The 56,682-nt window shown below is 65.0% G+C and carries 53 protein-coding genes (2 of these 53 cut by a window edge); 18 read left to right on the top strand and 35 right to left on the bottom strand.

Annotation, left to right across the window (positions count from 1 at the left end):
- Together groL and AB4099_RS15070 are read right to left on the bottom strand one after the other, a co-directional pair.
- On the bottom strand, positions 1-330 hold the 5' portion of the coding sequence (gene groL, locus AB4099_RS15075; protein WP_441478649.1) for a chaperonin GroEL. 1,293 nt of this gene lie to the left of the window's left edge; the window shows 330 of its 1,623 coding nt (coding positions 1-330); its start codon is at positions 328-330; the stop codon falls past the left edge of the window.
- A gap of 223 nt (positions 331-553) precedes the next feature.
- The gene (locus AB4099_RS15070) at positions 554-1,048 is read right to left on the bottom strand and encodes a hypothetical protein (RefSeq protein ID WP_113516936.1); all 495 of its coding nucleotides are present in this window, start codon (positions 1,046-1,048) and stop codon (positions 554-556) included.
- 529 nt (positions 1,049-1,577) lie between these two features.
- Between AB4099_RS15070 and AB4099_RS15065 the strand changes: the two genes are divergently transcribed.
- From AB4099_RS15065 to AB4099_RS15045, 5 genes are all read left to right on the top strand, one after another.
- Positions 1,578-3,047, top strand: a complete 1,470-nt coding sequence (locus AB4099_RS15065; protein WP_441478648.1) for a M81 family metallopeptidase — start codon at positions 1,578-1,580, stop codon at positions 3,045-3,047.
- A gap of 103 nt (positions 3,048-3,150) precedes the next feature.
- Positions 3,151-4,752 (top strand): ABC transporter substrate-binding protein, encoded by a 1,602-nt coding sequence (locus tag AB4099_RS15060; protein WP_441478647.1) that lies wholly within the window; start codon positions 3,151-3,153, stop codon positions 4,750-4,752.
- Positions 4,753-4,887: 135 nt separating this feature from the next.
- Positions 4,888-5,829, top strand: coding sequence for an ABC transporter permease (locus AB4099_RS15055; RefSeq protein ID WP_113516934.1), 942 nt, complete (start codon positions 4,888-4,890; stop codon positions 5,827-5,829).
- A gap of 12 nt (positions 5,830-5,841) precedes the next feature.
- A complete protein-coding gene (locus AB4099_RS15050; protein ID WP_113516933.1) occupies positions 5,842-6,732 on the top strand; it encodes an ABC transporter permease in 891 nt (296 codons plus the stop codon).
- 108 nt (positions 6,733-6,840) lie between these two features.
- Entirely contained in the window at positions 6,841-7,863 is a 1,023-nt protein-coding gene (locus AB4099_RS15045; RefSeq protein ID WP_441478646.1) for a D-cysteine desulfhydrase family protein, read from the top strand.
- Between the two features lie 27 nt (positions 7,864-7,890).
- On the opposite strand, the gene AB4099_RS15040 is transcribed toward AB4099_RS15045, so the two are convergent.
- Entirely contained in the window at positions 7,891-8,781 is an 891-nt protein-coding gene (locus AB4099_RS15040; protein WP_113516932.1) for an EamA family transporter, read from the bottom strand.
- Between the two features lie 80 nt (positions 8,782-8,861).
- On the opposite strand from AB4099_RS15040, the gene AB4099_RS15035 reads away from it, so the two are divergent.
- From AB4099_RS15035 to AB4099_RS15025, 3 genes are all read left to right on the top strand, one after another.
- A complete protein-coding gene (locus AB4099_RS15035; protein WP_113516931.1) occupies positions 8,862-9,353 on the top strand; it encodes a MarR family winged helix-turn-helix transcriptional regulator in 492 nt (163 codons plus the stop codon).
- Positions 9,354-9,530: 177 nt separating this feature from the next.
- Complete coding sequence (locus AB4099_RS15030) at positions 9,531-10,676, top strand: amidohydrolase (RefSeq protein WP_441478645.1); 1,146 nt, start codon at positions 9,531-9,533, stop codon at positions 10,674-10,676.
- A gap of 114 nt (positions 10,677-10,790) precedes the next feature.
- Entirely contained in the window at positions 10,791-12,047 is a 1,257-nt protein-coding gene (locus AB4099_RS15025; protein ID WP_113516929.1) for an aminopeptidase, read from the top strand.
- Positions 12,048-12,152: 105 nt separating this feature from the next.
- Here the strand turns inward: AB4099_RS15025 and AB4099_RS15020 are convergent, their stop codons facing one another.
- Positions 12,153-14,315, bottom strand: coding sequence for a methyl-accepting chemotaxis protein (locus tag AB4099_RS15020; RefSeq protein WP_441478644.1), 2,163 nt, complete (start codon positions 14,313-14,315; stop codon positions 12,153-12,155).
- Between the two features lie 417 nt (positions 14,316-14,732).
- Here AB4099_RS15020 and AB4099_RS15015 point away from each other — a divergent pair, with 417 nt between their 5' ends.
- Entirely contained in the window at positions 14,733-14,942 is a 210-nt protein-coding gene (locus AB4099_RS15015; RefSeq protein WP_113516927.1) for a hypothetical protein, read from the top strand.
- Between the two features lie 17 nt (positions 14,943-14,959).
- Here the strand turns inward: AB4099_RS15015 and AB4099_RS15010 are convergent, their stop codons facing one another.
- On the bottom strand, positions 14,960-16,021 hold the full coding sequence (locus AB4099_RS15010) for a class I SAM-dependent methyltransferase (protein WP_113517068.1): 1,062 nt from the start codon (positions 16,019-16,021) through the stop codon (positions 14,960-14,962).
- A 104-nt stretch (positions 16,022-16,125) separates the two neighbouring features.
- Here AB4099_RS15010 and AB4099_RS15005 point away from each other — a divergent pair, with 104 nt between their 5' ends.
- Positions 16,126-16,560: a hypothetical protein gene (locus AB4099_RS15005; RefSeq protein WP_441478643.1), complete on the top strand. Its 435-nt coding sequence runs from the start codon at positions 16,126-16,128 to the stop codon at positions 16,558-16,560.
- Between the two features lie 26 nt (positions 16,561-16,586).
- Here the strand turns inward: AB4099_RS15005 and AB4099_RS15000 are convergent, their stop codons facing one another.
- A complete protein-coding gene (locus tag AB4099_RS15000; protein WP_441478642.1) occupies positions 16,587-18,872 on the bottom strand; it encodes an NADP-dependent malic enzyme in 2,286 nt (761 codons plus the stop codon).
- 129 nt (positions 18,873-19,001) lie between these two features.
- The gene (locus AB4099_RS14995) at positions 19,002-20,834 is read right to left on the bottom strand and encodes a methyl-accepting chemotaxis protein (RefSeq protein WP_441478641.1); all 1,833 of its coding nucleotides are present in this window, start codon (positions 20,832-20,834) and stop codon (positions 19,002-19,004) included.
- Positions 20,835-20,937: 103 nt separating this feature from the next.
- Between AB4099_RS14995 and mutS the strand changes: the two genes are divergently transcribed.
- Entirely contained in the window at positions 20,938-23,688 is a 2,751-nt protein-coding gene (gene mutS, locus AB4099_RS14990) for a DNA mismatch repair protein MutS (RefSeq protein WP_441478640.1), read from the top strand.
- A 96-nt stretch (positions 23,689-23,784) separates the two neighbouring features.
- On the opposite strand, the gene AB4099_RS14985 is transcribed toward mutS, so the two are convergent.
- From AB4099_RS14985 to AB4099_RS14975, 3 genes are all read right to left on the bottom strand, one after another.
- The gene (locus AB4099_RS14985; protein WP_441478639.1) at positions 23,785-24,648 is read right to left on the bottom strand and encodes a C40 family peptidase; all 864 of its coding nucleotides are present in this window, start codon (positions 24,646-24,648) and stop codon (positions 23,785-23,787) included.
- Positions 24,649-24,694: 46 nt separating this feature from the next.
- Complete coding sequence (locus AB4099_RS14980) at positions 24,695-25,048, bottom strand: MarR family transcriptional regulator (RefSeq protein WP_069878324.1); 354 nt, start codon at positions 25,046-25,048, stop codon at positions 24,695-24,697.
- Positions 25,049-25,175: 127 nt separating this feature from the next.
- The gene (locus AB4099_RS14975; protein ID WP_441478638.1) at positions 25,176-26,567 is read right to left on the bottom strand and encodes a leucyl aminopeptidase family protein; all 1,392 of its coding nucleotides are present in this window, start codon (positions 26,565-26,567) and stop codon (positions 25,176-25,178) included.
- A 174-nt stretch (positions 26,568-26,741) separates the two neighbouring features.
- Here AB4099_RS14975 and AB4099_RS14970 point away from each other — a divergent pair, with 174 nt between their 5' ends.
- Positions 26,742-27,557 (top strand): tetratricopeptide repeat protein, encoded by an 816-nt coding sequence (locus tag AB4099_RS14970; RefSeq protein WP_441478637.1) that lies wholly within the window; start codon positions 26,742-26,744, stop codon positions 27,555-27,557.
- A gap of 136 nt (positions 27,558-27,693) precedes the next feature.
- Here AB4099_RS14970 and AB4099_RS14965 read toward each other — a convergent pair whose 3' ends face one another.
- The 9 genes from AB4099_RS14965 to AB4099_RS14925 all read right to left on the bottom strand — a co-directional run bounded on the left by AB4099_RS14965 (position 27,694) and on the right by AB4099_RS14925 (position 36,454).
- A complete protein-coding gene (locus AB4099_RS14965) occupies positions 27,694-28,671 on the bottom strand; it encodes a type II secretion system F family protein (RefSeq protein ID WP_069878330.1) in 978 nt (325 codons plus the stop codon).
- Between the two features lie 10 nt (positions 28,672-28,681).
- A complete protein-coding gene (locus AB4099_RS14960) occupies positions 28,682-29,659 on the bottom strand; it encodes a type II secretion system F family protein (protein WP_441478636.1) in 978 nt (325 codons plus the stop codon).
- 25 nt (positions 29,660-29,684) lie between these two features.
- The gene (locus AB4099_RS14955) at positions 29,685-31,142 is read right to left on the bottom strand and encodes a CpaF family protein (protein ID WP_441478635.1); all 1,458 of its coding nucleotides are present in this window, start codon (positions 31,140-31,142) and stop codon (positions 29,685-29,687) included.
- Positions 31,143-31,220: 78 nt separating this feature from the next.
- Positions 31,221-32,486: an AAA family ATPase gene (locus AB4099_RS14950; RefSeq protein WP_441478634.1), complete on the bottom strand. Its 1,266-nt coding sequence runs from the start codon at positions 32,484-32,486 to the stop codon at positions 31,221-31,223.
- Complete coding sequence (locus AB4099_RS14945) at positions 32,486-33,196, bottom strand: CpaD family pilus assembly protein (RefSeq protein WP_441478633.1); 711 nt, start codon at positions 33,194-33,196, stop codon at positions 32,486-32,488. The genes AB4099_RS14950 and AB4099_RS14945 overlap by 1 nt, the downstream gene beginning before the upstream one ends.
- A gap of 61 nt (positions 33,197-33,257) precedes the next feature.
- The gene (locus tag AB4099_RS14940) at positions 33,258-34,724 is read right to left on the bottom strand and encodes a type II and III secretion system protein family protein (protein WP_441478632.1); all 1,467 of its coding nucleotides are present in this window, start codon (positions 34,722-34,724) and stop codon (positions 33,258-33,260) included.
- Positions 34,721-35,506, bottom strand: coding sequence for a Flp pilus assembly protein CpaB (gene cpaB, locus AB4099_RS14935; protein WP_069878340.1), 786 nt, complete (start codon positions 35,504-35,506; stop codon positions 34,721-34,723). The genes AB4099_RS14940 and cpaB overlap by 4 nt, the downstream gene beginning before the upstream one ends.
- A 99-nt stretch (positions 35,507-35,605) precedes the next feature.
- Positions 35,606-36,118 (bottom strand): A24 family peptidase, encoded by a 513-nt coding sequence (locus tag AB4099_RS14930; protein WP_441478631.1) that lies wholly within the window; start codon positions 36,116-36,118, stop codon positions 35,606-35,608.
- A 150-nt stretch (positions 36,119-36,268) separates the two neighbouring features.
- On the bottom strand, positions 36,269-36,454 hold the full coding sequence (locus AB4099_RS14925; RefSeq protein WP_069878343.1) for a Flp family type IVb pilin: 186 nt from the start codon (positions 36,452-36,454) through the stop codon (positions 36,269-36,271).
- Between the two features lie 412 nt (positions 36,455-36,866).
- Here AB4099_RS14925 and AB4099_RS14920 point away from each other — a divergent pair, with 412 nt between their 5' ends.
- The 3 genes from AB4099_RS14920 (at position 36,867) to AB4099_RS14910 (ending at position 38,818) form a co-directional block, all read left to right on the top strand.
- Positions 36,867-37,364 (top strand): pilus assembly protein N-terminal domain-containing protein, encoded by a 498-nt coding sequence (locus tag AB4099_RS14920; RefSeq protein WP_441478630.1) that lies wholly within the window; start codon positions 36,867-36,869, stop codon positions 37,362-37,364.
- 219 nt (positions 37,365-37,583) lie between these two features.
- On the top strand, positions 37,584-38,138 hold the full coding sequence (locus AB4099_RS14915) for a TadE/TadG family type IV pilus assembly protein (protein ID WP_069878345.1): 555 nt from the start codon (positions 37,584-37,586) through the stop codon (positions 38,136-38,138).
- Complete coding sequence (locus AB4099_RS14910; RefSeq protein ID WP_441478629.1) at positions 38,135-38,818, top strand: TadE/TadG family type IV pilus assembly protein; 684 nt, start codon at positions 38,135-38,137, stop codon at positions 38,816-38,818. The genes AB4099_RS14915 and AB4099_RS14910 overlap by 4 nt, the downstream gene beginning before the upstream one ends.
- 95 nt (positions 38,819-38,913) lie before the next feature.
- Here the strand turns inward: AB4099_RS14910 and AB4099_RS14905 are convergent, their stop codons facing one another.
- The 8 genes from AB4099_RS14905 to AB4099_RS14870 all read right to left on the bottom strand — a co-directional run bounded on the left by AB4099_RS14905 (position 38,914) and on the right by AB4099_RS14870 (position 46,122).
- Positions 38,914-40,413, bottom strand: coding sequence for a phosphomannomutase/phosphoglucomutase (locus tag AB4099_RS14905; protein ID WP_441478628.1), 1,500 nt, complete (start codon positions 40,411-40,413; stop codon positions 38,914-38,916).
- Between the two features lie 145 nt (positions 40,414-40,558).
- Positions 40,559-41,110 carry a retropepsin-like aspartic protease family protein gene (locus AB4099_RS14900; protein ID WP_441478627.1) on the bottom strand — a complete coding sequence of 184 codons (552 nt, stop codon included), beginning with the start codon at positions 41,108-41,110 and terminating at the stop codon, positions 40,559-40,561.
- Positions 41,111-41,260: 150 nt separating this feature from the next.
- Positions 41,261-42,169, bottom strand: a complete 909-nt coding sequence (locus tag AB4099_RS14895; protein ID WP_441478626.1) for a ribokinase — start codon at positions 42,167-42,169, stop codon at positions 41,261-41,263.
- Positions 42,166-43,062: a 2-dehydro-3-deoxygalactonokinase gene (locus tag AB4099_RS14890; protein ID WP_441478625.1), complete on the bottom strand. Its 897-nt coding sequence runs from the start codon at positions 43,060-43,062 to the stop codon at positions 42,166-42,168. The genes AB4099_RS14895 and AB4099_RS14890 overlap by 4 nt, the downstream gene beginning before the upstream one ends.
- Before the next feature lie 127 nt (positions 43,063-43,189).
- Entirely contained in the window at positions 43,190-43,768 is a 579-nt protein-coding gene (pcaG, locus tag AB4099_RS14885) for a protocatechuate 3,4-dioxygenase subunit alpha (protein ID WP_113517064.1), read from the bottom strand.
- Positions 43,761-44,471, bottom strand: a complete 711-nt coding sequence (pcaH, locus tag AB4099_RS14880) for a protocatechuate 3,4-dioxygenase subunit beta (protein ID WP_441478624.1) — start codon at positions 44,469-44,471, stop codon at positions 43,761-43,763. The genes pcaG and pcaH overlap by 8 nt, the downstream gene beginning before the upstream one ends.
- Positions 44,468-45,238, bottom strand: coding sequence for a CoA-transferase subunit beta (locus AB4099_RS14875; protein ID WP_441478750.1), 771 nt, complete (start codon positions 45,236-45,238; stop codon positions 44,468-44,470). The genes pcaH and AB4099_RS14875 overlap by 4 nt, the downstream gene beginning before the upstream one ends.
- Positions 45,239-45,264: 26 nt before the next feature.
- Complete coding sequence (locus tag AB4099_RS14870; RefSeq protein WP_441478623.1) at positions 45,265-46,122, bottom strand: CoA transferase subunit A; 858 nt, start codon at positions 46,120-46,122, stop codon at positions 45,265-45,267.
- A gap of 112 nt (positions 46,123-46,234) precedes the next feature.
- On the opposite strand from AB4099_RS14870, the gene AB4099_RS14865 reads away from it, so the two are divergent.
- A complete protein-coding gene (locus tag AB4099_RS14865; protein WP_441478622.1) occupies positions 46,235-46,972 on the top strand; it encodes an IclR family transcriptional regulator domain-containing protein in 738 nt (245 codons plus the stop codon).
- Positions 46,973-46,982: 10 nt separating this feature from the next.
- On the top strand, positions 46,983-47,873 hold the full coding sequence (locus AB4099_RS14860) for an aldose epimerase family protein (RefSeq protein ID WP_441478621.1): 891 nt from the start codon (positions 46,983-46,985) through the stop codon (positions 47,871-47,873).
- A 4-nt stretch (positions 47,874-47,877) separates the two neighbouring features.
- Here AB4099_RS14860 and AB4099_RS14855 read toward each other — a convergent pair whose 3' ends face one another.
- The 8 genes from AB4099_RS14855 to AB4099_RS14820 all read right to left on the bottom strand — a co-directional run bounded on the left by AB4099_RS14855 (position 47,878) and on the right by AB4099_RS14820 (position 55,417).
- Positions 47,878-48,543 (bottom strand): L,D-transpeptidase, encoded by a 666-nt coding sequence (locus tag AB4099_RS14855; RefSeq protein WP_441478620.1) that lies wholly within the window; start codon positions 48,541-48,543, stop codon positions 47,878-47,880.
- Between the two features lie 156 nt (positions 48,544-48,699).
- Complete coding sequence (locus AB4099_RS14850) at positions 48,700-49,545, bottom strand: aldo/keto reductase (protein WP_441478619.1); 846 nt, start codon at positions 49,543-49,545, stop codon at positions 48,700-48,702.
- Between the two features lie 25 nt (positions 49,546-49,570).
- Positions 49,571-50,893, bottom strand: coding sequence for a bifunctional folylpolyglutamate synthase/dihydrofolate synthase (locus AB4099_RS14845; RefSeq protein ID WP_441478618.1), 1,323 nt, complete (start codon positions 50,891-50,893; stop codon positions 49,571-49,573).
- A gap of 35 nt (positions 50,894-50,928) precedes the next feature.
- On the bottom strand, positions 50,929-51,828 hold the full coding sequence (gene accD, locus AB4099_RS14840; protein ID WP_113516897.1) for an acetyl-CoA carboxylase, carboxyltransferase subunit beta: 900 nt from the start codon (positions 51,826-51,828) through the stop codon (positions 50,929-50,931).
- 37 nt (positions 51,829-51,865) lie between these two features.
- The gene (gene trpA / locus AB4099_RS14835) at positions 51,866-52,711 is read right to left on the bottom strand and encodes a tryptophan synthase subunit alpha (RefSeq protein WP_113516896.1); all 846 of its coding nucleotides are present in this window, start codon (positions 52,709-52,711) and stop codon (positions 51,866-51,868) included.
- Positions 52,712-52,751: 40 nt separating this feature from the next.
- Complete coding sequence (locus AB4099_RS14830) at positions 52,752-53,483, bottom strand: SIMPL domain-containing protein (RefSeq protein WP_113516895.1); 732 nt, start codon at positions 53,481-53,483, stop codon at positions 52,752-52,754.
- A 33-nt stretch (positions 53,484-53,516) separates the two neighbouring features.
- Positions 53,517-54,734, bottom strand: coding sequence for a tryptophan synthase subunit beta (trpB, locus tag AB4099_RS14825; protein ID WP_113516894.1), 1,218 nt, complete (start codon positions 54,732-54,734; stop codon positions 53,517-53,519).
- Positions 54,731-55,417: a phosphoribosylanthranilate isomerase gene (locus AB4099_RS14820; RefSeq protein ID WP_441478749.1), complete on the bottom strand. Its 687-nt coding sequence runs from the start codon at positions 55,415-55,417 to the stop codon at positions 54,731-54,733. The genes trpB and AB4099_RS14820 overlap by 4 nt, the downstream gene beginning before the upstream one ends.
- Before the next feature lie 151 nt (positions 55,418-55,568).
- On the opposite strand from AB4099_RS14820, the gene AB4099_RS14815 reads away from it, so the two are divergent.
- A protein-coding gene (locus AB4099_RS14815; protein ID WP_441478617.1) for a TAXI family TRAP transporter solute-binding subunit crosses the window boundary here: on the top strand, positions 55,569-56,682 show its 5' portion. Its footprint extends 191 nt past the window's final position; 1,114 of the gene's 1,305 nt are visible here — the first part of the coding sequence; it begins with the start codon at positions 55,569-55,571; its stop codon lies beyond the right edge, outside the window.

Below are 56,682 nucleotides of genomic sequence, written 5' to 3'. Positions count from 1 at the left end.
GCCGGCGGCGACCGCCTTGGCTCCCTCACGGACGATGGCGTAGGCCAGCACGGTTGCGGTCGTGGTGCCATCGCCAGCAGCATCATGCTGCTTTGAAGCGACCTCGCGCACCATCTTGGCGCCCATGTTCTCGAACTTGTCGGCGAGTTCGATCTCCCTGGCGACGGCGACGCCGTCCTTGGTGATGCGGGGCGCACCGAACGACTTCTCGATCACAACGTTGCGCCCCTTGGGACCAAGCGTGACCTTGACGGCGTTGGCCAGGATTTCGACGCCGCGCAGCATCCTCTCGCGGGCATCAGAAGAGAATTTCAACTCCTTGGCGGCCATGATCCGGGTCCTCCTCAGGGGGATTTCAACGGTTCAGCAGCAGGATATGGTCAGGCTGGTTCCTCTCGATCGGGCTGATTATATCGCTCTCTGCGGGGATTCAGCAGCACTTCTCCGTCAACCCGGAACGCGATGCACAGTGGGATCAGATTCCGCGACGCAACAGCTGATCACGGCGCCCCGCGGGCAGCCGCCTGCAGCACAATGATCCGTGCGCCACAGATCAATTCGCTGGGTCGCGTTCAGCAATGGTTCGTGGGCTGGGTTCCTGGTCGAACTTGCGACCACCCGCCGCCGCCTCGACCTTCTGCTGGGTGGACCTGGATACGAGGCGCGACTTCCCGAGGGCCGTAAAATCGCTGGCGCTGTGATTTTGACTGGCACGCCCCTCGAAGACCAGAACGTCCGAACGCGTGACGACGATGTCCCCGCGGCGCAGGGTTGAGTCGTCCAGATACCAATAGTGATCGGTCGCCGGATCGAGCTTGACGGCTGGAGGCGTCGGCTTGGATGCCACGACTTTCCGCGGATGCTGACGACGCGCCGGCCTCACGGTTACGTCAAGCGGCTGAGGCGCAGTCGGATAGACCTGGGGAGGTGGCCCCCCGAACACAGCGCGGGCCAGTTCATCGAAGAATCCCGCAGAGTGAGCGGGTGTCGCAAGAACAAGCGCGCTCAGGCCAATGGTGAGCAGCCCGCCGACTCGAGTGCTGTTCATGGGGCAAATCCTCGCGACCCGTCATGCTGGCTAACGCCGCTGACGGCTGGCGGTTCCACAGCGGCGGCGTCCGATTGCCGCCCGGAGTGGGATCGAGCCCTCTGGATGCTGGACCGGAGAGGGAAGCCAATGATCGCGGCAGGCCGACCGCATCTGCGCGTTGAATCCAACCGGCGCTGTCCAACACATGCGGCCTGCGCGCCCCTACCCGCGGAGCGTTGTTCCAATCGTCGATCTGCTCGACCAGATCGACGGCCACCGCGGCCCGCAGCGACATGATGAGCGGTATCCGGGGCCCAAGTTTCAGACGGCCGGTGGGATTCTCCTACACCCCGGGTGACACGGCAAAGTGAATTTGCGCGGATAGGATGTAGAATGACGAATGCTCCCATTGCCGTCGTCAATGGGCATTGACCTCAGCTCCGGGATTGCGAGCATCACAAAGTGGGTTTTCTTGCTGCGACGCAGCTTGACAGGCGCATTGCTGACGTCGGAGCTTGCCTCCGCACGAAACGGGAAGGCTCTGATTATGCGTCTGTTCGCCGCGTCGCTTGCTACCGAGACGAATACGTTTTCGCCTATCCCGACATCCCGCACGAACTTCGAGGCATCGGCCTATTTTCCCGCCGGCCAGCATCCCGACCGGGCGACGCATTGCACCGCGCCCCTTTACGTCGCGCGCCAGCGAGCAAATCGAGACGGTTTCACGCTGATCGAAGGTTCCTGCTTCTGGGCCGAGCCCTCGGGAACCTGTGCCAAGGCCGATTACGAGGAGATGCGGGACGAGATCCTCGGCCAACTCAAGGCCGCAATGCCGGTCGACGGCGTCCTGCTCGGGCTGCACGGGGCCATGGTCGCGCATGGCTATGACGATTGCGAGGGCGACATTCTGGAGCATGTCCGCGCCATCGTCGGCCCGAAGGTGCCGATCGGTGTCGAGCTCGATCCGCATTGCCACCTGACCGAAAAGCGCGTGCGGCTGGCGGATGCCATCATCCTCTACAAGGAATACCCGCATATCGACTTCGTCGAGCGGGCCGAAGAATTGGTCGACATCATCCTTGGGACGATCCATGGCACGATCAAGCCAGTGATGTCGCTCTATGACTGCCGGATGATCGAGCTGGTGCCGACCACGCGCGAGCCCGGTCGCTCCTTCGTTGACCGGATGAGCGCACTCGAAGGCAAGGACGGCGTGCTGTCGGTTTCACTGGCTCACGGTTTCCAGCAGGGCGACGTGCCGGAGATCGGCACGCGGGTCCTGGTCGTTACCGACAATGCCAAGGCTGCGGGAGACGCCCTTGCCGCGCGGCTCGGCGAAGAGTTCCGTTCGCTCAAGGGGCAATTCGCCCCGCCCGTGGTTCCGCTCGACGAGGCGCTCGACCGGGCTCTCGGCAGTTCCGCCAACGGCCCGAGCGTCATTGCGGATTCGACCGACAATGCCGGTGGTGGTGCTGCGTCCGACAATACCAACATCATCCACCGCCTGCGCGAACGCGGTATTCGCGATGCGGCGATCGGCCCGGTCTGGGACCCGGTTGCCGTCGAATTCTGCCTGACCGCCGGTGTCGGCGCCACCATCCCACTGCGCTTCGGCGGTAAGGCCGCCTCGACCTCGGGCAAGCCGGTCGACGGCGACGTCACAGTGCTCGGCGCCATCCGCAACGGCACCCAGAGCTTCGGCACGGCCAAGGTCCCGATCGGCAATGCCGTCGGCATCCGCATCGACGGCATCGACGTCGCGCTATTATCGCACCGCACGCAGGCACTGGGGCTCGAGATCTTTACCAGCGTCGGCATCGACCCGACGCAGAAGCGCATCGTCAGCGTCAAGTCGACCAACCATTTCCATGCCGCTTACGGGCCGATCGCCAGCGCGGTGATCTACACTGACGGCGGCGGCCCATCGCATCTCGACGTGCGCAAATACCCCTATCGCAAGATCGCCCGGCCGCTTTGGCCCCACGACCCGCTGCCGCCCGGCCGCATCGTCGTCTGAGGCTCGCCCCGTGCAAGGAGACTAGACCGTGTTTTGATCATCGAGGGTGGCCAGACGAAGCGAATGCTCGCGGTCATTCAGCATCTCTTGGAGGGAGAGAGACATGACGACCACACGCCGCAGATTCGTCCAGGGCAGTCTCGCCGCTGGAGCCCTGACCGCCGCCCCTGCCCGCCTGAGGGCCCAGACCACCCCACCCGTCTCACGCACCGTCCGCGCCGTGCTGCATGGCGATCTTCGCGTCTTCGATCCGGTCTGGACCACCGCGAACATGACCTCGTACCATGCTGCCATGGTCTATGACACGCTGTTCGGGGTCGACGACAAGTTCGAGCCCAAGCCGCAGATGGTCTCGAAATATTCGCTCTCGGACGACCGCAAGACCTACAGCTTCGAGCTTCGCGACGGCCTGCGCTTCACCGACGGCACACCAGTGACAGCGCGCGATTGCGTCGCCTCGATCCGACGCTGGGGTGCGCGCGACGGTGGCGGCCAGCACATGATGGCCCGCCTCGCCGACACTCCGGTGAAGGACGACAAATCCTTCCAGCTCGTGATGAAGGAACCCTACAGCCTGGCGGTCGAGTGGCTCGCCAAGGCGGCCACCAATGCCTGCTACATCATGCGCGAGAAGGAAGCGCAGACCGACCCGATGCAGCAGATTCAGACGATCATCGGCTCGGGCCCGTTCGTTATGAACCAGGACGCCGTCGTCCAGGGCCAGCGCTACGTCTACGACAAGAACCCGAACTATGTGCCGCGTTCGGAGCCAGCCGTCTTCACCTCCGGCGGCAAGGTCGTGAATGTCGACCGCGTCGTCTACGAAAACATCGCCGATGAGGCGACGGCGATCGCCGCCATCCGCGCCGGCGAGATCGACATGATCGAGTATCCGAATGTCGACCTGCTGTCCTCGCTGGAGGGAGAAAAGGAGATCAAGCTCGAGGTCCTGAACAAGCAGGGCCAGCTCGGCTGGGCCCGTGTCAACTGGCTCCATCCGCCGTTCAACAACGTCAAGGCCCGCCAGGCGATGCTCTACCTCATTCACCCAACCGAGGTGATGAAGGCGACCTTCGGCGACGAGAAGTACTTCAAGGGCTGCTCGTCCCTGTTCGGCATGGGCACACCAATGGAGAACGACGCCAATATCGACTGGTTCAAGGGCGGCCAGAACATCGAGAAGGCCAAGCAGCTCGTCAAGGAATCCGGCTATGACGGGCGCCCTGTCGTCGTGCTGCACGCCACCAACATCGCCTATATGAACAACGCCGCGAACCTGATCGCACAATGGATGCGCCAGGCCGGCTTCAACGTCTCACTGCAGGCCTCGGACTGGGGCGCGGTCATCACGCGGCGTGCGGTCAAGAGCCCTCCGGACCAGGGCGGCTGGAACGTCTTCTTCACCTCGGGCTCGGTCAATGCCTTCGGCAATCCCGTGGCGCTCAGCGGCCATGCCGCCAATGGCGAGAAGGGCTGGTTCGGCTGGCCGAGCGATGAGAAGCACGAAGCCTTCCGCGACAAATGGGCGGCAGCTTCGAATGATGCCGAACGCCGGCAGATCGCGCGCGACATGCAGCAGAACGCCTGGGATTTCGTGCCCCACATGTATTACGGGCAATGGTTCCAGCCAGCGGCCCTGCGCAATCTCACCGGGCTGATCGGCATGCCGGAGCTGATCCCGTTCTGGAACGTCAAGAAGGGGTAGCCGCCTCCGCAGGCCGGCCTCCGCCCCGGCCGGCATCGGACCATTCCGGCGGGCTGGTGGACGGTGCAGCCGGCGCGCGGCGCGAACGGCCTGCCGCTTCCAGCCTGCTCAGGCTGAAGGAGGACAATCGACCCCATGCTCAGTTACATCGCCCAACGGCTGGCCCAGACCCTGCTGGTGATGACGCTCGTCGGTATATTCGTCTTCCTGCTGCTGCATTTCTCGGCCGGCGATCCAGCCGCGATCATCGCCGGCGATTACGCGACGCCCCAGCAGATCGTCGCCATCCGTCAGCGGCTCGGGCTCGACGATCCGCTGCTGGTACAATTCTGGCGCTGGGCCGCACGCGTGCTGAGCGGAGATCTCGGGGTTTCGATCTTTTCGAACACGCCGGTCAGCAGGCTGATCCTCCAACGCCTGGAGCCGACGCTTTCGCTCGCGCTGCTGACCATGCTCTTCGCCGTCGGCATCGCGGTCAGCCTCGGTGTGATCGCGGCCTGGAGGGTCGGAAGTCTGGTTGACCGTGCCCTGATGGGCTTCTCGGTGCTCGGCTTCTCAATGCCGGCCTTCGTCGTCGGCTACGGCCTGATCTACATCTTCGCTATCGAGCTGCGTTGGCTCCCCGTCCAGGGCTACAAGCCGCTCGCCGATGGCGTGGGGCCGTGGCTGCTTCACCTGATCCTGCCGACCGTCACACTCGGCCTCGCCTATATCGCGCTGATCGCGCGCATGACGCGCGCTTCGATGCTGGAGGTGCTCGAGGAAGACTATATCCGGACTGCCAAGGCCAAAGGCGTCACGACGAAAACGATGCTGATGAAGCATGCGCTCAAGAACGCCGGCGTGCCGATCATCACGGTGATCGGCATCGGCGTCGCGCTTCTCATCGGCGGCGTCGTCATCACGGAGACGGTGTTCAACATTCCCGGCATCGGACGGCTCGTCGTCGATGCCATCTCGAAGCGCGACTATCCGATCATCCAGGGTGTGATCTTGCTGTTCTCCGGCATCTACGTCCTGGTCAACCTGCTCGTCGATCTCTCCTATTCGCTGATCGATCCCCGGATCCGGTACTGAGGGAGCGAAGCGATGAGCGTGATCACGGCCCATACCGCCCCTGCCACCCTCAGCCCTGCGCCGCGCAGTCTCGGCGCCCGGTTCAGGCGCTTCGCCCGGCGCAACCCGACAATGCTGCTAGGCGGCGCCATACTGATCTTCTTCGTCGCGATCGCGATCTTCGCGCCACTGCTCGCCGGCGACCCGATGCTAAAAGCGCCAACACGCCGGCTGCTGCCGCCATCCGCGCAGTTCTGGTTCGGCACCGACCATCTCGGCCAGGATGTGTTCGCCCGCACAGTCTACGGTGCACGCGTCTCACTGATCGTCGGTCTCAGCGTCGCGACGATCTCGATCAGCGCCGGGCTGCTGATCGGCCTGATGGCCGGCTATTACCGCTGGATCGAGACCCCGGTCATGCGCCTGATGGACGGGCTGATGGCGATTCCAGCGATCCTGCTCGCGATCGCGCTGGTCGCCCTCAACCAGGGCAGCATCGGAATCGTCATTGCCGCCATCGCCATTCCGGAACTGCCTCGCGTGGTCAGGCTCGTGCGCTCGATCGTGCTCAGTGTCCGCGAGCTGCCTTTCGTTGAGGCGGTGATCGCCTGCGGGGCGCGGACGCCTCGCATCTTGCTGCTCCACATCATGCCGAGCACGATCGCGCCCCTGATCGTGCAGGCGACCTATATCTGCGCATCGGCGATCCTGGTCGAGGCGTCGCTGTCATTCCTCGGCGCTGGGGTGCCCCCGGAAACGCCGAGCTGGGGCAACATGATCGCTTCCAGCAGGCTCTACCTGGCACGCGCGCCCTGGACGATCTTCTGCCCGGCGATCGCGCTGGCGCTGGTGGTGCTCGCGGTCAACCTGCTGGGCGACGGGCTGCGCGACAAGCTCGATCCGCGGATTTCGCGGAGGATGTGACAGCCAGGCGCGCATGGCTGCCCCGCCCTGGCGCGGCTGCCTTTTTCGGGCCGGCCGCTATGGTGGGCCGCAGCGCCACTGCGCCGGTCTCGGTGAGGAACAACCGACATGAACAAGCCCTGGTCACTGGTTGAACGCAACCGGGCTCCCCTTGCGATGCTGCCGACGCCCCTCGAGGCTCTGCCCCGCCTGACAGAGGAACTCCGACGTCATGGCCCTGGACCATCGATCCTGATCAAGCGCGACGATTGCACAGGTCTCGCCGGTGGCGGCAACAAGGCCCGCAAGCTCGAATATCTCGTCGGCGACGCGCTTCTCCAGGGGGCCGACACGCTGGTCACGCTCGGGGCCATCCAGTCCAACCACGCGCGGCAGACGGCCGCCGCCGCGGCCAGGAACGGCCTCGGCTGCGTTCTGCTCCTGACCGACAAGATCAGCGGCCGCAGCGCGAGCTACCGGGCCAATGGCAATATCCTGCTCGACCGATTGCTCGGCGCCGATATCCGCATCCTATCCGCAGAGCAGGACGCCATGGAGGCGCTCGAACAGACGCTGGCTGCGCTGCGTGCGCAGGGCCGGCGGCCCTATTTCATCCCGATCGGCGGATCCAATGCACTGGGCGGCCTCGCCTATCATGACGCACTCACCGAGCTCGTCGAGCAGGCCAGGGACGCAGACCGACAGATCGACCATATCGTGCTCGCGACCGGCAGCGGCGGCACCCATGCCGGCATCGTTGCGGGCGTACAGACGCTGGACCTTGCCTGCGCCGTCCATGGCATCAGCGTCTCGCGGCAAGTCGAGGAGGCACGTGGTATCGTCGCTGGCCTTGCGCGCGGCACACTCGCGCTTGTTGGGAGCCAGAGCGTCGCCGATGTCTCGATCACGATAGACGCAACGCAGATCGGGCCCGGCTACGGCCAGCCGACGGCGGCGATGCTTGAGGCCGTGACGAGTGTTGCGCGACTGGAGGGCATCCTTCTCGATCCCGTCTATACCGGCAAGGCCATGGCGGGGCTGTTTGCGCTGGTGCGGCGCGGCGCGTTCCGGTCCGATGAAACAGTGGTGTTCTGGCACACCGGCGGCCATCAGGGGCTGTTCGCCTACGAAGAGCTGTTTCAGGACAACTGAAGACACGCTCGAGGAGGCGTGCCCCGGTCACGCCTCCCGGGGTTTCGCCGCCGTCGCTGTAGCCGTGGACGCTGACTGCTGAGCGCGCTGGCTCAACCACACACTGCCGAGGACGATTGCCATCCCGGCGATCTGGGCGGGGCTGAGTGATTGGCCGAGGACCGACCAGCCGAGGATGACGGCCGTCATCGGGCTGAGAAAGCCGAGCGGCGAAACCGTCGAGGGACCGAGTCGGGCAATGCCGCGGAACCAGAGGATATAGGTCAGGGCAGCGCCGATCAGTCCGAGATAGGCAAGGCCGAGGATGTTCGTCCCGTTCAATGCCGGCGGTGCGGGTTCGAGCCAGAGGACCACTGGCAGCAAAAGCGTTCCGCCCGCCGTCAGCTGCCAGGCGGTGAAGGTCAGTGGCGAGACCGGTGGCTGCCAGCGCCGGCTCAGGACCGTGCCCGCCGCCATCGACAGCGCGCTTGCGAGACCAGCGGCGATGCCGAGCGGATCGAGCGCAGCCTGCGGCGTCAGAATCAGCAGCGCGACACCTGCCATGCCGGCGATGGCCGCGATAATGGCGAGCGGGCGGATGGCGGAACCGAGCAGCAGGCGGGCGAGTAGCAGCACGACAAGCGGCTGGACGGCGCCAACCGTCGCCGCGACACCGCCCGGCAGCCGATAGGCCGCGATGAACAACATCCACCAGAACAGCGAAAAGTTGAACGCGCCGAGGAGGAGAACGCGGCCCCACCAGATCCCCTGCGGCAGCTGCCTGACGGCGAGCAGCAGCAGGAGGCCGGCCGGGAGCGCCCGCAGCATCGATACCGTCAAGGGATAGCCCTGCGGCAGGAATTCCGTCGTCACCAGATAGGTGCTGCCCCAGATGGCCGGGGCGATCGCGGTCAGCAGCAAGTCGGCATTACGGGCCATGATGGGTCTCGCTCATTATCTTGACGTCAAGATAATGAGCGATCTCTTGACGTCAAGATAATCTCTCGCAACGATGCGGCATGGACCATGTCGACGGAATTCTGGCGCAGTGGAACCGGGAGAGACCGGACCTCGATGTCACGCCAATGGGATTGTTCGGCCGCCTGAAACGGCTCTCGCAGCATCTCGGCCGTGAGATGGAGAAGACCTTCGCCGAGCATGGCCTCAACAGCGCAAGTTTCGACGTGCTGGCGACACTGCGGCGCTCCGGCCCTCCCTACAGCCTGTCGCCGGGAGATCTGCTGGCGACGATGATGATCACCTCGGGCACGTTGACGAACCGCATCGACCAACTGGAGAAGGCGGGCCTCGTCGAGCGCACTCATAACCCCGAGGATCGCCGCAGTTTCATCATTTCACTGACCGAGCGTGGCTTTGCGACAATCGAAGCTGCCGTCACGGCGCATGTCGCGACCCAGGCGCGGCTGAGCTCCGTGCTGTCCCTGGGAGAAAACGCGGCCCTCAACGCCCTGCTGAGCAAGTACCTGGCGGGTTTTGAGGGCAACCGGTGAGGCCTTGTGTCGGGAGGCCGCCTCGACAACAAACCCACCGGCTTGCGGGCCAGGAATGAGCACAGCGCGCCCCCCGCAGGCAAGAATGGCGCTTGCCGCTCCAGGCAAGTTGATAATTCTCTGGCCATACGAAGCCGGCATCAGGTCTGATTCAGCCGGCGCTCAGGGGATAGCGGAATGTTTCTCACCAACTCCGACATGGTCGAACTCGTCGCCTGGCGGCAGCAGTTGCACCGCTCTCCCGAGATATCGGGCGAGGAGCAGGAGACGGCGAAGGCAGTGGTTGCCTTCCTTGCCCCGAGCGAGCCAGACCGTATCGTGACGGAGCTCGGTGGGCACGGCGTCGCCGCGATTTATGAAGGGCGCGAGCCGGGACCGACGGTGATGGTTCGTTGCGAACTCGACGCCCTGCCGATCGAGGAAATCTCCGAGAGCGCCCATCGCTCCCAGGTGCCCGGCAAATCCCATGCCTGCGGCCATGACGGGCACATGACCATGGTCGCGGCGCTCTCGCGCGGGCTCGGCCGCCAACGGCCGCAGCGCGGCCGCGCAGTGCTGCTGTTCCAGCCGGCAGAGGAGAACGGCGCAGGTGCCGCCGCCGTCATCGCCGACCCGAAATTCGCGGAAATCGCGCCGGACTACGCCTTCTCGCTCCACAATAAACCCGGCCTGCCATTGGGCTACATCACGCTCTCGGAAGGCCCCGCGAACTGCGCCTCGCGCGGACTGCAGATCGTGCTCACCGGCAAGACCTCGCATGCTTCCATGCCGGAACACGGCATCTCTCCGGTTTCAGCCGTAGCCCGGCTGATGCCGGCATTGACGGCGCTCGGCCCCGGCGGGCCGCTCGATGCGGCCTATGCGCTCGTCACCGTGACCCACGCCGCTATCGGCGAAGCGGCCTTTGGGATTGCGCCCGGCCGAGCCGAAATCTGGGCGACGCTGCGCACGCTGAACGATGCGCAAATGGGCGCGCTTTGCACACGGGCCGAAGCGCTGGTGCGTGAAGCGGCTGAAGCATCGGGTCTTGGCGTCGCGCTGAGCTATCACGACGTCTTCCATCACTGCGAAAACGATGCCGAGGCGGTGGCGCTCCTGCGCAAGGCCTTCGATGACGAGACGCTACGGCACGGCCCGGGCTCGCCCTCGCGCGGCTCCGAGGATTTCGGCCTGTTCGGCCGCCAGGCGAAATCGGCGATGTTCATCCTCGGCTCGGGCGAAACCTCGCCACAGCTGCACAACCCGGATTTCGATTTTCCCGATGCCCTGATCGAGCCCGGCTCGCGCGCTTTCATGCGCACGCTGCGCAATTTGCTCGGCTAGCGCATTGCACCTGAACCAAGCGGGCGACGTTCCTGTTGCCAAACCGCAAAGACGCCCTGATCGGCTGCGCATGATGCCGGTCAAGGACTTGCCAAGCATGAGAGGCCGCTTTCCATGACCACGCACCAGCCGAATATCCTGGCATCGATCGATCCGGCCAAGCTCGACAGGCTCGCCGAAGTCGCTGTCAAGGTCGGACTGAATCTCCAGGCCGGGCAGGATCTGTTCCTGACCGCGCCGGTCGCCGCCCTGCCGCTGGTGCGGCGGATCGCCGAGCATGCCTACAAGGCCGGTGCCGGGCTCGTGACGCCGATGCTGGCAGATGAAGAGATAACGCTCTCACGCTATCGCCATGCCCCGGATGCGAGCTTCGATCGAGCGCCGGGCTGGCTCTATGAAGGCGTCGGCAAAGCCTTCGCCGCCAATACAGCACGCCTCGCCATCGTCGGCGACAACCCGATGCTGCTCTCAGGGCAGGATCCGGCCAAGGTGGCGCGCGCCAACAAGGCCAATTCGATCGCCTATCAGCCCGCGCTCGAGAAAATCGCCGGGTTCGATATCAACTGGAACATCCTGGCCTATCCAACGGCATCCTGGGCCCGCCAGGTCTTCCCTGATGAGGCCGAAGACATCGCTGTCGCCAAGTTGGCCGAGGCGATTTTCGCCGCCTCGCGAGTTGACCGTGCCGACCCCATTTCGGCCTGGGCTGCGCATAATGCGACCCTCCGCAGCCGGACACAGTGGCTGAACGGGCAGAACTTCCATTCGCTGCACTTTTCCGGGCCGGGCACGGACCTGACGATCGGGCTTGCCGACGGCCATGAATGGCAGGGCGGCGCCTCGACTGCCAAGAACGGCGTGACCTGCAATGCCAATATCCCGACCGAAGAGGTCTTCACCACGCCGCATGCGCGGCGGGTCTCCGGCCATGTCGTCAGCACCAAGCCGCTCTCGCATCAGGGCACGCTGATCGATGGCATCTCGGTGCGCTTTGAAGAAGGTCGTATCGTCGAGGCCAGGGCCACCCGGGGCGAGGAGGTGCTGAACAAAGTTCTCGACACCGACGAGGGCGCGCGTCGCCTCGGCGAAGTGGCGCTGGTGCCGCATTCGTCGCCGATCTCGCAGAGCGGCATCCTGTTCTACAATACGCTCTTCGACGAGAACGCCTCCTGCCATATCGCGCTCGGCCAGTGCTACTCGAAATGCTTCATCGATGGCGCCAAGCTCACGCCCGAGCAGATCGCGGCGCAAGGCGGCAACAAGAGCTTCATCCATATCGACTGGATGATCGGCTCGAACCAAGTCGATATCGACGGTGTGCATGCCGATGGCAGCCGCGTCGCAGTCTTCCGCCAGGGCGAATGGGCCTGAGCGGCCTCGCACCAGGCCACGTCTCTCCGCTGATACGAAAAGGCCACCGGGGCGAACCCGGTGGCCTTTTCTGTTTGACGCGACGCGTGCCTCCGAGCGGCGGGCTCAGAACTCTTCCCAGCCCGCGTCCGACGCGCGACCGTTGACGACCTTCTTGGCCGGCATGACGGGGCGCTTCGGCGCAGCTTTGGTCTGCGCGAAGGCGGCTTCGGCAAGCTGGCGCAGGCGCTCGGGCTCGGGACCTCCCGCATCGATCGCCTCGATATCGGAAGCGCGCAGCGCGGGCGGCGCGTAAGACGCTGCCTTGGTCGCAAGACGCGCAGGGCGGGGCGCCATCTTGGTGACGGCCGCTGTCGCGATCGGGGCCGTCATCTGCCCTGCCTGCTCCGGCCCGGTCCGGAAGGCCGCGACCAGGTCGTTGAGCTGGCCGATCCGCGACGTCAACGACGCGGCGGAGGCAGCACTTTGCTCGGCCAAAGCCGCGTTCTGCTGGGTCATTTCATCGAGATGCGCAACAGCCTGGCTCATCTCGTCGATGCCATTGGCCTGTTCGCCGGACGCTGTCGAGATCTCGGCGATGGTGGCCGCGACCTTCTGCGATGCATCGAGGATTTCGGTCAGGGCCGCACCGGCCTGACGTACAAGCTCGACGCCCTCGGTAACCTCTGCATTCGAGGAGGAGATCAGCCCCGAGATGTCCTTGGCGGCGGCGCCCGAGCGCTGTGCCAGGGTACGCACCTCCGAAGCAACGACCGCAAACCCCTTGCCGGCATCGCCGGCGCGCGCGGCCTCGACTGCCGCGTTGAGCGCGAGCAGATTGGTCTGGAAGGCGATATCGTCGATCACGCGGATAATGTCGGAGATCTTCTTCGAGGCGCTTTCGATGCGCGCCATCGCTTCGACAGCCCGGCCGGCGATCTCTCCGCCCGACTGCGCAGCACGCATCGCGTCCTCGGCAATCGTCGCGGCCTGTTTCGAAGATTGAGCCGAAGCCTTGACCGAAGCAGCAAGCTCCTCCGTCGTCGCGGCGGTCTCCTCGAGCGAGGACGCCTGCTCCTCAGTGCGCTTCGACAGGTCGTCGGCGCCCGTGTTGATCTCGCGCGACGCCAGACCGACATCGCCGGCGGTCACCTGGATTGTGCGTACGGTCGAGGACAGGCGATCGACCGTCTCGTTGATCGCGCCCTTCAGATCGGCGAAGCGACCGCGATAGATGGTATCGACCCGGTTCGTCAGGTCACCGGAGGCAACAGCCTGCAACACCTTCGCGAACTCGGTCGTGGCGGTGTCGACCACCGCATTGATCTCGTTGATGCCGCTGATCAGCTTCTGCATCTGGTCGTCGGCGCCATCGATGGCGAGCCGCGCCGAGAAGTCACCGGACGCAGCGGCCGCAACGACCTCACCGACATCCGACACCACCGAGGCCATCGACTCGGCCTGACGCAGGCGACGCTCCGCACTTGCGCGCTCTTCCGCCTGCAGCGCGGCGACCTGCTCGGTGCTCTCCCGCAGCACCGAGACGGCGCGGGCCATGGTCCCGATCTCATCCTGACGGGCGACATGCGGGACTTCGATTTTGGTATCGCCGGCAGTCAGGCGCTCCATGACGGCGCTGAGGGCGAGGATCGGCGAGGTGATCGAGCGCTGCGCGAAGATCAGTGCCGCAGCGAGCGCGCCCAGCAAGGTCACCAGCAGCACCAGTGGCAGAACCAGCCTGGCCTGCTTCGTGAAGGCTGCCGCCTCGTCGCCGAGCGCGTTTCCGACATCCTCGTTGCGCTTGCTGAATGCGACCAGGAGATCGTTCACGGCCTTCCGGTTCGCCCGGTTCACATCGGTATTGCCCTGGGCATTGGCCGCAGCAGCCGAAACCTGCCGTCCGACCCGAACGGTTTCAGTCCGATAGGTAATGAAATCCGCAACCGCCTTCTCGATCTGGGAGACGCGCTCCTGTTCGCTGGCCGGTGAGAGCTTCTTCAGCTGTCCGACGAGCTGCCGCATCTGCGGGAAGCGATCCTCCAGCCCCTTGCCGTATTGCTCGATTTCCTGCGCGTTCTTGGCCATGTAAATGCCGCGCGACTCCATCACGACACCGGTGACATGCCCGTTGAGCCGCTCGGTCAGCAGGGCGATATCGCCCTGGTTGCTTGCGCGTTCGTTCAGACTATCCGCCTTGGAGAGTGCGTAGAAACTCAGCACTGCCGAAATGACCGCGGCCGCTGCAACAATGACCAGCATGGTCAGGATCTTGATACGGATGGACTTCATCGAACTGCGCCCCGACGCATGATCTTTTTTTGTTATCAACGCGACACGCTCGCGCGTGGTTGCGGCCAAGAAGAGGGAGCCCTTGCAGGCAAGGGCTGGCGGACAGGCTGCACGGAGGAGCCGTACATTTCCCATCAGATCACCAAAATCTGTAAAGAACGTTTTAAGCAGAGTGCGCGGGATCATTTCCCGGGGAGCATTTCGGCGCGACTGCGGCTTCTTCGACTAGTCCAGCGCGGGGCCTGGATACTTCAGCATCCTTGCAAATAGTTCAATCATAATTGAACTGGAGGGGGCGCACCCAGCGGCGCTGCCGGTCAGAAAGATATTCCCGTCACATTCCGCTTCGGCGTTAACGTCTTACTGACCCTGCGGAACGAAACTGACGGCACGATTCGCCGTCAGTTAGAGTTCCCAATGGGCCAGATCCTCCAGTTCCGCTTACCCGTACAGCCGCTCACCCTCCCGGAACCGCTGGATATCGACCTTCTGACGGCCGTCGACGTTGCGCTCCGCGACCTTGCCGAAATCACCCAGTACATCACCCTCCCCTCAGCGCGGGACCAGGCGGAGGCCTGTCGCCTGATGCTGCAGGATGCCTATGACGCGGCAACGGCCGCCGGCTGAAACATCGGGCGCCGCTTTCAGGCCCGAACTTCGAAGACCATGTTGAACGGCGTCTCGGTCGCACGGCGGAAATGCGAGAATCCGGCGTCGAGCACAACCTTGCGAAGTCGCAGCTCGCCGGCCTGGGCGCCAAGCCCGAGGCCGACCTCCTGGGACAGCGAGGCCGGCGTGCAGATCAAGGTCGAGGCGCCATAGTAGATCCGGCCGACCGGGTTGAGATTGTCCTTCAAGCGATCATGCGCGAAGGGCTCGACGATCATCCAGGTGCCGTTCGGGCCCAAGGTCTCTTTGACGTGCCTGCCTGCGCCGACCGGGTCGCCCATGTCGTGCAGACAATCGAACATGGCGACGAGATCCCAGGACCGCCCCGGAAAGTCCTTCGCGCTGGCCTGTGCGAAGGACACGCGCGCGGCGACACCGGCCTCCTCCGCCGCGGCGCGTGCGCGTTCTATCGAAGGCCCGTGATAATCGAAGCCCGTGAAGGAGGACTTGGGGTAGGCCAGGGCCATCAGAATGGTCGAGGCGCCATGGCCGCAGCCGACATCGGCAACGACGGCGCCCTCCTCCAGGCGCTCCTGCACACCGTCCAGCGCCGGAAGCCAGTCTGCCACGAGATGGCTGTTATACCCGGGCCGGAAGAAGCGCTCGGTGCCGCGAAACAGGCAATTGCTGTGCTCATGCCAGCCTAAACCCTTGCCGGTCCGGAACGCTTCCGCGACCTTGGGTTCGTCGATCCACATCGACTGGACGATTTCGAAGGCGCCCGCGAAAAAGGCGGGACTGTCGTCCTCGGCGAAGACCATCGCCTGTTCGGGCGTCAGGCTGAAGCGGTCCTCGCCCTCGTCATAGGTCACATAGCCGGCGGCCGCCTGCGCCGACAGCCACTCCCGCAAATAGCGTTCCTTCAAGCCGGTCCTTTGCGCGAGCATCTGCGGGCTGACGGGCTCTCCATCGGCCATCGCCTTGAAGAGGCCCAGCCTGTCCCCGAGCACAACAAGGGCGCCCGAAACGGAGGCGCCGACATCGCCAACGAGATTGCCGATCAGGGCATCGAGTTTTTGCATATCGGGTTCGCGCATCACGTCCTCCCGGTCGAGCGAACTCATCCGGCATCGACGGACGAATCCCGTTCCAAGTTGGGTTGAGCAGAAGAAGGCCCGAGGGCGCAGATTCCGCCCGCTCCATGGCAATTTCAGGACTGGCCCAGCCTTCGACCTGCGCCGGCGCCTGGCTGAAATCTGAGCTGGAGCAGTGCGTTGCCCGACTGAGAACCCAGAAACGGGAGGGAGCCAAGCCGCACGGCAACAAATCCGCCTGCACCGACAAGCAAGGGCGCAAGGCCCGTCATATCGAGGAGAGCGGCGAGGCTCCCGGCGTCCCGCATGAGGAGGCCGAACGAGGCGCCTGGGCCATCGTCGACAAGGATAGCAGCGGCAACAAGAACGGTTCGGGCCGGAGCATACAGATTACGACCGTCTCGCCCACGCCCGTCGGCCGAATTCTCGGCCCCGGCCAGGAAGACGCCCGAGACCCGCAGGAAGATGGCGTCCTGAATACCTGGCCCGTTATCGCGAAGAACCCGGTGATCCAGCACCGGGGAGGCGCTGGATCACCTTGATCCCATAGCAATGACGACCAGCGCGTTCAGCCGCCGATATTGAAGGCGGCGAGCGCCGCCATGTTGACGATGTCGGAATCCTTGGCACCGAGCGGCACGATCTGCACCGGCTTGTCGAGACCGACGATCAGCGGACCGATCACGGTTGAGCCCCCGAGTTCCTGCAGCATCTTGGTCGAGATCGACGCCGAGTGAAACGCCGGCATGACAAGCACATTGGCCGGTGCTGTCAGGCGACAGAACGGGTACTGGCTCATCACGTCGCGATTGAGCGCGACATCGGCCGCCATCTCGCCGTCATATTCGAAATCGACGCGCTGCCCATCGAGGATCTTGACCGCCTCGCGCACCTTCTCGGAGCGCTCGCCCGCCGGATGGCCGAAGGTCGAGAAGGCGAGCATTGCGACCTTCGGCTCGTAGCCGAGACGACGTGCGACACCAGCTGCCTCGATGGCGATTTCGGACAGTTCCTGCGCCGAAGGCATCTCCGTGATCGCCGTATCGGCGACAAGCACCGTGCGGCCGCGAGAGATCACGACCGAGACGCCGATCAGCCGATGCCCCGGCTTGTCGTCAATGACACGCCGGACCTCCTCCAGGGCGATCGAGTAATTGCGGGTGACGCCCGTCACCATCGCATCGGCATCGCCGAGCGCCACCATCGCAGCGGCGAAATGGTTGCGGTCCTGGTTGATCAGGCGCTGGCAGTCGCGGAACAGGTAGCCGTGCCGCTGCAGGCGCTCATAGACATACTGGGCATAGGCGGTGTTTCGATGCGAGAGCCGCGCGTTCTGGATCTCGATGCCCTTGGCTTCAAGATCGACGCCGAGAAAGGTCGCGGTTTCGCTGATCCGGTCCTCGCGGCCGACCAGAATGGCGTGCCCCAGTCCTTGATTGACGAAGGAGGTGGCGGCGCGAATGACCTGCTCCTCCTCGCCCTCGGCGAAGACGACGCGCTTGGGGTAGCGGCGAACCCGCTCGAAGATGCGGTTCAGCGTGCCGGCGACGGGATCGCGCCGGGCCGAGAGCTGCGCCTTATAGGCCCCGGTATCGACGATCGGTTTGCCGGCAACGCCCGTTTCCATCGCCGCCTTGGCGACCGCCATCGGCACGACATGGATCAGACGCGGGTCGAACGGGACAGGAATGATATAGTCCTTGCCGTAGCGCGGACGCGCCCCCTGATAGGCGGCGGCCACCTCGTCCGGCACATCCTCGCGTGCCAGCGAGGCAAGAGCCTCGGCGGCGGCGATCTTCATCTCCATGTTGATCGTGGTGGCGCGGACATCGAGCGCGCCACGGAAGATGAAGGGGAAGCCGAGGACGTTGTTGACCTGGTTCGGATAATCCGAGCGACCTGTCGCCATGATGGCGTCGTCACGTACCGCTGCGACCTCTTCCGGCGTGATCTCCGGGTCGGGATTGGCCATCGCGAAGATGATCGGGTTCGGAGCCATGGAGCGAACCATGTCCGACGTCACCGCGCCCTTCTGGCTGAGGCCGAAGAAGGCGTCGGCGCCCTCCATCGCCTGTGCGAGGGTGCGCCGGTCGGTGACGGCGGCATGCGCCGACTTCCACTGGTTCATGCCCTCGGTGCGGCCCTGATAGATCACGCCCTTGGTGTCGCAGAGGATGACGTTGTCGGGCTTGAAGCCCATCGCCTTGAGCAACTCGGTGCAGGCGATGGCGGCAGCGCCCGCGCCATTGACGACGAGCCTGGTCGTCTTGACGTCGCGGCCAGTCAGATCGAGCGCGTTGATCAGGCCGGCGGCAGCGATGATCGCAGTGCCGTGCTGGTCGTCGTGAAAGACCGGAATATCCATCAATTCGCGCAGGCGCTCTTCGATGATGAAGCATTCCGGCGCCTTGATGTCCTCGAGATTGATGCCGCCGAAAGACGGTCCGAGATAGCGCACCGCATCGATGAAGGCGTCGGCATCTTCGGTGTCGACCTCGAGATCGATCGAATCGACGTCGGCGAAGCGCTTGAACAGCACCGACTTGCCTTCCATCACCGGCTTGGAGGCGAGCGCGCCGAGATTGCCCAGACCGAGAATCGCCGTTCCGTTCGTGATCACCGCCACGAGGTTCGAACGCGTGGTGTAGTCATAGGCCCGCGACGGATCTTCCGCGATCGCCAGCACCGGCACCGCAACGCCTGGCGAATAGGCCAGCGAGAGGTCTCGCTGCGTCGCCATCGGCTTGGTCGGCACGATCTCGAGCTTGCCCGGCCGCCCCTGCGAGTGGAACAGCAACGCCTCCTGATCGGTGAAGGTCGGGCGGGCGCGTTTGATCGGCGGGCTATCGTTCATGCGACTGTTCTTTTTGTGAGCGTTTCCTGAAGGGTACCGACATTAGGTCAGCCGGCAGCCGCTCCACAAGGCGCGATTGCGGATCAAGCCTGATGACGATGACGCAAGAATGAAGGACGGTCGCTGCCTTCAGAGCCTGCCGCGAACGCTGCGGACGAAATCTCCGACATAGCGATCGAGCGCAACTGTCTGCTCGCTGACCTGGCGCGCGGCTTCCACCACCTGAATGGCGCTCTCGCCGGTCATCCGGGCCTCACCGCCGACGCTGCCGACGCTTTCGCTGACCGCAGTGGTGCTGCCGGCAACAAGCACCGCGTCCGAAGCAATGCCGGAGACGATCCCGGCCTGCCGGCCGACGACCTCGGCAATGGCGCTGGAGGTCTGCTCGATCACGCTCATCGTGCCTTCGATCCGCGCGATCGCGTCTGAAGCGGTGGAGGCGGCGGAGCGGATATCCTGCAGCGTATCGGCGACATCGCGCGTCGCCTTCTGCGTCTGTTCCGCCAGGTTCTTCACCTCCCCGGCAACGACGGCAAATCCTCGTCCTGCCGCACCGGCACGCGCCGCCTCGATCGTGGCATTGAGTGCGAGCAGATTGGTCCGGGAGGCGATGTCCTCGATGAAGGCGAGCACGGAACTGACCTTGTCGGCCGCCTCGGTGAGACCTGCAACATCGCGGCGCGTGGAGCGGACATAGCTTGCTGCCTCGCGTGCTGTGTCGTCGGCGTGCAAGGTCTGGCGCGTCAGCTCGCGGATCGAGGCATCGATCTCTTCGGCGGCGACCGCGACGCTGCCAACGCGCTGGGAGGCGTTCTCGGCCTGGCGCGTCACATCGACGGCGCGCAGTGCGGTGCTATTGGCGTTCTCCGCCATCTGGCTCGCAGCCTGGTGCATGTCGCGCACCGAAGCGCCAACCTGCCGCAAGGCGTGCCCCACGGTGACCTCGAGGTCGCCGGCAAGTTCGGTCAAGGCTGCCTTGCGCTGTTCCTCCAGGGCCTGCTGGCGCGCTTCCAGCGTCTTCTCGTCGGTGATGTCGAGCAGGATGCCGTCCCAGACGACGGAACCGTCCGCCATCTTGCGCCGCGTCGATTCGCTGCGCAGCCAGACGATTGATCCGCCAGCGCCGCGGTAGCGCGCCTCGAAACGCCAGAGGGTGGCAGCCCCCTCCGGCGCCGCCCGCAGTTGCTCGAAGCGCTCCCGATCCTCGGGCAGCATCCTTCCGAGCCAGATCTCCGGGTCGCGCTCGACCTCTTCCCTGGCAATCCCAAGCGACTTGTCGATGGAGAAGGAGGCGAACCGATAGCTCGTCACACCCGCGGGATGAAGGATCCGTTGATAGAGCGTGCCCGGCGCCCGCTGAATCAATGTCCGTAGCCTGTAGGAGTTCTCGCGCCGCTCACGATCATTATTGATGACGAGGCCAACCAGCATCGTGCCCGCAGCGCTCACCGCAATCATGGCCGGCACGGCCTCGCGCAGAAACCGCTCGGCGACGACCCAGCTCGGCATAAAGGCCACCGAGGCGATCAGGCAGCCAGCCCCGACCAGGCTCAGCGCCGCAAGATCGCGGAACGCCAGCGGTCGCCTGCGCCGGCCCAGCCAGGCGGCATAGGCGACACCGGCAAGGGCGTGCAGCACGATTCCCGCAACCCCGGTCGGCATACCGGCCCCGCCATTGGCGTAACGCATGGCGGCAAGCGAAACAGCAGTGACAGCGGCGGCCAGGGGCCCTCCCACCGGTCCGGCCAGAATGGCGAAGACATTGCGGGAATCAATGGCGATGCCGGGCTGAAGCACAAAAGGATGCGCCATGCTGAGCAGGCCGCCGACCGAAAACAGCACTCCGACGCAGCATGAGCGTAGCCAGGGCCGCCCCTCGATCAACGGGGCCGCAATGGTCAGGATCAACGCCGCAAGCAGCAGGAAGGACAGGCTTTCGACGAGACTGATCAGAAGCAGCATGAACGGGCCTTGGGCCGGAATGACGAAATGACCGTGCTTTCAATTGTTGAAAGTCTCGCTAACGGATGGCGGCGCGCGCGGTTTTTGATAGCGTCCGCCGGCCATGCGCAGCGACATTCCTGAATCCCCGAGCCTTCCCGAAGCAGCGAGTTCCGTCCCGAAGGCTGCGGCCGCGGTCGACCCCGGCCGCGTCACGCCGATGATGGCGCAATATGTCGAGATCAAAGCGGCCAATCCCGATTGCCTGCTGTTCTACCGGATGGGCGATTTCTACGAGCTGTTCTTCAGGGACGCCGAGATCGCCTCGCGCACGCTCGGCATCGTGCTGACCAAGCGCGGCAAGCATCTCGGTGAGGACATCCCGATGTGCGGTGTGCCGGTCGACCGCGCCGATGACTATCTCCAGCGCCTGATCGCCGCCGGACACCGCGTCGCCGTCTGCGAACAGACCGAAGATCCCGCCGAAGCGAAGAAGCGCGGCGGCAAATCGGTGGTCCAGCGCGACGTCGTGCGCCTGGTGACGCCTGGCACCATCACCGAGGAGCGACTGCTCGACCCCGGACGCGCCAGCCTTCTGGTCGCGGTTGCACGCCGCAAGCTCAGCGATTCGAGTGCGCTCTACGGTCTGGCGTCGGTCGACATCTCGACAGGACGTTTCTCGGTCATGGAGGCCCCGTCGGAGCGGCTCGCCGTCGAGTTCGCCCGGCTTGAGCCGCGCGAGATCGTTTGCCCGGAAGCGATCCACGACGACCCCGAACTGAAGGAATTCTGGCGCGAGCTGACGGTGCCGGTGACCCCTCTGGCTCGCGAGGGCCTCGATGCGGCTTCGGCCGAGCGCAGGCTCAAGGAGTTCTTCGGCGTAGCCACACTGGATGCCTTCGGCGCCTTCAGCCGCGCCGAGATCGCGGCCGCAGGCGCAGCGCTGGCCTATGTCGAGCGGACCCAGTTCGGCGCCCGCCCGCCCCTGTCGCCTCCGGTCCGCGATTCCGGCAGTGCGACCATGCTGATCGACGCTGCGACACGCGCCAATCTCGAGCTGACACGCACGCTTTCGGGCGAGCGAACCGGGAGCCTTCTCTCCAGCATCGACCGGACGGTGACACCCGGCGGAGCGCGGCTCCTGGCGGAGCGGCTTGCCGGACCGTTGACCGAGCCGGCGGCGATCGCATTGCGGCACGACGCCGTGGAGGCACTACTGAACGATGCGCCCCTGCGCGAGGCCCTGCGCCGAGAGCTCGACCATGTGCCGGATATCGCCCGTGCGCTCGCCCGGCTCTCGCTCGATCGCGGCGGTCCGCGCGACCTGGCGGCGCTTGGCGCAGGCCTGACCGCGGCACGCGCGATCGCGCAGTCGCTCGCCGACCATGACAACCTGCCGAAAGCCCTGACGCAGGCCGCCCGAACGCTGGCCGCCACCGATCCAGCCCTACCCGCCCGGCTGACCGAGACGCTGGCCGACGATTTGCCGCTCAACCGTCGCGATGGACGCTTCGTACGTGACGGCTACGACGCAGCACTCGACGAACTCAGGCTGCTCCAGGTCGATTCGCGAAAGGTCATTGCCCAGCTCCAGGCGCACTATGCAGCCGAGACCGGCTGCCGCACCTTGCGGATCAAGCATAATTCCATGCTGGGCTATTTCGTCGAGGTGCCGCAGGCCGCCGGCGAGGACTTCCTGAGAGAGCCCTGGCGCGCCACCTTCGTCCACCGTCAGACCATGTCGGACGCGATGCGCTTCTCCTCGGTCGAGCTCGGCGAGCTCGAATCGAAGATCGCCTCCGCCGCTGACCGCGCGCTGAAGCTCGAACTCTCGGTCTTCGCCTCACTCAATACGGCCGTTCTCGACGAAGCCGAGCCTGTGAAGGCGGCAGCGCTCGCTCTCGCCGAGATCGATGTCGCAGCAAGCCTTGCGGCACTCGCGGCCAGTGAAAACTGGACGAGACCCCTCGTCGATGATGGCGCCGACTTCACCATCAAGGGGGGACGCCACCCGGTTGTCGAGGCGGCTCTGAAGCGCGACGGAAAACCCTTCGTCGCCAATGACAGCGAGCTCTCGTCTCTCGGCGCGGCCGATACCGGCGGACGCATCTGCCTCATCACGGGCCCGAACATGGCGGGTAAATCGACCTTCCTGCGCCAGAACGCGCTGATCGCCGTGCTGGCGCAGATGGGTTCCTATGTGCCCGCCGCGAGCGCCCATATCGGCATTGTCGACCGGCTGTTCTCACGCGTCGGCGCCGCCGACGATCTCGCCAGGGGCCGCTCCACCTTCATGGTCGAGATGGTCGAGACCGCCGCGATCCTCAACCAGGCCGGGCCGCGCGCACTCGTCATCCTCGACGAGATCGGCCGCGGCACGGCGACCTTCGACGGCCTGTCGATCGCCTGGGCCGCGATCGAGCACCTGCACGAGATCAATCGCTGCCGCTCGCTGTTTGCGACGCATTATCACGAGCTGACCGCGCTCGGAGACCGGCTGGCGCGGGTCACCAATGCCACGGTGCGCGTGACAGAGTGGAATGGCGAGGTCGTCTTTCTTCACGAGGTCGTGCCCGGTGCCGCCGACCGCTCCTACGGCATCCAGGTTGCCAAGCTCGCCGGCCTCCCGCCGGCCGTGGTCGAGCGGGCCCGCGCCATTCTCGGAGAGCTGGAGAAGACGGAGCGCGAGAAGCCTGTCGCCTCGCTGGTCGATGATCTGCCGCTCTTTGCCGCGCCGGCCCGGCGAGCTGCACCCGTTGCCAGCGCCGAAGCTAGCCCGGACGTCCTGCGCGAAGCGCTCGCCGCGCTCGACCTCGACGAGATGACGCCACGCGCTGCGCTTGACGCCCTCTATCGGCTGAAAGCGCTGGATTAGAGCATCGGCCCGAAAAGTGGATTGCGATTTTCTGGAAAACCGATGCGAACACAAAGACTTAGATCACCGGACCGGATACGATTCCGGTCCGATGATCTAAGCGCCAGCAATCCGCCGGATGCTGGTGATGGCGCCGAAGCTCTTGACCAGGATCCGGTCGCGAGCGGTCCGCAACGGCTCGCGATAGACCGTCATCGTATAGCCATTGGCATGCAGCAGCGTCTCGGCATCGGTCATGATGCCGACATGCCCCTTCCAGAAAACGAGGTCGCCGCGCTTCAAGCCGGCGAGGCTCTCATCGAAGGCGATTGGCTGGCCTATCGCTGCCTCCAGCATGTCGGAATCACGCGGCGAAGCGATCCTGGCCGCGGCCAGAGCCAGTTGGGTGAGGCCGGAGCAGTCGAGGCCGAGACTGGTCTTGCCGCCCCAGAGATAGGGGACATGCTCGAAACGCTCGGCTACGGCGACGAAATCGGTCTCGCCCTCGCTGAGTTCCGCAAGATGCGTGCGCCAGACATGGCCACCATCGGCGAGTACGAGAAAATTGCCGCTCTCGCCGGCAACGGCCAAGCCGGCGCCCAGCGATAGCGCGGCAAGCGGCGGCAGTTTGATCGAGGCTCCGGGATAGACGAAGGTCCGCAGAGCGCAAATGCGATGCGTCGGCGCAGGCACATCGGCGCGCAGCGCATCGTCCGGCAGATAGCCAACATAGCCGTCGGCGCCGAGCTGGCCCCAGGCCCAGCCCTCATGCTGCTCGTAAACCTGCACGACCTCGCCCGCGAGTGCCTCGGTATCGAGAGGGGCGTCGGGGCGCGGTTCGCGCCGAACCGGTGCGGAGGGGGCAACGACGCGCATGGTGACGGGATCGGCGAAGGCCCGCGCCTCGACCTGGCCCATCAGGTGCCGGGCGGCGAGGTCGGAACGGGCCGGGGTCAGGCGGCGGTCGAGAATCGTGTTCATGCAGGCATCATAGCCGGAGCCTGTCATTGCGCGAAGACGCCTTTGCTCAACCCGGCCCGAGATCACGCGCCCGTTGCACCACCAGATCGGCAAGCCGTTCGACGGCAAGGGCCCCGGCCACGGTCCGCTGGATTACGACATTGCGCCGATCGAACTCGTCGCGCCTGCGCGTGACGAGGCCGAGCTTGCCCATCGTGTCGAGTGCGCGGGTAATCACGGGCTTGGTGACGCCGAGCTGCTGGGCAAGCCCGCGCACGGTATGCGGCGGCAACTCGAGATAGATCGTCAGCAGGATCGCGGTCTGGCGGGCCGAAAGGTCCGCCTGCCCGTCATGCACCAGATCGAGATGCACCTGCCGCCAGAGCCTGAGCGCCTGCGAAGGCCTAATCTCCAACGCCATGACTGATACGAACCCCGATCGTTACGGGTCCGTATCATTATCGCGCCAAGCTGCGGCTGCAATCGCTCTCGTCGAACAGACTTAACCGCCGACTATCAATGGCATGCCGCGCGGAGATCGCCGGGCTTCATCCCTGGAGCGTCGGATAGAGCTGCTTGACCAATGCATAGGTCAAGCGCGCGGCCTGGCATTCGCCGCCCTCGGGACGACCAGGCTTCGACGACGGGTTCCAGGCATAGATATCGAAATGCGCGTAGGACTGTGTCTTCTCGACGAAGCGATTGAGGAAGAGCGCAGCTGTGACGGAGCCGGCAAACGAGCCTCCGGAGACGTGGTTGACGTCGGCGATCTTGGAGTCGAGCAGCCCGTCATAGGGCGGCCAGAGCGGCATGCGCCACACCGGGTCGTTTACCGCCTGCCCCAGCCGAGAAATCTCGACCGCGAGCCCTTCGTCATGGGTGTAGAAGGGTGGCAGGTCGGGACCGAGCGCGACACGGGCGGCGCCGGTCAACGTCGCATAGTCGATCAGCAGTTCCGGGGCTTCCTCGTCCGCCAGCGCCAGCGCGTCGGCCAGAATGAGCCGGCCCTCGGCGTCGGTGTTGCCGATTTCAACCGTCAGCCCCTTTCGGCTGCGGAGCACATCGCCCGGGCGGAAGGATGCCCCGGAAACGGCATTCTCTACGGCGGGCACAAGGAGGCGCAGCCGTACCGGAAGCTTCGCCTGCATGATCATGCGCGCAGCGGCAGCCGCAGCCGCAGCTCCACCCATGTCCTTCTTCATCAGCAACATGCCGGCATCTGTCTTGAGGTTGAGCCCGCCCGTATCGAAAGCCACGCCCTTGCCGACGAGTGTCACCTTCGGATCGGCCGGATTGCCCCAGGTGAGGTCGATCAGGCGCGGAGCGCGCGGCGACGCCCGGCCCACGGCGTGGATCATCGGGAAGTTGTGCTCGAGCAGATCGTCCCCGACCTGGCTGGTGACGCTCGCACCAAAATCCTGCCCGAGCTGACGGATCGCAGCCTCGATCTCAGCGGGTCCCATGTCGCTTGCCGGCGTGTTGACGAGATCGCGTGCGAAGGCGACCGCCTCAGCGAGCGCGCTCAGCTCCACGCCATCCACGCCCTCGGGTAATAGCAGCCGGGCGCGGACCGGCTGCGGCTTGCGATAACGCTCGAACCGATAGGACTGGAGCAGCCAGCCGAGCGCCGCAAGGCCGAAATCATCGATCTCGCCCTCCAGACGATAATCGCCCTCCGGCAGTACCGCGGCGAGCCGGCCGGGAGCAAATGGATCGCGTCGACGCGCCGATGCCCCCTCGACACCAAGGAGCACCGCGCTGACAGCGCCCAGCCCATCCGGCAGCACGACATGCTGCCCGGGACGCGCGGCGAAGCCATGGGCCTTCGCAAAGCGCGCGGCCTCGGGCGCGAGGTGCTCGATAAGTGCCGGCCAGCCCGCCTTCGAGACGAGATGAACCGGGACGGCGGACGGCGCAGAGGCAAGGAGCAGGCTGTGCACGGCTGAAGGAACCTGTTCGAAGAAGTGAGCGGCGAAGCCAGTTAAGGAAGCATTAGGGTTAACGTTTTACCACCAGAACGACCAGTTCTCTCTCGTGGCAAGGCACTCTGGCCCATGTCCCGCTGCTTCTCCGCAGTTTTGTATCCTTCGTCTGCGGCCTCCCGCGGCCGGCTGTTGGCAGCGGTCTGCCTCGCCTCGCTCGCCCTGGCCGGCTGCCAAAGCCGCGGCGGGATCGGCGACATCACCGGCTCCATCGGGCGATCCGCCCCGACCCAGCCACGCGGACCCGCCGAATGGCGCGCCGAGGCCGACCAATGGGGCAAGCGCTACGACGCGAACCAGAAGGACCGGAACTCCGCCTTCTACTATGCCCGCGCCCTGCGGGCGCTCGACCAGAATGCCCAGGCCCTCGCCGTCCTGCAGAACGCGGTGCTCGTGCACAGCGACGATCGCGAGATGCTCGGCGCCTATGGTCGTTCGCTGGCCGATAATGGCCGCTACAAGGAGGCGGACGAGGTGCTCTCGCGTGCCCATTCGCCGGAACGACCTGACTGGCGTGTCCTGTCGGCACAAGGCACCGTCGCCGACCAGCTCGGCGAACATGCCCGCGCCCAGCAGATCTATGAGACCGCCCTCAAGCTCGCTCCCGGCGAGCCCACGGTGATGTCCAATCTCGGCCTGTCGCTCGCGCTGTCGAAGCGCCTGCCCGAGGCCGAGCGCGTGCTGCGCGAGGCGTCGAACTCCAACCGGGCCGACGCGCGAATCCGGCAGAATCTCGTGCTGGTGCTCGGCCTGCAGGGCAGGTTTGGCGAAGCGGAAACGCTGGCGCAGCAGGACCAGAGCCCGGCCGAAGCAGCCGCGACCATCGCCTATCTCAAGCGCAGCGTCAGCCAGCCCAATAGCTGGAACATGCTCAAGGGCAGCAGCAAGGCAAAGACCGCGGCATCAGCGCAGCCTGAGCAAGCGGATCGGTCTATCCCACAGGGATAGGCCCGCCGGTCACCTCGGCGGGGCCTCCAACCACGAGCATATGAGCCGTCAGGAGGCTCTGCAGCATCCGCCGCCCCCCTTTGCTCTTGCTCAGGCCCAATATGCGCGTGGCGGCTTACAGGTCGCGCGGACGAAGCTATTTCAGCCTCATCACCTGAATGATCGCCGGCGTCATGATCACGACGAAGAGCACCGGCAGGAAGAACAGGATCATCGGCACCGTCAGCTTCGGCGGCAATGCCGCAGCCTTCTTCTCCGCCGCCATCATGCGCTGGTCGCGACTTTCCTGCGCCAATGTCCGCAGCGCCGTACCGAGCGGCGTGCCGTAGCGCTCGGCCTGAACCAGCGCGGTCGAGACCGACTTCACGCCCTCGAGTCCGGTGCGAGCGGCCAGGTTCTCATAGGCCTGGCGCCTTTCGGCGAGATAGGAGAGCTCGGCCGTGCAGAGCGCGAACTCCTCGGCGAGGGGGACCGACTGACCGCCAATCTCGGTCGAGACCTTGCGGAAACCATGTTCGATCGACATGCCCGCCTCGACACAGATCAGCAGCAGGTCGAGGGCATCGGGAAAGGCCTGCCGCATCGACGCCTGGCGCTTCGAGATCTGGTTCGACAGGAATATCTCCGGCGCCTTGATGCCCAGATAGGCGCCGCCGATCGCCATGCCGAACCGGATCAAGGGCGGCTGACCGAAATCCTTGATGAAGAAGACGTAGAAGAGCGTGAACAGGAAGAGGCCGATCGGCGTCACCAGGCGGAAGAACAGGAAGCCGATCTCGGCCTGTGGCCCGCGATAACCCGCCATGGCGAGTTGCTTCTTCGCAGTTTCAGTCCCGAGCCAGTCGCCCAGCTTGAACTGATCGACAATGCGCCGCATGAACGCCTTGGGTTCCTGGCGCAGCGAGACCTTGTCCTTCTGCCGGTTCAGGCGGTCCCGCTCGCGCGCACGGATCTTGTCGCGCTCGATCGCAACATTCTTCATGCGCTTGTTGAGGTCGTTGCCCTCGACCAATGGCATCGCCAGGGTCAGAACCGTCGCAGCGGCAGCGACGGCAGCAAGCAAAGCGACCAGGAACTGGCTGTCGGCGAGCTTGTCGGCGATGAGGGCAATCATTCCCGCAGCCTCAAATGTCGAAATTGATCATCTTGCGCATCGTCATGATGCCGATCAGCATCCAGACTCCGCTGGCGACGAGCGCGACCTTGCCGATCTGCGTGAGCCAGAGAAGCTCGATATATCTTGGACTGGTCACGTAGACGAGGGTCGCAACCACCGGGGGCAAGGCCCCGATGATCGCTGCCGAAGCCTTCGCTTCCATCGAAACCGCCTGGATCTTGTCGCGCATCTTGCGACGTTCGCGAATGACTTTCGACAGATTGCCGAGGGTCTCCGCGAGATTGCCGCCCGTCTTCTGCTGGATCGCCAGCACGATGCCGAAGAAATTGGCTTCCGCGCAGGGCATGCGCTCGAAGAGCTTGGCGGCAGCCTCAGTCAGCGGAAGCCCCAAGGTCTGGCTCTCGATGATCAGCCGAAACTCAGTCCGGACGGGCTCGACGGCTTCGGCAGCGATGATGCGCAGGCAGTCGTTGAGCGGCAGACCAGACTTGACGCCGCGCACGATGATGTCGAGCGCATTCGGAAATTCGTTGCCGAACTTCTTCAGCCGCTTCGCCCGGGTCCGCGACAGAAGCCAACGCGGCAGGCCGAAGCCGCCAATGAACAGACCGACCAGAACGAGCAGGAGATTGGCTGTTGCCAGGAAGAACAGGAAGCCTACAACCACGCCCGAAACGGCGCTGATAATATAAAACTTGCGGCGGTCCCAGCTCAGCCCGGCCTGAAGCAACAGGAGTTCGAGCGTGACCTTGTTGCGAGCGTTTTCCCTGGTTTCGATGTCCTTCAGGCTCTGGGCGATCTGGCCGCGCTTCTGCCGCGCCTGCACTTCGCGATCGACCGTCCGTACGGCGACCGGGGCTGCGAACTCCTTGCGGCGCTTCTCCACCCGGGTCTGCCCGCTCAGCGCCGGATAGAATAGCGCGTAGACCACGCCGCCCGCCGCAAAGGTCGCCAGCACGACAACCGCGATGACACTCAGGTCCATGGCTCAATTCCGCCCGTAGCCGCGATCACGCGGCGTTTGCTTCGTCGTGGACCGCGAGTTGATCAATCGCCGTGGCAAGCCGCTGCTCCTCACCGAAATAGCGGGCGCGCTCCCAGAAGCGCGGCCGACCGATGCCGGTCGAGCGGTGCCGCCCGATCAGCTTGCCCGCCGCATCCTCGCCGAGCACCTCATAATTCATCAGGTCCTGGGTGATGATGACGTCGCCCTCCATCCCCATCACCTCGGTGATATGGGTGATCCGGCGCGAGCCGTCGCGCATGCGCTGGGCCTGAATGACGACATCGACGGAGGAGCAGATCATCTCCCGCAATGTCTTCGAAGGCAGGCTGAACCCACCCATGGTGATCATGGATTCGATACGGCTCAGGCATTCGCGCGGCGTATTGGCGTGGAGCGTCCCCATCGATCCGTCGTGGCCGGTGTTCATCGCCTGCAGCAGGTCGAACGCTTCCGGGCCACGCACCTCACCGACGATGATCCGCTCGGGCCGCATGCGCAGGCAGTTCTTGACGAGGTCGCGCATGGTGACCGCGCCCGTACCCTCAAGATTGGGCGGGCGAGTCTCGAGGCGTACGACATGGGGTTGCTGGAGCTGCAGTTCGGCAGCGTCCTCGCAGGTGATGACCCGCTCGTCATGCTCGATATAGTTGGTCAGGCAGTTCAGCAGGGTCGTCTTGCCCGAGCCCGTACCGCCGGAAATCACGATATTGCAGCGCACCTTGCCGATGATCTTGAGGATTTCGGCACCGGGCGGCGAGATCGCGCCAAAGCGGACGAGCTGATCCAGCGTCAGCTTGTCCTTCTTGAATTTGCGGATGGTGAGAGCTGGCCCGTCGATCGCCAGCGGCGGCGCGATGACATTGACGCGCGAACCGTCGGCAAGGCGAGCGTCGCAGATCGGCGAGGATTCGTCGACGCGCCGGCCGACCTGGCTGACGATACGCTGGCAGATGTTCATCAGCTGCGCGTTGTCGCGAAAGCGAACATTGGTCAGCTGGATCTTGCCGCCGGTCTCGATGAAGGTGCGCGAGGCGCCATTCACCATGATGTCGGCGATATCGTCCCGCGCCAACAGCGGCTCCAGGGGCCCGTAGCCGAGCACGTCGTTGCAGATGTCGTCGAGCAGCTCCTCCTGCTCGGCGATCGAAAGCACAACGTTCTTGAGCGAAATGATCTCGTTGATGATGTCGCGGATTTCCTCCCGCGCCGATTCACCATCGAGCTTCGCGAGCTGAGAGAGGTCGATCGCCTCGATCAGCGCCCCGAAGATCATGCTCTTCATCTGGTAGTAATCGTCGGACTTCGGTGTTTCGACCGGAGCCATGGGTGCCGCCGGCACTTGACGACGCATATCGGGAAGGGGCGCGGACGGTTCGAGCAGACGCGCGGCCGAGGTGGGGCCGGGAGTCTTCGGACTCAGCGGCTGCGCCGTCGCAGCGTTCGAGGATCGCTTTCCGAACATGTCACCCCCCTTTCACGCCGGGAAACGGCCAGCCGGCCAGTTGGAGCAGGAGGTAGCGGCGAAGAATAGCCCCACAGCTCAGGCCCTGCGACGCTTGAGCTTGGCGACCAACGGCTCCAGCAGGCTGCGCTTTCCGCGCCTGGCCTCGCCGCGCCCGGTCAGGGCGCTTGCAATATGAATGAAGGCCTCGTTGATCTTGCCGCCGGCCTGGACCTCCGCAACCATCTGCCCGTTATTTGCAGCCGTGCCAAAGACCTGCGCGTCGAAGGGAATCGCGACGAGCACCTCGACACCCAAGGCCTTGGCAAATTCCCCTGCGTCGATCTCGGGCCGCTTCGGCAAGCCAACCTGATTGAGCACCAGACGTGGCGGCGAATCATTCGGACGGCTGGCCCGAGCCAGATCGATCAGGTTCTTGGCGTTCCGCAGCGAGGCGAGTTCTGGGCCGGCAACAATCACGACCTCGTCTGCACCGATCAGAGAGCGCCTGACCCAGCCGCTCCAGAGATGCGGCACATCGAGAACCACGCAAGGAACGCTGGCGCGCAACAGATCGAAGAGCTGCTCGAACGCGTCCTCCTGCAGGTCGAGCGTCCGATCCAGCATCGCCGGCGCCGCCAGCAAGGCGAGATTGTCGCTGCAGCGCGAGAGCAGGCGATCAAGCATGTTGGCATCAAGCCGCTCAGGCGCAAACACCGCCTCCGCGATGCCCTGCGGCGGATCCTGATTGAAGTCGAGCCCCGCCGTCCCGAAAGCGATGTCGAGATCGACGATCACGGTCGATAAATCGAGATTGCGCGCCATCGCCCAGGCGACGTTATGGGCCACTGTCGAAGCGCCGACCCCGCCCTTGGCGCCCATCACCGCGACGATGCGCCCGAGATTGCGAGCGCCCGGGGCGACATAGAGCTCGGACAGGGTGCGCAGGATGTCGAGCGCCTCGAGCGGAGCGATCAGGTAGTCGCTGACGCCGCGGCGGATCAGATCACGGTAGAGCTGGACGTCATTGACATGCCCGATGACGACGACCTTCGTGCCGGCATCACAGCTCTGGGCCAGGGCATCGAGATGGCCGACGAGCGTGGCTCCGTCGGACACCGTTTCCAGCACGATGACATTGGGCGTGGGCGCGGTGCGGAACGCCTCGACCGCGGCCGCGGGTCCCCCCATCTGGACGCGCGAATGCGTCTTCTCCATACGCCGGTCAGTGGTCGCCGTCTGCATGGCAGCAGCAATGGCAGGCGTTTCGCAAAACGCCTGCAGCGTGATGCGCGGCAGCGGCGCGATGACCTCGTCGCCGGCACTGCTCGCTGCCTGGGCTTCGAAATTCTGCGCCGGATCCATCAGTGGCCTCCGACCGACTGGTTGATCTGCGGCGTTTCCTGCCGGTACTGGGTCGAGGGGTCCTTGCCCTCACGCAGCTTGCCGATCGCGTTCATGCGCTTGACGATATCGGCGCGGCCCTCGGTCCGGCCGCGGACGAGGTCGATCGGATCGGCGACCTGCGCGGCCAATGTCGCCTGGCTGGAACAGCCGAAATTCCAGAGCGGTTCGTTGGCCATGTCCAGTTTCCAGTCGGAGACGCCCGCGTCCTGCGTCCATTGTCCGCAGGAATGCGGCAGGCCCGCCTGCAGCGAGGCGAATGTCAGGCGAATAGGCGAGGCGAGATTCGGGTCCGCGATCGGATAGGTCCTGACCGAGAGCGATCCGGGCGGCACCCCGCCCTGCGCCAGGGCTCTGCGGATCGCTTCGAGCGTGCCATGGGTTGCCATCTCCCGGCCGGCACCGGTTGGCACCTGTGCTACGAGCCCGCCACGTCCACTGCGCCGGTAGTCCGCGGCGAAACTGGCGACATCCTCGGCCTGGCGACGATCGAGACCCGCACCGGCCCGCACGATGAAGACATCTAGCGAACGTGGCGCGTCACGCAGCACAATCGGGTGCCGCTCGCGCAGATCGCTGGCGCTGATCGACCCCGTCGTGTCGGTCTTCGACGCGCAGGCTCCAAGAGCAACGCCGGCGGCCAGAACGGCGGCCAGAGGCCAATGGCTCATCCGCAGCTGTCCTCGATCTGTCATGGCCCGAGCCACCCCTTGCGCGTTCATGAGAGCTCCCTTAGTCGGCAATGAAGCCGACCCGGCCCCTGTAGGCCTGAGGCAATGGCCCGCTATTGGTGCCATAGATCTTGTTCAGGCGGCCGAGCAGCACGGCCTGCGCATCATGGGCATCGACGAAGCCGTCATCCGGGCGTTGGATCTGGTTCGGCTCCATCGGCTTGGCGATGTAGGGCGTCACCGTGATCATCAGTTCGGTCTCCTCGCGCTGATAGTCGCGCGAGCGGAAGAGCACGCCGATCACCGGCAGGTTCATCAGCCCCGGGAAGCCGTTGATCGACTGTTTCGAGACGCGCTGGATCAGCCCGGCCGTCGCCAGGGTCCCGCCCGATGGCAGTTCGACCGTGGTGTCGGACTTGCGCACGCGGAAGGCGGGGGCATTTACCGATTCCCGGGTATTGGTGCCCCGCGATACATTGCTCGTATTGCTGAGCCGGAGCTGGTTCTCGAAATCGAGTTCCGTGACTTCGGTGGCAATGCGCATGCTGATCTTGTTGTCGGACAGGACAATCGGGGTAAAGTTCAAGGAAACGCCGACCGGCTTATAGACGATGCCGAGCGTGCAGATGCCCGACGAGTCGCAGGAATAGCCGTTGGGCACAGGGACATCGCCGCCGGCCGTGAACTTGGCGCTCTCCCCCGAGATCGCAGTGACCATCGGTTCCGCCAGAACGCGGGCGAGGCCTGCGCGCTCCAGCGCACGCAAGGTGAAATTGGTCGAGTTCCCGATCCCGGCTCCGATCGCCGTCGCAGCCAGGGACTGCGGTTGCAACGGAAGCGGGTTCTCGATCGACGGCGTGATCGAGAAATTGCCGAGCTTCCACTCGCCGGACGAGTTGATGCCGAGCTGCTTGATCGCCTTGCGCGAAACCTCGGAGATCACGACCTTGACCATCACCTGGTCGCGATCGCGGATCGTCAACGAGTTGATCACGGCGCCCTTGGACGAGGAGAAGATGCCGGAGGCGGTCCCGACGAAGGCATTCGCGATGTCGACCGCCTGGGTCGCTTCCGATGCATTGGCGACATTGCCGAGCAGGAGGATGGAATTGCCTGCTGGCTTGACCTCGATCTGGGCTCTGGGCATCGCCGCACGCAGCGTCTGGCGCAGCACGTTGAGATCCCGCCCGACTTCGATCTCGAGCGCGGAAATCTGACGGCCTTCGGAGTCGATCACGAACATCGAGGTCGAACCATCGGCGATGCCGATGATGAAGAGCTTGCGCGCCGAGCGGACGACCGCGTTGGCCACTTTGGGGTTGGCGACGAAGACTTCCTTGGCGTCGCGCGGCAATTCCACGATCAGTGAACGACCGATCGAGAGCGTGAGCTTGCGGGCAATGGCATGCTCGCTGGAGCCGACATTCAGAACCGGGGCAGGCCCCGTCGACTGAGCTATGGCCGGCAGGCCGAGCAGGAGTGCCAGAACCGGCGCCGCGACGGAACGAAGAATGCGCCTTGGGATCATGGCTTCACGCTTTTGCTGGTGACGCCGTAGCGCACGAGGGTCAGGCCGCCTTCGGTGTCGGGGCGCCCGGCATCGCCGGCATCCTTGAGGCTGCGCAAGGCGAGCGAAAGCGTGCCGTTGCGTTGCGCCTGAGCGACGATCTCAACTTGACGGGGCTCGAGTTCGAGCGTCGCCGTCTCGCCGATGACGACCTTCTCGCCATTGCGTTCCTGAATATTCTGACCGATCGCCAGCACCCGGACATTGGTCAGGATCGTTTCGCTGATGAAGCTCTCGCCGCCGCTATTCGCGTTGCCGCCGCCTCCCTCCTGGTGAGTCCGGATGACATCCACACGGTCGTTCGGCAGGATGAAGCCACCGGCCGTATTGGCGCCGCGGCTATCGGTAGCGATCGCTGTTGCCCTCTTGCCGGCCGGCAGAACCGCCGAGAGGAATCCGGTACCGTCCGTCTTGATCAGCTTCTCGCGACGGATCGGTTCTCCACCAGACACTGCGAAACGCGCCAGCTGCCCGGCCAATTCGGTTTCGGCCTCAGGCGCCTCGCTCTTGCGGATGACCCCGGCCGGAACACTGTCAGCCGGCCAGTCGATCCAGCGCATGTCGCTGGCAGCGAGCGTATTGCCGACCGGAATATCGGCAGCTGCGACCAGGACCGGAACCGTCGGCGCCGGCTCATAGCGTGTCACCGGTGCCGGTGTCGCCTTGGGACGTTGGATCAGCAATGCTGCGCCAAGCCCCGCAACAAGCGCGACAACCAGGATGATGATACGGGCTGGACTCATGAACGCCGATCCTCGGCCAAGCTGCGTTGGCTCTCGAAGAGGATCGTGACCCGGGATTCGTCAAATTATGGTTAACCCGGCGTAACTTTCACCAACCGCCTAGAGACCGATGGCAGCGCGCCAGATCGCCGTGTCCGGCAGGACGAAGAGAGCCGAGCAGGCAAGGGCGATCCCATAGGGCACCCCCTGGTTCGCGGCATGAAGCCGGCGCAGCCAAAGCCAGTTCTGCCCCAGTGCCGGCAAGGGGGCAGTGCGCAGCTTCATCACGATCAGGGTCAGTACCGCGCCGAACATCGCAGCCACAACCAGATAGGGCATTAGGTGCCCAAAGCCGAACCAGAGCGTCGTGGCGGCAGCCAGCTTGGCGTCCCCGCCGCCGATCCAGCCCGCGGCGAACAGGCCGAAACAAACAGCAAGGACCAGGCCACCAGCAGCGAAATGCCAGGCGATTTGAACCCAGGGCAGGCCGATGATGAGAGCGCTGGGCACGAAAAGCACGACGAGACCGAGGCAGAGCCTGTTCGAGATCGTCATCGAAAACAGATCGCTCGCCGCAGCATAGGTCATCGCTGCGGGAAAGAGGACAAGGAGGAACAGCAGTGGAAGCGACATCGAAAAGGCTCCGGGCAATGCAGCTTCACGAACAATGCGCCAGCATCGCATCCAACTCTGTAGAAACAGTATCTGGTCGGCCAGGCGAGAACCGGGACGCAAAACGCCCCGGACCAGCCGGGGCGTTCGCTGCTTCGAGCAGAGGATGGCTTAGGCCGCGGGCTTAGCGACCTTGGTCAGCTCGCCGGAAATGCGCTTGAACAGATCGCTGAGGTCGGTGCCGAGCGTCGTGACGGTGCCGATGATGACGACGGCGATCAGGCCAGCGATCAGGCCGTATTCGATGGCGGTCGCGCCGGACTCGTCCTTGGCAAAGCGAGCGAACAGATTCTTCATGACGGAACTCCTATTGCACCACGGTTTGACTGCTGCCTTCGCTCTGAACGGCTTCGGTCAGCGACAAGACAGACACTACCCAGAAGCCGTTGCGTTTCGGTTAAACGAAACAAAGAACTCGACGTCGATATCAGACATTTACCGGATGGTTAACGCCATATTTATTGAATTCACCACCCATCATCATGATGAACATCAATTAGTATTTGAATTTAATTACGACTATACGTGTCATCGCGATTGAATTTGACCATTCTAGCAATGTTTATCTCGCGGGAGAGCGTGACCTTAAGCGATGCTCCATTTCTCATTTTAGAAATTGCCTGCTCAATAAACATGTTCGCGGGGGGCATTAGGATTCGATTCATCATTTTCGGCTTTACTCCAGACGTTGGAAACCTAGGGCGCCACCATGTCGACTGTCCTCAGCTGTGCCCCGCGCCGCAGAGCGCTGGCCATGGCCGCGTCCGGCGCGATCCTTCTGGGAAGCGCGCCCGTAGCGCGATCGGCGCCGGAACCAGTCCGGCCCGACACGGTCGCCGTCATCGTCGATCACGCCAAGCTCGTCAGACTGCCGGAAAAGGCCCAGACCGTGATCGTCGGCAATCCGGCGATCGCCGATGTCTCCGTGCAAAGGAACGGAGTGATGGTGGTGACCGGCAAGAGTTTTGGCGTCACCAATCTCATCGCGCTCGATGCCAGTGGCAGCCTGTTGGCGGAATCGCTCGTGCGCGTCAGCGCGGCCGCGGATTCCATTCTCACGGTCCAGCGCGGCATGGAGCGGGAGAGCTATTCCTGCACCCCGACCTGCCAACCGACCGTGCAGCTCGGGGACGCAACCAAATATTTCGGCGATGTCGGCGGGCAGACGACCAGACGCAACGCTCTCGCCAGCGGCAGCGACAAATAGGCTTCGTAACGCTCAAGGTGAAGGTTTCGCTAACGCCAGTGCGGCTTCGGCGAACCATGCCCTAACAAGTCGGCAATGCTTTGCGGCTAGGGTGCCTCCACTGAAGAGCGGAGATCCCTCGCGGCCTCTGCATCCGGATGGTTGGCTTAACTGGTCATGGTCACATCTCCTTCTCGAACGAACGGACGTGTCGCGCGACGCCTCCTCAGGACCCCGTGGTTGGGATCCAACGGCTTTTGCAGGAACCAACGCGGCGCGACCGCCGTCGAGTTCGGGCTCGTCGCGTTTCCGTTCCTCCTGCTCGTGTTCACGATCATCGAAACCGGGCTGATGCTGTGGACCTACCAGGTGCTCGACGACGCCGTGAAGCAGGCGTCGCGGACGCTCCTGACCGGGGAATCGGTCGCAATCTACAGCACCCCCTCGAACCCCCTTCCGCACGATGCCAAGACATCCACTGAGGCATTCAGGCGCGAGGTCTGCGCGCAGGCTCCGGCGCTCGTCGATTGCGAGAAGCTGCGCGTCGACGTGCGCGGCTACGTATCACCAGCGGCGGCTCAAACCGATCTTGCCAAGCTCAACCCGTTCAGCGGGAACACACTGAACACCAGTAATTTCAGCTACAACCAACCCGGAAAAGGCGAGATCGTCGTCGTGCGGGCGACATTGCGTTATTCGCTCTACCTGACCGGCTGGACGAACACCCTGGCCAATATCGATGGCGGTGAGCGCGGGCTCATGGCTGTCGCGACGTTCCGAAGCGAACCTCCATGAGAACGACCATGAGGCAGTTCTTCTCGATCCGCCGCAACAAGGCCGCGCTGCGCCGCCTCAGGCGTCATCTGCAGACGGACAGGAAAGGCGTTGCCGCGGTGGAGTTCGCTCTGATCCTGCCTGTGATGCTCTTGCTATATTATGGCATTGCCGAGATCGGGGAGGCCGCCATGGCCGATCGCCGGGTGACCCAGCTCAACCGGGCCCTCGTTGATCTTGCCGCGCAGGGCAACCTCCCGCCGGAAAGCGCCGCCGCGCCGGGAAGCGCCCCGCGGGGAACCGCATTGTCTGACGCCGATGTCGATACGATCTTCCTCGTCGGGCAAATGATCATGGCCCCCTTCACCACCACGCCAAGGATGATGTTCGCTAGCGTCACCGTGGACGACAAGGGGGTGGCAAAGGTCTGCTGGAGCGCGCAGAGAAACACGACCGCCCCGCCGACAAACATCAAATTGCCGGATGGGCTGCTCCTCCCCAAGACGTCCGTGATCATGGCCGAAGCCAGCTATGCCTATGAACCCTTGCTCGGCAAGCTGGTGTTCAAGGACGCCCTCACCCTGGGCGGCGACAGGATCTACATGCGCCCACGCATGGCTGCGAAGGCAGGCGCGCTCAATATCGAGCAGGTCGCGCGAATCCAAGGAACTGGCAGCACCGCCAAGACCATCGTCTGCTGAGCTGTTGCGTGCGCCTCGCCGCCGAGAATCCTGGCAGCGAGAAGGGGTGTCCCGAGGCGAGCTCGCTCGCGCCGGGACATATCTGCTCACCCGCCTCAGATCGTCTGATTATAGGCACCCACTTCCGGATTCTCGCGCAGCACGCCGTCGATGGCGGCAAACATCTCGCGCATGCGCGCGTCCGAAACCGGGCTTTCGCAGACCACGACAAGCTCCGGCTTGTTTGAGGAGGCGCGGACCAGCCCCCAGGTGCCATCCTCGTTGACGACGCGGACGCCGTTGACGGTGATCACGTCGCGGATCTTCTGGCCGGCGATGGTTTCGCCCTTGGCCTGCATGGCCTCGATGCGCTTCGTCACGCGATCGCTGACCTCGTACTTGATCTCATCGGCGCATTTGGCCGCCATGGTCGGCGTGCCCCAGGTCTTGGGAACCGCGGCATAGAGTTCCGCCATCGACTTACCCGGGTTGCGGTCGAGCATGTCGATGACCGCCAGCGCCGTGACCACACCATCGTCATAGCCGCGCCCGACCGGCGCGTTGAAGAAGAAATGGCCCGACTTCTCGAACCCCGCCAGCGCGTTGAGATCGCGGACGCGGCGCTTGATATAGGAATGGCCGGTCTTCCAGTAATCGGTCTTCACGCCGAGCTTCTGCAACTCGGGGTCGGTGATGAAGAGCCCGGTCGATTTCACGTCGACGACGAACTGTGCACCGGGATGCAACCTGCCGAGGTCGCGCGCCAGCATCACGCCGATCTTGTCGGCGAAGATCTCCTCGCCGTGATTGTCGACCACGCCACAGCGGTCGCCGTCGCCATCGAAGCCGAGCGCAACGTCAGCGCCATGCTGCTTCACGGCATCTGCCATGGCATGCAGCATCTTCATGTCTTCGGGATTGGGATTGTAACGCGGGAAGGAGTGGTCAAGCTCCGCATCCATCGGGATGACCTCGCAGCCGATCGCCTCCAGGATCTGCGGAGCGAATGCACCCGCCGTACCGTTGCCGCAAGCCGCGATGACCTTCAGCTTGCGCGTGATCTTCGGACGGTTGGTTAGGTCCTTGATGTAGAGGGCCGGGAAATCGGGAACGAAGACATAGGAGCCGCCGCCCGACAGCTCGAAATCGGCCGCGAGCACGATGTCGCGGAGCTGGCCCATTTCGTCGGGGCCGAAGGTGACAGGGCGCTGCGCGCCCATCTTCACGCCGGTCCAGCCATTGTCGTTATGCGAGGCCGTGACCATCGCAACGCAGGGAACGTCGAGCGCGAACTGGGCGAAATAGGCCATGGGCGACATGGCGAGGCCGATATCATGGACCTTGCAGCCCGCCGCCATCAGGCCGGTGACCAGCGCCATCTTGATCGACGACGAATAGCCGCGGAAATCATGACCGGTGACGATCTCGGGCTTGATGCCCATGCGCTTGATCAGCGTGCCGAGGCCCATGCCGACGGCCTGTACGCCCATCAGGTTCAGTTCCTTGCCGAAGAACCAGCGCGCGTCATATTCGCGGAACCCCGTCGGCTTCACCATCGGCAGGGATTCATACTCGAAGGTATTCGGGAACAGCTCAGGCAGCGGCTTCGGGAACATCAAGGCATCCATTGCAAGGGAACATGCAGGGCGAACGAAGCATCAAGCCACATGAATGCAGCCTGACCGTGACACAGCGGCGACGCCGTCTTGACGGATCCCTGGCATAGCGGATCGCAGCGGATTAGGGAACGCCGGAGACCGCCTAGCCGCGCAGGATCATGCGACCGGTCTGGACCTCGAAGCCCTTGAGTTTGCTCAGAAAAGAGGTTCCAAGCAGGCTGACGGAGAGCGCGCCTGCGGGCAGAACCATGGCCTCGACATTGCGCACGATGATGGCGCCGAGCCTGACCTCGCGCAGATTCACCCGGGCGCCGCGTACCACGCCATTGGCCGTGCGCAGCGTGACCTTGTAGTCGGACGATGCGGGGCGGAGGCCGAGCCCCAGGGCATCGCTCTCCGTCAACGCAATGAAACTCGCACCGGTATCGACCAGCATCCTGACACGGTAATTGTCGATGGTCGGATGGACCATGTAGTGACCGCGAGAATCGGCCGCCACGGTGACCATCGGAGGCTCGCTCGATCGGGCGGCTGGAGACGGCGGCGCGGGCTGTCGCGCGCCGGTCGCGACAGCCGCCGCGCGGGGCGTGTCATCATCCTCGACATAGCCTGCCAGACGCGTGCCGTATGACATCGCGCCGTAGCCGACGGTAAAGGCTACTCCGAGCGCCCAGATGATGGGCCGTTGCGCCATTTGCTTTCAGTCTCCGCCATGCTCCGGGGATGCTGCTCCCAGGACACTGCCGAAGAATGAATCGGAACAGGCAGATTGCCGGGTTCGGCCGAGCCTGGGCCTGATGAATCCAAACAGACTTAACGTATCGTCATCCGGATTGAAGACATCTCAGAGGAAGCCGGAGCCAGCCAGTGCCTCGATCTCCGCTTGGCGTGGCACGCTTGGTTGCGCACCGGACACCGTGCAGGCGAGCGAGCCGGCTGCGAGCCCACGCTGGAGCGCGCCCGAAAAACCATAGCCGGCATCGAGCGCCGCGGCGAAGGCCCCGACGAAGCTGTCTCCGGCCGCGACCGTGTCGACAACCTCGACCTTTGGCGCTTCGAGGCGGCGGCGAACGCCGCCATGCCAGCCGACGACCCCCTCGCCGCCGAGCGTGACGACACAGGCAATGCCGCGTTCGGCATCGAGGCGCTGCGCAAAGGCGTCGGGCTCGCGTTCGGCCCAGCCCCAGGCGCTGGCAAGCACCAGCGCCTCGTGCTCGTTGACGATCAGCATGTCCAGGCAATCGAGCAATGCGGGAGCCGGCGTGCCGGCTGGTGCGAGATTCAGGATGACGCGCCCGCCGGCCTGCTTCGCCAGCCGGGCCGCCGCGATGCACTCCGTCTCCGGAACCTCGCGCTGCAAGAGCAGGATGTTGCGCTGGCCAAGCGGCAGCTCGCGCAAGCCACCGGCCCTGGCATGGGCATTCGCGCCGGCCGCCACCACAATCTGATTGGAGCCGGCTGCATCGACCGCGATGAAGGCGGCACCTGTTGGCGCCTCGACCCGCTCGACCAGCGTGAGATCGACACTGTCGGCGGCCAGCAGGGTCAGGGCGATCTCGGCAAAGGCATCACGCCCGACAGCGCCGGCGAGCACGACTTCGGCGCCTGCCCTGCGTGCGGCAAGCGCCTGGTTGGCCCCCTTGCCGCCGGGATGCAGCGCATAGCCAGGGCCGATCACCGTCTCGCCGGCCCCCGGCAGGCGCTCGACGGGCGTGACCAGATCGACATTCAGCGACCCGAAGACGGTGATCACGCCACCAGCCTCGCAGCCAGACGCTTCACACCCGCGACAAACGCGTCTTCCGGTGTCGTGATCTGGAAGGGCAGGCCCGCCGTCTCGAACGCCGCTGCATAACTCGCCGCCAGCGCTCCATCGGCCACGAGATGGACCGTGGCGGGGCGTCCGAACAACGCCTGCACGCCGGCAATCTCCTGGCCGACCAGCAGCGCCGAGAGATAGGGCCCGACCGCGCCGCCACCCATTCGTCCCGCAAGCACCTCGGTACGCGCTGCAAAGGCTGCGTTGAGCAGCCCGGCAGGCCGCACTGCTGCAGCGAAGCCGCGCGCGGCACCGGTGCTTGCGTCGTCCCCCGACGGCTCTTCGGCAAGGCGCGCCAGAATCGAATGCTGACGCAGCAGGCCGTAGATCTCGCCGGTCATGAAGCTGGCAAAACGCGTGATCCGGCCGGCCCGCATTTCAGCCCATTTCGAATGGGTTCCGGGCAGGCAGGCGATGCCATCGGTGAGACCGAGTCCGACGATCAGCGTTTCCTCGCCACGCATGACATCGAAGACGCCATCGTCCCAGGAGAGCCCGGGCAGCACGGTTGCGCGCGTTCCGTCCTCCAGCGTCACCGCGATGCCGGCATCTGCCAGCGCTTCGATTGAGGCGGGGCACGCAACGTAAGGCGCCTCGACCCAGCCATTGCGGCTGCCGACCATCCCGGCGAGCACGATCGCGGCGTCCGGCCGCTTGCGGCGGAAATCACCGGCGATCCCCTCGAAAGCAGCCGGGAAACCACCGGGCGGCACCGATTGGATGCCCTGATCCGCAATCCGCCGATCCATCACGCTGCCATCCTCGCCGATGAGGAAGGCGCGGGCACGGGTGGTGCCCCAGTCGAGCGCGATCAAGGGTTTCGGCATGGCGGGCTCCGGCACGGCGTCAGTCGTGGCTCTGCCTTGCCGCATCAGGCGCGGGCGAAGCAAAGCGCTGGTCCGACTATCTCCTTGGCCCGCAAGCCGGGGTCAAGCCCGCGCGTGCCGCGCGGGCTCAGACGTCGAAGAAGACCGTCTCGCCCTCGCCCTGCAGCCGGATGTCGAAATGGAAGACGCCGTCCGGGCCACGCTGCGCAATCAGCGTTTCACGCCGCTCATGCGGGACCAGGGCGAGCACGGCATCGGACGCATTGGCAGGGTCGTCCGAGAAATAGATGCGGGTCACCAGCCGGAGCAGGAGCCCGCGCGCGAAGACCGAGACAGCGAGATGGGGCGCCTGCTTCGTGCCGTCCGGCCCCTCCACGGCGCCTGGCCGCACCGTCTCGAAGTGGAAAAAGCCCTCCGGCGAGGTTTCCGCCCGGCCGAAGCCTGTGAAGCCGGCATTGCCCCCGGCGTTGTGGCGTCCATCCGCGTCGGCCTGCCAGACCTCGATCATGGCGTCCGGCACCGGCTCGCCATCGCCATCGAGGACATGGCCGCGAATGGTGATGCGTTCGCCCGGGACGCCATCAGTTGCAATCCGCTCATTGGCCAGCTCTGAACCGCCATAGGCGCGGGGCGTCAGAGCATAGGCGTAGAAGGGGCCGACCGTCTGCGAGGGGGTGAGGCCAAGGGCGGCCTTGTGCTCAGTCATCATGCGGCTCCTCGAGCGGCGTCGCGTCGCGACCGCGCAGGACGATGTCGAACTGGTAACCGAGCGCCCATTCCGGTTCGGTCGTGTCGATGTCGAAGCGCGAGATCAGGCGCTCCCGTGCTTTCGCATCCGGAATCGACTGGAAGATCGGGTCATAGGCGAAGAGCGGATCGCCCGGGAAATACATCTGGGTAATCACGCGCGAGAGGAAGCTCGACCCGAACAGCGAGAAATGGATATGGGCCGGGCGCCAGGCGTTGTGATGGTTGCGCCAGGGATAGGCGCCGGGCTTGATCGTGACGAAGCGATAGCGCCCCTCCGCATCGGTCATGGCGCGGCCGGCCCCCGTGAAGTTCGGGTCGAGCGGCGCGGGATGCTGGTCGCGCAGATGGACGTAGCGCCCGGCCGCATTCGCTTGCCAGATCTCGACCAGGGTATGCGGCACTGGCCTGCCATCCTCGTCAAGCACCCGGCCCGTCACGATGATCCGTTCGCCGAGCGGTTCGCCCCCATGCTGGAGGGTCAGGTCCGAATCGCCGGCTTGCACGGCGCTATGACCGAAGGCCGGACCGCTGATCTCCGACAGCGTATGCGGCAGCAGGATCAACGGCTGCGAAGGCGCGCGCTTCAACGTGCTCGTATAGGCCGGCGACGCGTTGAGCGGATGGGCCTTCAGGCCATCGCGTGGATAGATCAGGCTCATGCCGCTACTCCATGCGCTCGCTTGGTTCGGGCGTGCAGATCGCGCAGGATCTCGATCTCCTGCGCGGTCGGCGCCGGAGTTTCGACGAGTTCGCCAGCGAAACGCAAGGTCCAGCCGCAACCGGCCTGAACCTGATCACGCGTCACGCCGGGATGAAGCGCGGTCACTGTCAGCTCGGCGGTCTCGGCATCGGGCTCCATCACGCAAAGATCAGTGATCACCTTGGTCGGCCCCCTGGTCTTGAGGCCGAGCCGTTCCCTATCGCCCTTGCCCTTGCCGTGGCCAAAGGAGGTGATGAACGGCAGGGTCTCGACGAAGGCGCGCGAGCCCATGGCCATGGTGATGAAGATCTCGCGACAATTGCCGGCGATCTCCGGCGCACCGCCGCCGCCAGGAAGCCTTACCTTCGGCGCGGCATAGTCCCCGACGACTGTGGTGTTCAGATTGGCAAAGCGATCGATCTGCGCGCCGCCCAGGAAACCAATGGTGATCCGGCCGCCCTGCAGCCAGTAGCGGAACATCTCGGGCACGCCGACCGTGGTCAGCGCGGTATCACAGAGTTCGCCGTCGCCGATCGAGAGCGGCAGCACGGAGGGGCGGGTCGAGAGCGTACCGGATTCGTAGATCAGCGTGATCTTCGGGGCATGGGTCAGGCGCGCCAGGTTGCAGGCAGCCGAGGGGGCGCCGATGCCGACGAAGCAGACATCGTCATCGGTCAGCAGGCGGGCAGCCGCGATGCTCATCATCTCGGTCGCCGTGTGGCTCATGGGAGTATGGCTCATGGCGCTGATCCTCACGCGGCCTGCCGAGCAAGGCCGGCATGGTGTGCAAACACCTCCGGCCCCTGCTCCAGGACATTTGCCTTCATCCAGGCCATGAATGTGTCGCGCTCCCGGGCGATCTTGTCCCAGGCAATGTAGAAGTCATTGGCGCGCTTGTAATAACCGTGGGCGTAGGATGGATAGGCTCCGCCCGGCACCCTGGCGATCGCGGTCACTGCCCAGGACGGCAGGATGACGGCATTGGCATTGCGTGGACCAAAGTCCTCGACGAACTCCTCGACGGTGACCAGCGAACGCTTGGCCGCCAGTACGGCCTCCTTCTGCACGCCAACGATGCCTTCAAGCAGGACGTTGCCCTCGCGATCCGCCTTCTGCGCATGGATGACGGCGGCGTCGGGTCGGATGGCGGGAACCGTCGCCAGGACTTCGCCGGTATAAGGGCAGGTAACGGATTTGATCCGGGGATTGACCTTCGGCAGGTCGACACCCTTGTAGCCGCGAAACACCGCGAAGGGCAGGTTGGCGGCGCCAGCCTCATAGGCATTGGCCATGGCAGCGTGGCTGTGCTCTTCAAGCTCGAGCCTATGCGGCCAGCCATTCTCGACCGCATCGCGCAGGCGGTGCAGCGAGCCCACGCCAGGGTTGCCGCCCCAGGAGAAGACCAGCTTTTCGGCGCAGCCCATCCCGATCATCTGATCGTAGATCAGGTCCGGCGTCATGCGGATCAGCGTCAGTCGCTTGCGGCCCTGGCGGATCGCCTCATGCCCGGCAGCATGCGGGATGAGGTGAGTGAAGCCCTCCATCGCGACGGAGCAGCCGTCACGCACCACCGACTCGATTCCCTCGGCGAGGGAGACGAACTCAGCCACCTTGACATCTCCTCGTTTTGTGCGTTAATCGCACGTCGTTTTGATTTTCGAACAATACCGATTACGTCAACGGGGGTCAAGATTGGACACGGCAACGTCGGATCGCGACCATATGGCCGCCCTGGAAAAGGGGCTGGCCGTGATCGAATGCTTCGACGCGGCGCATGAGAAGCTCACGATTGCAGACGTTGCGCGCGCCACCGCGCTGTCCCGCGCGGCGGCCCGGCGCTGCCTTTTGACGCTCACAAGGATCGGCTACGCCGAATTCGACGGCAAGTTCTTCCGGCTGACGCCGCGCGTGCTCAGGCTCGGCCATGCCTGGCTGGCCTCCAGCGCCCTGCCCCAGCTCGTCCAGCCCTTCCTGGAACGGTTGTCCGAGGAAACCCATGAATCCTCCTCGGCCTCGCTGCTCGACGGGCACGAGATCGTCTATATCGCGCGTTCGGCGCAGAGGCGGATCATGTCCGTCGGCCTTTCCGTCGGCTCGCGCCTGCCCGCCTTCTGCACCTCGATGGGGCGCGTCCTGCTCGCAGCGCTGCCACCCGACGAGGCCCGCGAACGGATTCTGGCCGGCCACCCGCGAGCGCTGACGCCTCATACCGTAACGGAGCCGGAACGGATCATGGCCGCCTTGGCGGCGGCGCGAGAACAGGGTTACAGCGTGGTCGATCAGGAACTGGAACTTGGCCTGATCTCGATGGCACTCCCGCTCGCCAACGCGCGTGGCGAGACTGTTGCCGCCTTCAATATCTCCGGGCAGGTGCAGCGAACCTCGGCCGAGGAGATGGTGGCGCAGTTCCTGCCGCGCATGCGCTCGATGCAGGCGATGCTGCGCCCGCTGATCAAGTAAGGACATCACGATGCTTGCCCTGCAGTCCGGACCTCTCTCCGCCGCGATCGCGCCCGAGATCGGTGCGATGGTGACCGCGCTCGAATGGCGCGCGCCTGACGGGCGGGTGCATCCGCTCCTACGGGCGCCGGCGGGGGCGGTTCCCTCGATCGCGGCCCCCAATCGCTTCGGCAGCTGGGCCATGCTGCCCTTTGCCAACCGCGCCTTCGATTGCGTCATCGACGATGGCGAGCAGCCCTTTCGGGTGCCCCCCAACGATCCTGCGGGCACAGGCAGCATTCATGGCTTCGGCTGGCAGTCGGCCTGGGAGATTCTGGGGTATGACCACGGCCATACCGTTCTGGAACATCGACGCAGCGCCGGTGAAGACCCCTATCGCTACCGCGCGCGGCAGGAGATCAGCCTCGACGTTTCCGGTATGACCATAGCCCTTGCGATCATCAACGAGGCGGATATGGCCCTACCCTTTGGCTTCGGGCTGCATCCCTGGTTTCCCGCTGCGGCGGATACGCGCCTCAAGATGCGCTCCGACGGCGCATTGATCCTCGGCAACGGCTTCCGCGCAACCGGCTCGCAAGCGCTCGCAGATGGCGGCCCCTATGCCGCTAACCCGCTCTTCGCAACTCAGGCAGAAACGGCCTGGAGCTTCCTCGGCTGGGATGGCACGGCGCGCATGGAAACGCCTTCGCGCGGCGTCGCCGTCACCGTCACCGCAAGCGAAACGCTGCGCTGCCCTGTCGTCTGGGCCCCTCCTGGCGCCGACTTCCTCTGCGTCGAGCCGCAAAGCCATGCCATCGGTGCACCAAGCGAGGTTGCAGCGCGTGCCGCCTCGCCGCTAACGCGGCTTCAGCCGGGCGAGACGCTCAGCGGCTGGATGCGGATCGCCGTGGAGGCGATCTGAGCTCTTATCTCCAGGTCGGCCCGGCCCGGTAGGGCTGGTAGCCGTAGGCGTTGGGCGGCAGGGTCGGCCGCATGAAGAGTTGATCACGCGCCGCATCCCAGTTCGGCACGCCACGCTGATGCGCGATCGCGGCCTCACGCTGCTTGGATTTCGACTGCGCAATGGCGACCTTGCTCTTGTGAGGCGTCTTCGCGAGCTTGCTCTTGGCACCGCCTGCCCTGGCAAATTGCGACAGCCCGTCCGAGCTGGCTCCATTCAGCGCAATACGCGTCTGGCCGGCACCGTGCTTCTTGACCAGCGCAAACAGCTTGGCGGCATGGGCAGGATGCAGCCGGATGCAGCCATGCGATGCCGGCCGGCCGAGTGCACCGACCGCAGTCGTGCCGTGGATGGCGTAGCCACCCCGGAAGAACACGGAATAGGGCATCGCCCCGCCATATTTGCGCGAGTACCAGCTCCGCTCCAGCCGCGTCGGGCTATAGACGCCGTTGGGAGAGCGGAACCCCTTGCGGCCGGATGAGATCGCCCAATTGTAGATCTCTCCGTCAGTCGTCGTCACCTGCATGCGCTGGGCAGCCAGGTCGACGCGGACCTGAACGCCGGCCTGGGCCGAAGCCAGGCCGACAAACGAAAGAAACACTACGGCGAGGACGCCGAGGACGCGACGCATCACACCACTCCTGAAGACGCAACCGTTGCAAGAATTCGGCGTTGTCGGATGCGATGCTCCGCCGCCTTTACTCTAGGAAACGCCCTTCAGCCCCCAGTTGTAAAGCAGAAAGCCGCAACTTGGTTTCTGCGCGGCCGGCTTGACCTGCAGGCGCCGCTACAACATCGGCAGAGAGCGGGGCTTGGGCCCACGTGGAAAAGCAGCGTCGATTCGCGCGATCTCGCTGTCGCTCAGGCGCAGCTTCAGCGCGCCGGCATTGTCCTCGACATGTTCAGCCCTGGCAGCCTTTGGGATGGCGAAGACCTGGGATTGGCGGGTCAGAAAGGCAAGCGCGACCTGACGCGGTGTTGCTCCATGCGCGATCGCGACATCGGCGAGCACGCCCCCGCCCGCACTTGCGGCTAAGGGAAAATCATCCTGACCAAATGGGCTGTAGGCGGTCACCGCAACGCCGTGGCGCTCGCACCACGGGATGACCATATGCTCGATGGCACGTTCGCGGAGATGATAGAGGACCTGATTGCAGGCGATGGCGCCCCCGCCGGCAATCGCCAGCGCTTCATCGAGATCATCGACGTCGAAATTGCTGACGCCCCAGGACAGAAGCTTGCCCTGGCGCTTCAAGTCCTCGAAGGCTGCAAAAGTCTCCTCCAGCGCGTATGAGCCGCGCCAATGCAGCAGAAAGCAGTCGAGCCTGTCGGTCCGGAGCCGCCTCAGCGATTCCTCGCAGGCCTTGCGCGTACCCGCACGAGAGGCGTTGTACGGCAGCACCTTGGAAACGAGGAAGACCTCGTCTCGCCGCCCGGCGATGGCTTCTCCGACAATCTCCTCCGAGCGGCCGGAACCATACATCTCAGCCGTGTCGAGGTGGCGCAGGCCAAGGTCGAGCCCGCGACGCAAAGCCGCCACCGCGCCGGCCCGATCGGCGAGTTCGATGTTCCAGGTGCCCTGGCCGATGACGGGGATCGACGGGCCATTGGCTCCAAATTGCCGGGCCTGCATCGCGCTCTCCCCATCCGTGCCAGTGCTACACCGGCGGCGTGCCGTTGGCCGAAAGCACCTCGCCGGCCAGATAGAGCGAGCCGCAGATCAGGATCCGCGGCGGCGCCCGCCAGGTCCGTACTGCGATCTCGCGCAGCGCCTGCTCGACGGAACCCGCGACCTCGGCATTCAACCCGGCGACCCGCGCGAGAGCCGCAACCTCCTCGGCCGGGCGGGCCGCAAGCTGGTTGTGGATCGGCACGGCGAAGAGCGCATGCGCGAGCCCCTTGAAATGTCCGAGCGTCGCGGTTGCGTCCTTGGTCGATAGCAATCCCGCGATCATGACGAGCGGGGCCGGATTCTTCTCCTCCAGATCGGCCATCGCCTGCGCGAGAACGCGGCCGCCATCAGGATTGTGGCCGCCATCGAGCCAGAGCTCGGCGCCAGCGGGCACGAGTTCGGCGAGTTGGCCGCGCGCCAGCCTTTGCAGCCGTGCCGGCCATTCGGCATTGAGCATGCCCTGCTCGAAAGCGCGGGCCGGCAGGGCGCCATATCCGGCTGCGCGCAAGGCCGCGATGGCCGTACCGGCATTGACGTGCTGATGACGCCCGGCAAGGCGCGGCAACGGCAGATCGAGCAGGCCGTCGCCATCCTCGTAGACCAGCCGCCCGCCTGCCTCGTGAATGTTGAAGTCCTGCGCGCCGATCAGAATTTTCGAGGCGCCTACGCGCTCGGCCGCGGCTTCGAGCACGGCCGTCGGTTCCGGTTCCTGTGGCGCAATCACGGCCGGGGCGCCGCGCTTGAAGATGCCGGCCTTCTCGCCCGCGATCTTGGTGACGGTATCGCCGAGATACTCGGCGTGATCCATCGAGACCGGCGTCACCACCGTGCAGGCGGGATGGGCAACGACATTCGTCGTGTCGAAGCGTCCGCCGAGACCGACCTCGAGCAGCAGAACATCGGCCTTGTGCTCGGAGAAGAGCAACATGGCGGCCGACGTGGTGATCTCGAAGAAGGTGATCTGGTCGCCGGCATTGGCCCGCTCGCAGCGCTCCAGCGCCTCGACCAGCACGGCCTCGTCGACGAAACGACCGCCGCCCGGCTGACCGAGCCGGATGCGCTCATGAAAGCGCACCAGATGCGGCGAGGTGTAGACATGGACGCTGAGACCCGCCGCCTCGAGAATCGCCCGCATGAAGGCGATGGTCGAGCCCTTGCCATTGGTGCCGGCGACATGGATCACCGGCGGCAGGCGCTTATGCGGATCGCCGAGCCGCTCCAACAAGGTCAGGATGCGGCCGAGCGAGAGATCGATCAGCTTGGGATGCAGCGCCAGGAAGCGCGCCAGCAGCGTGTCGGAAGACCCCATGATGCGTTCGGCCCCCGGCCGTCCCGTTATCCGTGTCAGGCCGCTTCGGGGACCGGCCCGACCGGCTGCTTGGAATCGGCCGCCGGCTCGAGCTGCTTGGTCAGCAGGCGGCCGAGGCGCGCCAGCGTCGCCGGGATGTCGTGGCGATGGACGACCATGTCGACCATGCCGTGATCCTTGAGATATTCGGCGCGCTGGAAGCCTTCGGGCAGCTTTTCGCGGATGGTCTGCTCGATGACGCGCGGACCCGCGAAACCGATCAGGGCGCCGGGCTCGGCGATGTGGACGTCGCCCAGCATCGCGTAGGACGCCGTGACGCCGCCGGTGGTCGGGTTGGTCAGAACCACGAAATAGGGCAGCCCAGCCGCGCGCAGACGCCGGATCGCGACCGTCGTCCGCGGAAGCTGCATCAGCGAGAGGATGCCCTCCTGCATGCGCGCACCACCGGAGGCGGCGAACACGACATAGGGGGTCTTCTTCTCAAGCGCGGTCTCGGCGCCCTTGATGAAGGCTTCGCCGGCTGCCATGCCGAGCGAGCCGCCCATGAAGTGGAAGTCCTGCACGGCAATCGTCAGGGGCAGGCCCTGGACGCGGCCGAAGCCGACCTTGAAGGCATCGGCGGCGCCGGTCTTGGCGCGCGCGTCCTTGAGGCGGTCGACATAGCGCTTCTCGTCACGGAACTTCAGCGGATCGACAGCGACCTCCGGCAGCGGGACATCGACCCATTTGCCCTCGTCGAAGGTCAGGCGCAGCCGGTCCTGCGCGGTGACGCGCATATGATGGTCGGAGCCCGGAATGACGAAGCCATTGGCCTCGACGTCCTTATGGAAGACCATCTGCCCGGAATCGGGGCACTTGATCCAGAGGTTCTCGGGGCTCTCGCGCTTGAACAGGGTCTTGATGCGCGGGCGAACGACTTCGGAAATCCAGTTCATCGGATCATCCTTGAAACGTGTGACTGGAGCGGCCGGCTCAGGCCGCCTTGGAGACCGTGCGGATGCCGGCAGCCAGTTCCGCAACCAGCGAGGTGACCGCCGAAACCGTCTTGTCCGTGGCCTTGCCGTCCGCGTCCAGCGAGAGGCGAACCCGCTCGACGAGCGCGGAACCGACGACGACCCCGTCGGCACCCTTCGCGATGGCTGCGGCATCGGCCGCCGTCTTCACGCCAAAGCCGACAGCAACCGGCAGGTCGGTATGGCGCTTGATCCGGGCCACCGCATCGCCGACCGCGTCATAGCTCGCGATCGCGCCGCCAGTGACACCGGTCATCGAGACATAATAGACGAAGCCCGAAGTATTGCTCAGCACCTTCGGCAGGCGCTTGTCGTCGGTCGTAGGCGTGGCCAGACGGATGAAGCTGATACCGGCCTCAAGGGCGGGCAGGCAGAGCTCCACATCCTCTTCCGGCGGCAGGTCGACAACGATGAGTCCATCGACACCGATCCGGCGCGCATCCTGCAGGAAGCGCTCGACGCCATAGGCCCAGATCGGATTGTAGTACCCCATCAGCACGATCGGCGTGTCATGGCCGGCCTTGCGGAAGGCCTCGACCATGGCGAGCGTCCTTTTCAGCGTCTGGCCTGCCTTCAGGGCCCGCTGGCCCGCGAGCTGGATCGGGACGCCATCAGCCATCGGATCGGTGAAGGGCACGCCAAGCTCGATCACATCCGCGCCTGCCTCAGGCAGGGCATTGAGGATCGCGCTTGCGGTCTCGAAATCCGGATCACCGGCGGTGACGAAAGTCACCAGCGCTGCCCGGCCTTGGGCAGCGCAAGCGGCGAAGCGGGACTGGATGCGGGTCTGGCCGGTCTCTGTCATGAGCGTGCGGTTAGCATGAAGGGGGCGGGCTGGCGAGGGCTCAGGGTGCGATGCGCCAAACCGTGCGCAGCGAACTCGTCACGGTGATCTCGCCGGGCTCGACCGAAATCGGCGCCGCGCCCGCCGCCATGCGGAAGGCACGCACATCGCCCGCAGCGCGGCCCGGTACCTCGGCTTCCGCCTCGACGATCGAGACCAACTCACCGACCTTGACGCCGAGCGCCGTGGCATGGAGTTCGGCCCGCGAACGCGCCGCCTCCGCCGCCTTCAGGCGCGCTGCATCCTTGGCCTTGCTCTCGTCCGCCAGCCCGAAGCTTATGCCGGACATCTCATTCGCGCCGGCCTTGGCCAGCGCGTCGATCAGCGGGCCGGCCTTGGCGAGGTCGCGCACGGTGACGGTCAGGCCGGTGCGGGCCTCGTAGCCGTCGATCGTGGCGGCGCGCGGCGGCTTCGGACCTGGAGACATGGAGGGCTGCGTCATGCGCGGCATCAGCGAGACCTGTGAGGTCATCAGATCGCCGGGGGCGACGCCCGCCGCCTTAACGGCCTCGACCAGCCTGGCCAGCGCCGGCGTGTTCTGGGCGAGAGCCTCGGCTGCGGTCTTGCCCTCGCTGACGATGCCGGCCTGCAGGATCGCGATATCGGGCCTGACCCTGACCTCGCCCTCGGTCCGGATGACGATTCCCTCGGCGGGAGCCACCGTGCTCGCGGTCTGGGCCATTACCGGGCCAGACAGGACCAGCATGGCGGCGAGCAGGATCGTCTTCTTCATCGCTTTATCCTCAGGCTATCGGGTGGGCCGGCATCACCGTCCCGCCAGTATCTCCGCCACTTGCGGAATATCCTTGTCGCCACGGCCGGAGAGATTGACCACCATGAGGTGATCCCTCGGCTTTTGCGGCGCAAGCTCGGCTACACGAGCAAGCGCATGTGCCGATTCCAAGGCAGGAATGATGCCTTCGAGCTTGGAGATGAGCTGGAAGGCCTCCAGCGCCTCCTCGTCAGTGGCGGACAGGTATTTGACCCGGCCGACATCGTTGAGCCAGGAATGCTCAGGGCCGATGCCGGGATAGTCGAGACCAGCCGAGATCGAGTGCGCATCCTTGATCTGCCCGTCATCGTCCATCAGCAGATAGGTGCGGTTGCCGTGGAGCACGCCAGGGCGCCCCCCGGTGAGCGAAGCCGCGTGCAGGCCGCTCGGAATACCGTGTCCGGCCGCCTCGACGCCATAGATTTCGACCGTGGGATCGTCGAGGAACGGATGGAACAGCCCCATCGCGTTCGAACCGCCGCCGATGCAGGCGATCAGTGAGTCCGGCAGGCGCCCCTCGAGTTCCTGCATCTGCTCGCGCGTTTCCCTGCCGATGATCGACTGGAAGTCGCGAACCATGGCCGGATAGGGATGCGGGCCGGCCACCGTGCCGATGCAGTAGAAGGTCGTCGCGACATTGGTCACCCAGTCGCGCAGGGCCTCATTCATCGCATCCTTGAGCGTCTTGGTGCCGGATTCGACCGGTACCACCGTGGCGCCCAGCATCTGCATGCGAAAGACATTCGGCGCCTGACGGGCGACGTCGACCGCACCCATGTAGACGATGCATTCGAGGCCGTAGCGCGCGCAGAGCGTTGCGGTCGCAACGCCGTGCTGACCGGCGCCGGTCTCGGCGATGATGCGCTTCTTGCCCATGCGCCGCGCCAGCAGGATCTGACCGAGCACATTATTGACCTTGTGCGAGCCGGTGTGATTCAGCTCTTCACGCTTGAGATAGATCCTTGCGCCGCCGAAATGATCGGTCAGACGCTCGGCCAGATAGAGCGGCGAAGGCCGGCCGACATAATGCTTGAGGCCGCCAGCCATTTCGGCATGATAGGCGGGATCGGCCTTGGCCGCGTCATAGGCCTGCTCAAGTTCCAGGATCAGTGGCATCAACGTTTCGGCAACGAAACGACCGCCGAACATGCCGAAACGGCCGTTCTCGTCGGGCCCGGAACGATAAGTATTCGGATTGCGGGGCGCGTTCATGTCGGGCCTGCCTTCTTCAAATCCTGCGCCGCCTGACGCGCGGCGGCGATGAAATCCCTGATCCGGCCGATATCCTTGACGCCGGGGGCGCTTTCGACGCCGGACGACACATCGACGCCGGCAGGCCGGGCAATGCGGACGGCATCGGCAACATTCGCCGGATCGAGGCCGCCCGATAGCATGAAGCGCGAAGCCGGGTCGAGGCCGGAGAGTATCGTCCAGTCGAAGGGCCGGCCGTGGCCGCCGGGATAGGCGGCATCCTTCGGCGGCTTTGCATCGAGCAGGATGCGATCCGCGACGCCGACATAAGAGGACATGGCGGCGAGGTCGGACGCTGCAGCGACACCAAGCGCCTTCATCGCGCGAAGACCGGTCGCAGCCTTGAGCGCCAGCGCCTGCTCGGGCGTCTCGCTGCCATGCAGCTGAAGCCAGTCCGGCCTGAGCGCGTCCGCGAGTTCCTTTGCCCGCACCACATCGAAATCCACAATCAGGGCCACGATCTCGGCGCGGCCGCGGGCCATCTCGGCGAGGGCCACCGCGCGAGCCATATCGACGAAGCGCGGGCTCTTCGGGTGGAAGACCAGCCCGACCATGTCGGCCCCGGCGGCGAGTGCCGCCACCATCGTCTCCGGCGTTGAGAGACCGCAAATCTTGATCGTGAAGGCATCGGGGCTTTGCGACATTCCCCGGCAATAGGACATCTGCAGCGGGCCCGGCAACCTTCGTGTCCCCGGACGGTCAGGCCCTCTTGCGGCGCGCCCCACTTGCGACATGATCACAAGCGAAGCCAAGTGCGTCGCGGGGGCGACGGCAAACGGTCAGGATTGGTCCGGCATGGGGCGGCGCGGTTTCATGGCTCTGGCGGGCCTGCTGGCGATCTTCGGCATCGCCGCTTCGGCCTTCTACGTCCTGAACCAACCGCGTACGCTCAGACTCGCCGTCGGCCCGCTGGGATCGGAAGATGCGCGCATGGCCGCTGGTTTCGTGCAGGGTCTCAGCCGCGAAAAATCCTCGATCCGGCTGCGCTTGATCCTGACGGAGGGCTCCGAAGAGAGCGCCAAGCGCGTCGACAATGGCCAGGCCGATCTCGCCATCATCCGCCCTGATATCGCGCTGCCGGAGAATGCCGACACAGCCCTGATCACGCGCCGCACCTTTCCCTTCCTGATCACCAACAAGGAAACCGCGATCGGCCGTATCGCCGATCTGCGCGGCCACAGGGTCGGCGTGGTGCGCAATCCGGCAGGCAATATCGCGCTGCTGAAGCGTGTGCTGGCGCAGTACGAGGTCAAGCCGGAAGAAGTCGAGATCGTCGGGCTGAACTCCGAAGAAATCGTGCCGGCTGCGCGGGAACGCCGGATCGACGCCTTCTTTTCGATCAATGCCGTCGGCTCGCGCATCAACAATGATGGCCTGAGCAAACTCAAATCGGCCTGGGGCGACGACCCGGTGCTCATCCCGATCAGCGCAGCCGACGCGATCACCGCACGTCACAGATCGATCGAAACCGGAGAGATCGTGCGCGGAGCGCTCGGGGGAGATCCGCCACGCCCCTCGGAGAGCCTGACGACAATCTCCGTGACCTCGCGGCTGGTTGCCGCCCAAAGCCTAGACGACACCATCGTCGGGGATCTGGTCAAGGACCTGCTCGCGCTCAGACTGACGCTGGCGGCCGAGCTGCCCTCGATCCAGGGGCTGGAGACGCCCTCGACCGACAAGGACACACCTCTGCCGGTTCATCCCGGTGCGGCAGCCTTCATCGACGGCGAGCAGGAAACCTTCTTCGAGCGCTATGGCGACTGGTTCTATCTCGGAGTGATGGCGCTTTCGCTGCTGGGCACCGGCTTCGCCGGTCTGCTCAGCCATGACAGCGCACTGCGCCGGCGCAAGGCCATGGCGGGGCTCGATCGGCTTGTTGCGATGCTCTCCGCAATCCGCTCCGAGCAGG

It is taken from the genome of Allobosea sp. 2KB_26, from assembly GCF_052115715.1.
Classification (GTDB): Bacteria; Pseudomonadota; Alphaproteobacteria; order Rhizobiales; family Beijerinckiaceae; genus Allobosea.
This window is presented reverse-complemented; position numbering and strand designations above follow the sequence as displayed.

Bases quoted from the DNA above. Each gene is read 5' to 3' on its own strand.
- AB4099_RS15070 (WP_113516936.1), bottom strand. From the start codon at position 1,048: ATGAACAGCACTCGAGTCGGCGGGCTGCTCACCATTGGCCTGAGCGCG.
- AB4099_RS15065 (WP_441478648.1), top strand. From the start codon at position 1,578: ATGCGTCTGTTCGCCGCGTCGCTTGCTACCGAGACGAATACGTTTTCG.
- AB4099_RS15060 (WP_441478647.1), top strand. From the start codon at position 3,151: ATGACGACCACACGCCGCAGATTCGTCCAGGGCAGTCTCGCCGCTGGA.
- AB4099_RS15055 (WP_113516934.1), top strand. From the start codon at position 4,888: ATGCTCAGTTACATCGCCCAACGGCTGGCCCAGACCCTGCTGGTGATG.
- AB4099_RS15050 (WP_113516933.1), top strand. From the start codon at position 5,842: ATGAGCGTGATCACGGCCCATACCGCCCCTGCCACCCTCAGCCCTGCG.
- AB4099_RS15045 (WP_441478646.1), top strand. From the start codon at position 6,841: ATGAACAAGCCCTGGTCACTGGTTGAACGCAACCGGGCTCCCCTTGCG.
- AB4099_RS15040 (WP_113516932.1), bottom strand. From the start codon at position 8,781: ATGGCCCGTAATGCCGACTTGCTGCTGACCGCGATCGCCCCGGCCATC.
- AB4099_RS15035 (WP_113516931.1), top strand. From the start codon at position 8,862: ATGGACCATGTCGACGGAATTCTGGCGCAGTGGAACCGGGAGAGACCG.
- AB4099_RS15030 (WP_441478645.1), top strand. From the start codon at position 9,531: ATGTTTCTCACCAACTCCGACATGGTCGAACTCGTCGCCTGGCGGCAG.
- AB4099_RS15025 (WP_113516929.1), top strand. From the start codon at position 10,791: ATGACCACGCACCAGCCGAATATCCTGGCATCGATCGATCCGGCCAAG.
- AB4099_RS15020 (WP_441478644.1), bottom strand. From the start codon at position 14,315: ATGAAGTCCATCCGTATCAAGATCCTGACCATGCTGGTCATTGTTGCA.
- AB4099_RS15015 (WP_113516927.1), top strand. From the start codon at position 14,733: ATGGGCCAGATCCTCCAGTTCCGCTTACCCGTACAGCCGCTCACCCTC.
- AB4099_RS15010 (WP_113517068.1), bottom strand. From the start codon at position 16,021: ATGCGCGAACCCGATATGCAAAAACTCGATGCCCTGATCGGCAATCTC.
- AB4099_RS15005 (WP_441478643.1), top strand. From the start codon at position 16,126: ATGGCAATTTCAGGACTGGCCCAGCCTTCGACCTGCGCCGGCGCCTGG.
- AB4099_RS15000 (WP_441478642.1), bottom strand. From the start codon at position 18,872: ATGAACGATAGCCCGCCGATCAAACGCGCCCGCCCGACCTTCACCGAT.
- AB4099_RS14995 (WP_441478641.1), bottom strand. From the start codon at position 20,834: ATGCTGCTTCTGATCAGTCTCGTCGAAAGCCTGTCCTTCCTGCTGCTT.
- mutS (WP_441478640.1), top strand. From the start codon at position 20,938: ATGCGCAGCGACATTCCTGAATCCCCGAGCCTTCCCGAAGCAGCGAGT.
- AB4099_RS14985 (WP_441478639.1), bottom strand. From the start codon at position 24,648: ATGAACACGATTCTCGACCGCCGCCTGACCCCGGCCCGTTCCGACCTC.
- AB4099_RS14980 (WP_069878324.1), bottom strand. From the start codon at position 25,048: ATGGCGTTGGAGATTAGGCCTTCGCAGGCGCTCAGGCTCTGGCGGCAG.
- AB4099_RS14965 (WP_069878330.1), bottom strand. From the start codon at position 28,671: ATGATTGCCCTCATCGCCGACAAGCTCGCCGACAGCCAGTTCCTGGTC.
- AB4099_RS14960 (WP_441478636.1), bottom strand. From the start codon at position 29,659: ATGGACCTGAGTGTCATCGCGGTTGTCGTGCTGGCGACCTTTGCGGCG.
- AB4099_RS14955 (WP_441478635.1), bottom strand. From the start codon at position 31,142: ATGTTCGGAAAGCGATCCTCGAACGCTGCGACGGCGCAGCCGCTGAGT.
- AB4099_RS14950 (WP_441478634.1), bottom strand. From the start codon at position 32,486: ATGGATCCGGCGCAGAATTTCGAAGCCCAGGCAGCGAGCAGTGCCGGC.
- AB4099_RS14945 (WP_441478633.1), bottom strand. From the start codon at position 33,196: ATGAGCCATTGGCCTCTGGCCGCCGTTCTGGCCGCCGGCGTTGCTCTT.
- AB4099_RS14940 (WP_441478632.1), bottom strand. From the start codon at position 34,724: ATGATCCCAAGGCGCATTCTTCGTTCCGTCGCGGCGCCGGTTCTGGCA.
- cpaB (WP_069878340.1), bottom strand. From the start codon at position 35,506: ATGAGTCCAGCCCGTATCATCATCCTGGTTGTCGCGCTTGTTGCGGGG.
- AB4099_RS14930 (WP_441478631.1), bottom strand. From the start codon at position 36,118: ATGTCGCTTCCACTGCTGTTCCTCCTTGTCCTCTTTCCCGCAGCGATG.
- AB4099_RS14925 (WP_069878343.1), bottom strand. From the start codon at position 36,454: ATGAAGAATCTGTTCGCTCGCTTTGCCAAGGACGAGTCCGGCGCGACC.
- AB4099_RS14920 (WP_441478630.1), top strand. From the start codon at position 36,867: ATGTCGACTGTCCTCAGCTGTGCCCCGCGCCGCAGAGCGCTGGCCATG.
- AB4099_RS14910 (WP_441478629.1), top strand. From the start codon at position 38,135: ATGAGAACGACCATGAGGCAGTTCTTCTCGATCCGCCGCAACAAGGCC.
- AB4099_RS14905 (WP_441478628.1), bottom strand. From the start codon at position 40,413: ATGTTCCCGAAGCCGCTGCCTGAGCTGTTCCCGAATACCTTCGAGTAT.
- AB4099_RS14900 (WP_441478627.1), bottom strand. From the start codon at position 41,110: ATGGCGCAACGGCCCATCATCTGGGCGCTCGGAGTAGCCTTTACCGTC.
- AB4099_RS14890 (WP_441478625.1), bottom strand. From the start codon at position 43,062: ATGCCGAAACCCTTGATCGCGCTCGACTGGGGCACCACCCGTGCCCGC.
- pcaG (WP_113517064.1), bottom strand. From the start codon at position 43,768: ATGACTGAGCACAAGGCCGCCCTTGGCCTCACCCCCTCGCAGACGGTC.
- pcaH (WP_441478624.1), bottom strand. From the start codon at position 44,471: ATGAGCCTGATCTATCCACGCGATGGCCTGAAGGCCCATCCGCTCAAC.
- AB4099_RS14875 (WP_441478750.1), bottom strand. From the start codon at position 45,238: ATGAGCCACACGGCGACCGAGATGATGAGCATCGCGGCTGCCCGCCTG.
- AB4099_RS14865 (WP_441478622.1), top strand. From the start codon at position 46,235: ATGGCCGCCCTGGAAAAGGGGCTGGCCGTGATCGAATGCTTCGACGCG.
- AB4099_RS14860 (WP_441478621.1), top strand. From the start codon at position 46,983: ATGCTTGCCCTGCAGTCCGGACCTCTCTCCGCCGCGATCGCGCCCGAG.
- AB4099_RS14855 (WP_441478620.1), bottom strand. From the start codon at position 48,543: ATGCGTCGCGTCCTCGGCGTCCTCGCCGTAGTGTTTCTTTCGTTTGTC.
- AB4099_RS14850 (WP_441478619.1), bottom strand. From the start codon at position 49,545: ATGCAGGCCCGGCAATTTGGAGCCAATGGCCCGTCGATCCCCGTCATC.
- AB4099_RS14845 (WP_441478618.1), bottom strand. From the start codon at position 50,893: ATGGGGTCTTCCGACACGCTGCTGGCGCGCTTCCTGGCGCTGCATCCC.
- accD (WP_113516897.1), bottom strand. From the start codon at position 51,828: ATGAACTGGATTTCCGAAGTCGTTCGCCCGCGCATCAAGACCCTGTTC.
- trpA (WP_113516896.1), bottom strand. From the start codon at position 52,711: ATGACAGAGACCGGCCAGACCCGCATCCAGTCCCGCTTCGCCGCTTGC.
- AB4099_RS14830 (WP_113516895.1), bottom strand. From the start codon at position 53,483: ATGAAGAAGACGATCCTGCTCGCCGCCATGCTGGTCCTGTCTGGCCCG.
- trpB (WP_113516894.1), bottom strand. From the start codon at position 54,734: ATGAACGCGCCCCGCAATCCGAATACTTATCGTTCCGGGCCCGACGAG.
- AB4099_RS14820 (WP_441478749.1), bottom strand. From the start codon at position 55,417: ATGTCGCAAAGCCCCGATGCCTTCACGATCAAGATTTGCGGTCTCTCA.